This is a genomic window from Kribbella polygonati, from assembly GCF_050320105.1.
Lineage (GTDB): Bacteria > Actinomycetota > Actinomycetes > Propionibacteriales > Kribbellaceae > Kribbella.
In genome coordinates, this window is record NZ_CP190129.1 from 3033565 (window position 1) to 3089399 (window position 55835).

56 protein-coding genes (2 of these 56 only partly in view) are annotated in these 55835 nt (G+C 70.1%); 18 read left to right on the forward strand and 38 right to left on the reverse strand.

Annotation, left to right across the window (positions count from 1 at the left end; genetic code table 11):
• The 10 genes from murG to mraZ form a co-directional block, all read right to left on the reverse strand.
• On the reverse strand, window positions 1-534 hold the start of the coding sequence (murG, locus tag ACQHIV_RS14500; protein ID WP_427894546.1) for an undecaprenyldiphospho-muramoylpentapeptide beta-N-acetylglucosaminyltransferase. 555 nt of this gene lie to the left of the window's left edge; only the first 534 of its 1089 coding nucleotides appear in the window; it begins with the start codon at window positions 532-534; its stop codon lies beyond the left edge, outside the window.
• 22 nt (window positions 535-556) lie between these two features.
• A complete protein-coding gene (gene ftsW, locus ACQHIV_RS14505) occupies window positions 557-1792 on the reverse strand; it encodes a putative lipid II flippase FtsW (RefSeq protein ID WP_427894547.1) in 1236 nt (411 codons plus the stop codon).
• A 4-nt stretch (window positions 1793-1796) separates the two neighbouring features.
• Entirely contained in the window at window positions 1797-3224 is a 1428-nt protein-coding gene (gene murD / locus ACQHIV_RS14510; protein WP_427894549.1) for a UDP-N-acetylmuramoyl-L-alanine--D-glutamate ligase, read from the reverse strand.
• Complete coding sequence (mraY, locus tag ACQHIV_RS14515) at window positions 3221-4288, reverse strand: phospho-N-acetylmuramoyl-pentapeptide-transferase (protein ID WP_427896488.1); 1068 nt, start codon at window positions 4286-4288, stop codon at window positions 3221-3223. The genes murD and mraY overlap by 4 nt, the downstream gene beginning before the upstream one ends.
• Before the next feature lie 29 nt (window positions 4289-4317).
• Window positions 4318-5709 carry a UDP-N-acetylmuramoyl-tripeptide--D-alanyl-D-alanine ligase gene (locus ACQHIV_RS14520; RefSeq protein ID WP_427894551.1) on the reverse strand — a complete coding sequence of 464 codons (1392 nt, stop codon included), beginning with the start codon at window positions 5707-5709 and terminating at the stop codon, window positions 4318-4320.
• Window positions 5706-7232, reverse strand: coding sequence for a UDP-N-acetylmuramoyl-L-alanyl-D-glutamate--2,6-diaminopimelate ligase (locus ACQHIV_RS14525; protein WP_427894553.1), 1527 nt, complete (start codon window positions 7230-7232; stop codon window positions 5706-5708). Before ACQHIV_RS14525 ends, ACQHIV_RS14520 begins: the two co-directional genes overlap by 4 nt.
• 68 nt (window positions 7233-7300) lie before the next feature.
• Window positions 7301-9100, reverse strand: coding sequence for a peptidoglycan D,D-transpeptidase FtsI family protein (locus ACQHIV_RS14530; RefSeq protein WP_427894555.1), 1800 nt, complete (start codon window positions 9098-9100; stop codon window positions 7301-7303).
• 610 nt (window positions 9101-9710) lie between these two features.
• Window positions 9711-10367: a hypothetical protein gene (locus tag ACQHIV_RS14535; protein WP_427894557.1), complete on the reverse strand. Its 657-nt coding sequence runs from the start codon at window positions 10365-10367 to the stop codon at window positions 9711-9713.
• Window positions 10367-11344 (reverse strand): 16S rRNA (cytosine(1402)-N(4))-methyltransferase RsmH, encoded by a 978-nt coding sequence (rsmH, locus tag ACQHIV_RS14540; RefSeq protein ID WP_427894559.1) that lies wholly within the window; start codon window positions 11342-11344, stop codon window positions 10367-10369. The genes ACQHIV_RS14535 and rsmH overlap by 1 nt, the downstream gene beginning before the upstream one ends.
• 232 nt (window positions 11345-11576) lie before the next feature.
• Window positions 11577-12008 carry a division/cell wall cluster transcriptional repressor MraZ gene (mraZ, locus tag ACQHIV_RS14545; RefSeq protein WP_130446673.1) on the reverse strand — a complete coding sequence of 144 codons (432 nt, stop codon included), beginning with the start codon at window positions 12006-12008 and terminating at the stop codon, window positions 11577-11579.
• A 565-nt stretch (window positions 12009-12573) separates the two neighbouring features.
• On the opposite strand from mraZ, the gene ACQHIV_RS14550 reads away from it, so the two are divergent.
• Genes ACQHIV_RS14550 through ACQHIV_RS14560 form a run of 3 tightly spaced genes read left to right on the forward strand, consistent with a single transcriptional unit; the run spans window position 12574 to window position 17174 of the window.
• Entirely contained in the window at window positions 12574-13512 is a 939-nt protein-coding gene (locus ACQHIV_RS14550; RefSeq protein ID WP_427896490.1) for an AAA family ATPase, read from the forward strand.
• Between the two features lie 3 nt (window positions 13513-13515).
• Entirely contained in the window at window positions 13516-14802 is a 1287-nt protein-coding gene (locus ACQHIV_RS14555) for a DUF58 domain-containing protein (protein WP_427894562.1), read from the forward strand.
• Window positions 14799-17174 carry a transglutaminaseTgpA domain-containing protein gene (locus tag ACQHIV_RS14560; RefSeq protein WP_427894564.1) on the forward strand — a complete coding sequence of 792 codons (2376 nt, stop codon included), beginning with the start codon at window positions 14799-14801 and terminating at the stop codon, window positions 17172-17174. Before ACQHIV_RS14555 ends, ACQHIV_RS14560 begins: the two co-directional genes overlap by 4 nt.
• A 77-nt stretch (window positions 17175-17251) precedes the next feature.
• On the opposite strand, the gene ACQHIV_RS14565 is transcribed toward ACQHIV_RS14560, so the two are convergent.
• The 6 genes from ACQHIV_RS14565 to ACQHIV_RS14590 form a co-directional block, all read right to left on the reverse strand.
• Window positions 17252-17668 (reverse strand): DUF3040 domain-containing protein, encoded by a 417-nt coding sequence (locus ACQHIV_RS14565; RefSeq protein WP_325037075.1) that lies wholly within the window; start codon window positions 17666-17668, stop codon window positions 17252-17254.
• A 150-nt stretch (window positions 17669-17818) separates the two neighbouring features.
• On the reverse strand, window positions 17819-18565 hold the full coding sequence (locus tag ACQHIV_RS14570; RefSeq protein ID WP_427894566.1) for a methyltransferase domain-containing protein: 747 nt from the start codon (window positions 18563-18565) through the stop codon (window positions 17819-17821).
• A gap of 59 nt (window positions 18566-18624) precedes the next feature.
• A complete protein-coding gene (locus ACQHIV_RS14575; protein WP_427894568.1) occupies window positions 18625-19836 on the reverse strand; it encodes a DUF480 domain-containing protein in 1212 nt (403 codons plus the stop codon).
• A gap of 27 nt (window positions 19837-19863) precedes the next feature.
• On the reverse strand, window positions 19864-20112 hold the full coding sequence (locus tag ACQHIV_RS14580) for a hypothetical protein (protein ID WP_344201099.1): 249 nt from the start codon (window positions 20110-20112) through the stop codon (window positions 19864-19866).
• A gap of 30 nt (window positions 20113-20142) precedes the next feature.
• Complete coding sequence (locus tag ACQHIV_RS14585; RefSeq protein WP_427894571.1) at window positions 20143-20616, reverse strand: SAV_6107 family HEPN domain-containing protein; 474 nt, start codon at window positions 20614-20616, stop codon at window positions 20143-20145.
• Window positions 20613-21008, reverse strand: a complete 396-nt coding sequence (locus ACQHIV_RS14590; protein ID WP_427894573.1) for a DUF6504 family protein — start codon at window positions 21006-21008, stop codon at window positions 20613-20615. Before ACQHIV_RS14590 ends, ACQHIV_RS14585 begins: the two co-directional genes overlap by 4 nt.
• A gap of 367 nt (window positions 21009-21375) precedes the next feature.
• Here ACQHIV_RS14590 and ACQHIV_RS14595 point away from each other — a divergent pair, with 367 nt between their 5' ends.
• Window positions 21376-21846, forward strand: a complete 471-nt coding sequence (locus ACQHIV_RS14595) for a YbaK/EbsC family protein (RefSeq protein ID WP_427894575.1) — start codon at window positions 21376-21378, stop codon at window positions 21844-21846.
• On the opposite strand, the gene ACQHIV_RS14600 is transcribed toward ACQHIV_RS14595, so the two are convergent.
• Both ACQHIV_RS14600 and ACQHIV_RS14605 read right to left on the reverse strand, forming a co-directional pair.
• Entirely contained in the window at window positions 21839-22564 is a 726-nt protein-coding gene (locus tag ACQHIV_RS14600) for a nucleotidyltransferase domain-containing protein (RefSeq protein ID WP_427894577.1), read from the reverse strand. The two genes, ACQHIV_RS14595 and ACQHIV_RS14600, sit on opposite strands and share 8 nt — an antisense overlap.
• A 10-nt stretch (window positions 22565-22574) precedes the next feature.
• Window positions 22575-24497: an N-acetylmuramoyl-L-alanine amidase gene (locus ACQHIV_RS14605; protein WP_427894579.1), complete on the reverse strand. Its 1923-nt coding sequence runs from the start codon at window positions 24495-24497 to the stop codon at window positions 22575-22577.
• A 159-nt stretch (window positions 24498-24656) separates the two neighbouring features.
• Between ACQHIV_RS14605 and ACQHIV_RS14610 the strand changes: the two genes are divergently transcribed.
• The 3 genes from ACQHIV_RS14610 (at window position 24657) to ACQHIV_RS14620 (ending at window position 28840) form a co-directional block, all read left to right on the forward strand.
• On the forward strand, window positions 24657-25250 hold the full coding sequence (locus ACQHIV_RS14610; protein WP_427894581.1) for a DUF4126 domain-containing protein: 594 nt from the start codon (window positions 24657-24659) through the stop codon (window positions 25248-25250).
• Window positions 25243-26550, forward strand: coding sequence for a phytoene desaturase family protein (locus tag ACQHIV_RS14615; protein WP_427894582.1), 1308 nt, complete (start codon window positions 25243-25245; stop codon window positions 26548-26550). Before ACQHIV_RS14610 ends, ACQHIV_RS14615 begins: the two co-directional genes overlap by 8 nt.
• Before the next feature lie 133 nt (window positions 26551-26683).
• The gene (locus ACQHIV_RS14620; RefSeq protein ID WP_427894583.1) at window positions 26684-28840 is read left to right on the forward strand and encodes a HelD family protein; all 2157 of its coding nucleotides are present in this window, start codon (window positions 26684-26686) and stop codon (window positions 28838-28840) included.
• Here the strand turns inward: ACQHIV_RS14620 and ACQHIV_RS14625 are convergent.
• Window positions 28837-29376, reverse strand: coding sequence for a SixA phosphatase family protein (locus tag ACQHIV_RS14625; RefSeq protein ID WP_427894585.1), 540 nt, complete (start codon window positions 29374-29376; stop codon window positions 28837-28839). The genes ACQHIV_RS14620 and ACQHIV_RS14625 overlap by 4 nt on opposite strands.
• 4 nt (window positions 29377-29380) lie before the next feature.
• Window positions 29381-30298: a methylenetetrahydrofolate reductase [NAD(P)H] gene (gene metF / locus ACQHIV_RS14630; RefSeq protein WP_427894587.1), complete on the reverse strand. Its 918-nt coding sequence runs from the start codon at window positions 30296-30298 to the stop codon at window positions 29381-29383.
• A 58-nt stretch (window positions 30299-30356) separates the two neighbouring features.
• Between metF and ACQHIV_RS14635 the strand changes: the two genes are divergently transcribed.
• Window positions 30357-31424, forward strand: coding sequence for a polyprenyl synthetase family protein (locus tag ACQHIV_RS14635; protein WP_427894589.1), 1068 nt, complete (start codon window positions 30357-30359; stop codon window positions 31422-31424).
• A gap of 3 nt (window positions 31425-31427) precedes the next feature.
• Here the strand turns inward: ACQHIV_RS14635 and ACQHIV_RS14640 are convergent, their stop codons facing one another.
• The 4 genes from ACQHIV_RS14640 to thiE are packed head-to-tail and all read right to left on the reverse strand — an operon-like array spanning window position 31428 to window position 33385.
• A complete protein-coding gene (locus tag ACQHIV_RS14640) occupies window positions 31428-31847 on the reverse strand; it encodes a helix-turn-helix domain-containing protein (RefSeq protein WP_427894591.1) in 420 nt (139 codons plus the stop codon).
• Between the two features lie 55 nt (window positions 31848-31902).
• The gene (locus ACQHIV_RS14645) at window positions 31903-32319 is read right to left on the reverse strand and encodes a barstar family protein (RefSeq protein ID WP_427894593.1); all 417 of its coding nucleotides are present in this window, start codon (window positions 32317-32319) and stop codon (window positions 31903-31905) included.
• Window positions 32316-32747, reverse strand: a complete 432-nt coding sequence (locus tag ACQHIV_RS14650; RefSeq protein WP_427894595.1) for a ribonuclease domain-containing protein — start codon at window positions 32745-32747, stop codon at window positions 32316-32318. Before ACQHIV_RS14650 ends, ACQHIV_RS14645 begins: the two co-directional genes overlap by 4 nt.
• Window positions 32744-33385, reverse strand: coding sequence for a thiamine phosphate synthase (gene thiE / locus ACQHIV_RS14655; RefSeq protein WP_427894597.1), 642 nt, complete (start codon window positions 33383-33385; stop codon window positions 32744-32746). The genes ACQHIV_RS14650 and thiE overlap by 4 nt, the downstream gene beginning before the upstream one ends.
• A gap of 42 nt (window positions 33386-33427) precedes the next feature.
• On the opposite strand from thiE, the gene thiO reads away from it, so the two are divergent.
• The 5 genes from thiO (at window position 33428) to ACQHIV_RS14680 (ending at window position 39820) form a co-directional block, all read left to right on the forward strand.
• The gene (gene thiO, locus ACQHIV_RS14660; RefSeq protein ID WP_427894599.1) at window positions 33428-34555 is read left to right on the forward strand and encodes a glycine oxidase ThiO; all 1128 of its coding nucleotides are present in this window, start codon (window positions 33428-33430) and stop codon (window positions 34553-34555) included.
• Between the two features lie 168 nt (window positions 34556-34723).
• Complete coding sequence (locus ACQHIV_RS14665; RefSeq protein WP_427894601.1) at window positions 34724-35659, forward strand: lytic transglycosylase; 936 nt, start codon at window positions 34724-34726, stop codon at window positions 35657-35659.
• Between the two features lie 73 nt (window positions 35660-35732).
• Window positions 35733-37691: a Stk1 family PASTA domain-containing Ser/Thr kinase gene (gene pknB / locus ACQHIV_RS14670; protein ID WP_427894603.1), complete on the forward strand. Its 1959-nt coding sequence runs from the start codon at window positions 35733-35735 to the stop codon at window positions 37689-37691.
• Between the two features lie 30 nt (window positions 37692-37721).
• The gene (locus ACQHIV_RS14675) at window positions 37722-38612 is read left to right on the forward strand and encodes a DMT family transporter (protein ID WP_427894605.1); all 891 of its coding nucleotides are present in this window, start codon (window positions 37722-37724) and stop codon (window positions 38610-38612) included.
• A gap of 8 nt (window positions 38613-38620) precedes the next feature.
• A complete protein-coding gene (locus ACQHIV_RS14680; RefSeq protein WP_427894607.1) occupies window positions 38621-39820 on the forward strand; it encodes a glucoamylase in 1200 nt (399 codons plus the stop codon).
• Here ACQHIV_RS14680 and ACQHIV_RS14685 read toward each other — a convergent pair.
• Window positions 39817-40887 (reverse strand): glycoside hydrolase family 172 protein, encoded by a 1071-nt coding sequence (locus ACQHIV_RS14685; protein ID WP_427894609.1) that lies wholly within the window; start codon window positions 40885-40887, stop codon window positions 39817-39819. The two genes, ACQHIV_RS14680 and ACQHIV_RS14685, sit on opposite strands and share 4 nt — an antisense overlap.
• Window positions 40888-40945: 58 nt before the next feature.
• Window positions 40946-41470, reverse strand: a complete 525-nt coding sequence (locus ACQHIV_RS14690; RefSeq protein ID WP_427894610.1) for a hypothetical protein — start codon at window positions 41468-41470, stop codon at window positions 40946-40948.
• 58 nt (window positions 41471-41528) lie between these two features.
• Here ACQHIV_RS14690 and ACQHIV_RS14695 point away from each other — a divergent pair, with 58 nt between their 5' ends.
• Complete coding sequence (locus ACQHIV_RS14695; RefSeq protein ID WP_427894612.1) at window positions 41529-41966, forward strand: VOC family protein; 438 nt, start codon at window positions 41529-41531, stop codon at window positions 41964-41966.
• Here the strand turns inward: ACQHIV_RS14695 and ACQHIV_RS14700 are convergent.
• Together ACQHIV_RS14700 and ACQHIV_RS14705 are read right to left on the reverse strand one after the other, a co-directional pair.
• A complete protein-coding gene (locus tag ACQHIV_RS14700; RefSeq protein ID WP_427894614.1) occupies window positions 41963-42721 on the reverse strand; it encodes an SAM-dependent methyltransferase in 759 nt (252 codons plus the stop codon). The genes ACQHIV_RS14695 and ACQHIV_RS14700 overlap by 4 nt on opposite strands.
• A gap of 65 nt (window positions 42722-42786) precedes the next feature.
• Window positions 42787-43227, reverse strand: a complete 441-nt coding sequence (locus ACQHIV_RS14705; protein WP_427894616.1) for a hypothetical protein — start codon at window positions 43225-43227, stop codon at window positions 42787-42789.
• A gap of 675 nt (window positions 43228-43902) precedes the next feature.
• On the opposite strand from ACQHIV_RS14705, the gene ACQHIV_RS14710 reads away from it, so the two are divergent.
• Window positions 43903-46002, forward strand: a complete 2100-nt coding sequence (locus ACQHIV_RS14710; RefSeq protein WP_427894618.1) for a hypothetical protein — start codon at window positions 43903-43905, stop codon at window positions 46000-46002.
• A gap of 17 nt (window positions 46003-46019) precedes the next feature.
• On the opposite strand, the gene ACQHIV_RS14715 is transcribed toward ACQHIV_RS14710, so the two are convergent.
• From ACQHIV_RS14715 to ACQHIV_RS14760, 10 genes are read right to left on the reverse strand one after another with little or no spacing between them, the layout of a single operon-like run.
• Window positions 46020-46697 carry an alpha/beta fold hydrolase gene (locus ACQHIV_RS14715; RefSeq protein ID WP_427894620.1) on the reverse strand — a complete coding sequence of 226 codons (678 nt, stop codon included), beginning with the start codon at window positions 46695-46697 and terminating at the stop codon, window positions 46020-46022.
• Between the two features lie 24 nt (window positions 46698-46721).
• Window positions 46722-47063, reverse strand: coding sequence for a DUF4288 domain-containing protein (locus ACQHIV_RS14720; protein ID WP_427894622.1), 342 nt, complete (start codon window positions 47061-47063; stop codon window positions 46722-46724).
• 29 nt (window positions 47064-47092) lie between these two features.
• Window positions 47093-47524, reverse strand: coding sequence for a MarR family winged helix-turn-helix transcriptional regulator (locus ACQHIV_RS14725; RefSeq protein ID WP_427894624.1), 432 nt, complete (start codon window positions 47522-47524; stop codon window positions 47093-47095).
• Window positions 47517-47939: an SRPBCC family protein gene (locus ACQHIV_RS14730; protein ID WP_427894626.1), complete on the reverse strand. Its 423-nt coding sequence runs from the start codon at window positions 47937-47939 to the stop codon at window positions 47517-47519. The genes ACQHIV_RS14725 and ACQHIV_RS14730 overlap by 8 nt, the downstream gene beginning before the upstream one ends.
• 29 nt (window positions 47940-47968) lie before the next feature.
• Entirely contained in the window at window positions 47969-48397 is a 429-nt protein-coding gene (locus tag ACQHIV_RS14735; protein WP_427896492.1) for a DUF6924 domain-containing protein, read from the reverse strand.
• 21 nt (window positions 48398-48418) lie between these two features.
• A complete protein-coding gene (locus tag ACQHIV_RS14740) occupies window positions 48419-49396 on the reverse strand; it encodes a ribose-phosphate diphosphokinase (protein ID WP_427894627.1) in 978 nt (325 codons plus the stop codon).
• Window positions 49397-49434: 38 nt separating this feature from the next.
• Window positions 49435-50463 carry a threonine aldolase family protein gene (locus tag ACQHIV_RS14745; protein WP_427894629.1) on the reverse strand — a complete coding sequence of 343 codons (1029 nt, stop codon included), beginning with the start codon at window positions 50461-50463 and terminating at the stop codon, window positions 49435-49437.
• Window positions 50460-51833 carry a class II 3-deoxy-7-phosphoheptulonate synthase gene (locus ACQHIV_RS14750; RefSeq protein ID WP_427894631.1) on the reverse strand — a complete coding sequence of 458 codons (1374 nt, stop codon included), beginning with the start codon at window positions 51831-51833 and terminating at the stop codon, window positions 50460-50462. Before ACQHIV_RS14750 ends, ACQHIV_RS14745 begins: the two co-directional genes overlap by 4 nt.
• A 43-nt stretch (window positions 51834-51876) precedes the next feature.
• The gene (locus tag ACQHIV_RS14755) at window positions 51877-52269 is read right to left on the reverse strand and encodes a DUF2237 family protein (protein ID WP_427894633.1); all 393 of its coding nucleotides are present in this window, start codon (window positions 52267-52269) and stop codon (window positions 51877-51879) included.
• A 10-nt stretch (window positions 52270-52279) separates the two neighbouring features.
• On the reverse strand, window positions 52280-53044 hold the full coding sequence (locus tag ACQHIV_RS14760; RefSeq protein ID WP_427894635.1) for a lysophospholipid acyltransferase family protein: 765 nt from the start codon (window positions 53042-53044) through the stop codon (window positions 52280-52282).
• A 244-nt stretch (window positions 53045-53288) separates the two neighbouring features.
• On the opposite strand from ACQHIV_RS14760, the gene ACQHIV_RS14765 reads away from it, so the two are divergent.
• The 3 genes in view from ACQHIV_RS14765 to ACQHIV_RS14775 are tightly spaced (at most 52 nt apart) and all read left to right on the forward strand, a layout consistent with a single transcriptional unit that may run on beyond the window.
• Entirely contained in the window at window positions 53289-54059 is a 771-nt protein-coding gene (locus tag ACQHIV_RS14765; RefSeq protein ID WP_427894637.1) for an alpha/beta hydrolase, read from the forward strand.
• Complete coding sequence (locus ACQHIV_RS14770) at window positions 54052-54702, forward strand: hypothetical protein (RefSeq protein WP_427894639.1); 651 nt, start codon at window positions 54052-54054, stop codon at window positions 54700-54702. The genes ACQHIV_RS14765 and ACQHIV_RS14770 overlap by 8 nt, the downstream gene beginning before the upstream one ends.
• Window positions 54703-54754: 52 nt before the next feature.
• On the forward strand, window positions 54755-55835 hold the 5' portion of the coding sequence (locus ACQHIV_RS14775) for a TIGR00300 family protein (protein ID WP_427894641.1). Its footprint extends 149 nt past the window's final position; only the first 1081 of its 1230 coding nucleotides appear in the window; it begins with the start codon at window positions 54755-54757; its stop codon lies beyond the right edge, outside the window.

Below are 55835 nucleotides of genomic sequence, written 5' to 3' on the forward strand. Positions count from 1 at the left end.
TGCCTCGGCGCGCAGCGCGGCCCGGTCCAGGGTGGAGATCGCCCGCCGGATCGGCAACCCGACGTACTCGGCGTGCGGCAGGTCGGAGCCCGGGAACGAGGTCTTCACGTTCTCGGTGCAGTACTTCGCGGCGAACTTGTTCGCGATCCCCGGCACCGCGTTGCCCTCGTGCACGACGATCGGGGTCTTGCGCCGCCAGGCGGCGACGTACGCCGGCGTCGACACGTAGCCGCCGAAGCCGACCAGGACGTCCGCCTTGGCCTCGTCGAGCGCCTTCCGCGCGGCGCTCACCGAGGCGAGCATCTTGCCCGGTACGGCGAACAGCGCGGGCGTGGGCCTGCGCGGCAGCGGCACCGGGGGGATCAGCTCGAGCCGGTACCCGGCCTCGGGCACCACCCGGGTCTCCAGGCCGCGCTCGGTCCCGAGGGCGAGGATCTCGATGGTCGGGTCGATCCGGCGCAGAGCGTCCGCCGTGGCGATCAGGGGTGAGGTGTGGCCGGCGCTACCGCCACCGGCCAGAACGATGCTGGGCACAGCTTTCAACGCTCCCGCGGTTTCACTTGTGTGTCTTCATCCAGCTGAAACGAGGTCGCCTGGATTCTTTCAGAGCGGCCTGCGCAGCCGGCTCGGCCTTCGCGAAGGACAGCAGCATGCCGATCGCGATCATCGTCGGCAACAGTGCGGACCCACCGTACGACACCAACGGGAGCGGAATACCCACGATGGGTAGCAGTCCGATCACGGCGCCCAGGTTGACCACGGCCTGGGACATGATCCAGATAGTGATCCCGGCCGCCGCGTAGCGGACGAACGGCTGGCTGTTCCGGGTCGCGATCCGCACCCCGGCGTAGGCCAGCGTGAGGAACAGCGCGAGCACGGTGAGCGACCCGACCAGGCCGAGTTCCTCACCGATCACCGAGAAGATGAAGTCGGTGTGTGCCTCCGGCAGGTTGCTCCACTTCTGCCGGCTGTTGCCAATGCCGACGCCCCACCAGCCGCCGGTCGAGAGCGCGTAGAACGAGTGGTACGCCTGCCAGCCGACGCCGGTCGGGTTGGAGAACGGGTCCATGAACGAGGTCACCCGCTGCATCCGGTACCGCTCCGCGATCACGAAGTAGGTCGCCACCGATCCGACGACGGCGATCAGCGAGACGAACAGCCGGGTCGGGGCGCCGACGATCCAGATCATGCCGATCATCACGCCCATCAGGACCAGCGCCGTACCCAGGTCGTGCTGGCCGACCACCAGGGCGATCACCAGGCCGCAGACCGGGACCATCGGCACCAGCAGGTGCTTCCACTGGGTGAGCAACTTCTCCTTGCGGGCGTAGAGGTCCGCACACCACAGCACCATCGCGAGTTTCGCGAACTCGCTCGGCTGGATCTGGAGCGGCCCACCGAGCCGCAGCCAGTTCGTGTTGCCCTGCACCCCGACGCCGAGGCCGGGGATGAACGTGAGCACCAGCAGGAAGACCGAGCCGAGCAGCGCGGGGTAGGCGAGCATGCGGAAGTGCCGGGGCGTCATCCGGGAGGCGATGTAGGCCATCGGCAGGCCGGCCCCGACCCAAATCAGCTGCCGGCTGAAGATGGTGTAGCTGCTTCCGTACACCCGCAGTGACAGCACGCTGGACGCCGACAGCACCATCATCAGTCCGAGCACCAGCAGCAGGCCGGTCGCACCGAGAACGATGTGGTACGACGTCAGCGGCCGGTCGAGCACGTCCTTGACCGCCGTCATCAACGGGCGCTCGGTGCTCTTCTTCTGATCCGGCTGATCCGCGACCGACGTCACCTGATCACCCCAGTCGGCGAACGGCTTCGGCGAAGGCGTCGCCGCGGGCTCCGTAGTTGGCGAACATGTCCCAGGACGCGCAGCCGGGGGCGAGCAGCACGGTGTCACCCACCTGTGCGAGCTTCGCCGCCTCCCCCACCACGATCTCCATGGCACCAGTGTCCGTTGACTCGACGACGATCCTCGGGACATCCGGTGCGTGTCGCTCGAGAGCTTCGGCGATCACGGCCTTGTCCTGGCCGAGCAGGACGACGGCACGCAAACTCCTCCGGGCGGCGATCACGAGGTCGTCGAACGTCGCCCCCTTGGCCTGACCGCCGGCGATCCACACCACGTGCTCGTACGCGAGCAGCGAGGCCTGCGCGGCGTGCGGGTTGGTGGCCTTCGAGTCGTCGACATAGTTGACCCCGGCAACCTCCGCGACGTGCGCGATCCGGTGCGCGTCCGGCCGGAACCTGCGCAGCGCGTCGCGCACCGCGGTCGCCGGCACGCCGAACGAACGAGCCAGCGCGGCCGCCGCCAGCGCGTTCGCGACGTTGTGCGGCGCGGGCGGCGTGATGTCGCCGATCGTGGCCAGCTCGAGCGCGGACGTCGACCGCTGCTCGATGAACGCCCGGTCGACCAGCAGGTCGTCGACGATCCCGACCATCGAGAGTCCCGGCGTACCGAGGGTGAAGCCGATCGCGCGGCAGCCCTCGATCACGTCGGCCTCCTCGACCAGGTGTTCGGTGGCCGGGTCCGCGACGTTGTACACGCACGCGACCTGGCAGTTCGCGAAGATCCGGCCCTTGTCCGCGGCGTACGCCTCGAGCGAGCCGTGCCAGTCGACGTGGTCCGGGGCGATGTTCAGCACGGCGGCCGAGTGCGCCGACATCGAGTGCGTGAAGTGCAGCTGGTACGACGACAGCTCGACCGCGATCACGTCGTACGGCTCGGGGTCCAGCACCGCCTCGAGCAGCGGCAGCCCGACGTTGCCCGCGGCAACGGCCCGGTGGCCGGCCGCCCGCAGCATCGCGGTCAGCATCTGCACGGTCGTGGTCTTGCCGTTGGTGCCGGTGATGCACAGCCAGGGCGCCGCGTTCGCCGGGTCCCGGAGCCGCCAGGCGAGCTCGATCTCGCTCCAGATCGGCACGTCGCGCTCGGCCGCCTGGGCGAGCAGCGGCGCGTGCGGCGGTACGCCGGGCGAGGTCACGACGACGTCGACGTCCTTCGGCAGCTCCGCCGTACTGCCCGGGCCGAGCGTGATCGTGGCGCCGAGCGTCTCCAGGATCCGCGCCTTCTCGCGCAGCGCCTCGGTGTCGCGGTCGTCCAGTACGACGAGGTGCTCCGCGCCGGCCTGGAGCAGGGAGTCGGCGCAGGCGTAGCCCGCCGTACCGAAGCCGAGCACGACGAACCGCGTCGTGTCCCAGCCCGCGTCCGTACGCGTCCTCATCCGGTCACCCACTCCGCGTAGAAGATCCCCAGACCGATCACCACACACAGGCCCTGGATGATCCAGAACCGGATCACCACGTTGACCTGCTCCCAGCCGAGCATCTCGAAGTGGTGGTGCAGGGGCGCGATCAGGAACAGCCGTTTCCCGACCCCGGTCGCCTGTTTGGTGATCTTGAAGTAGCCGACCTGCAGGATCACCGACGCGGTGATGACGACGAACAGGCCGCCGAGGACCAGCACCAGCAGCTCGGTGCGGGTCATCACGGCCATGCCGGCGAGCGCGCCGCCGAGCGACAGCGAACCGGTGTCGCCCATGAAGATCTTCGCCGGCGAGGCGTTCCACCACAGGAACCCGAACAGCGCACCGGTCAGACAGGCCGCCACGACCGCGAGGTCGCGTGGATCCCGGACCTCGTAGCACTTCGCGCCGACGCCCCGCTCGGTCGCGCAGCTCTGGTTGAACTGCCAGATGCAGATCAGCGTGTAGGCGCCGAACACCATCATCGACGCGCCGGTGGCCAGACCGTCCAGGCCGTCGGCGAGGTTCACACCGTTGGACATGCCCGCGATCAGCAGCAGGATCCAGATGATCACCAGGATGGCCGGCAGCTCCAGCCAGCCGATGTCGCGGATGAACGAGATGAACGGCGACGCCGGCCGCTGCCCGCGGTCGTCGGGGAACTGCAGCGCGAGCACCGCGAAGATCACCGCGACCAGCGTCTGGCCGGCCAGTTTCGCCTTGCTGCGCAGGCCGAGGCTGCGCTGCCGGAAGATCTTGATGAAGTCGTCCAGGAACCCGACCGCGCCCATGCCCGCGAACAGGAACAGCACCAGCAGCGCCGACGCGCTCGGCCCGCTGCCGGCGCCGGTGGTGAGCATCACGAACACCTTCGCGGAGAAGTACCCGACGATGGTGGCCGCGATGAACACGGTGCCGCCCATGGTCGGCGTACCGCGTTTGATCATGTGCGACTTGAGGCCGTCGTCGCGGATCTCCTGGCCGTAGCCGCGTTTGGCCAGCCACTTGATCGCCCAGCGGGTGCCGATCAGGGTCAGCACCATCGAGACGGCGCCGCCGAACAGGATCGAGATCACTGCTGTGCCTCCACCAGGGCGTCTGCGAGGCTGCGGAGTTTGGCCGCCTTCGAGGACTTCACCAGTACAACGTCGCCGGCGCGCAGCTCTTCGCGCAGCAACTCCAGCGCCTCCGGGATCGTCTCGACGAACACGGACTCGTTGCCCCACGAGCCTTCCAGCGAGGCGCCGAGGTGCATCGGCTTCGCGCCCGCGCCGACCACGACCAACCGGCTCACGTCCAGCCGGACGGCCAGCCGGCCGATCGCGTCGTGCTCGGCACCCGAGGTGTCGCCGAGCTCGAGCATCTCGCCGAGCACCGCCCAGGTCCGCGCGCCCCGGGACCGGCCGATCGCGACCAGCGACTTGAGCGCGGCGCGGGTCGAGTCCGGGTTCGCGTTGAACGCGTCGTTGATGATCGTCACGCCGTCGGCCCGCTCGGTCAGCTCCATCCGCGCGGCGGACACCCGCTGCGCGGCGGTCAGCCCGTCGGCGATCTGCTCCGGCGTCAGCCCGACCGCCAGCGCGACCGCCGCGGCGGCGAGCGCGTTCGAGACGTAGTGCTCACCGATCAGCTGCAGCTGTACGGCGCCGTTGAAGTCGCCGATGTGCAGCGTGAACGCCGGCCGGCCCTCGCCGTCGACCTTCACGTCGGTGGCGCGGACGTCCGCCTCGTTCGCCTCGCCGAACGTCAGCACCTTCTCCTGCGTCCGGCTCCGCATCGCGGCCACCCGGTGGTCGTCGGCGTTCAGTACCGCCGTACCGCCGGGCCGCACGGCCTCGATCAGCTCGCCCTTGGCGGTCGCGATGTTGTCCTGAGACCCGAACTCGCCGATGTGCGACGTACCGACGTTCAGCACCAGGCCGACCGCCGGCGGCGTGATGCCGGACAGGTAGGTGATATCGCCGGTGTGCCTGGCGCCCATCTCGGCGACCAGGTACTTCGTGGCCGGGGTCGCCTGCAGCGCGGTCAGCGGGTGGCCGAGCTCGTTGTTGAACGAGCCCTCCGGGCACACCGTCTCGCCGTACGGGCGGATCAGCTGGCCGATCAGGTCCTTGGTGCTGGTCTTGCCGGTCGACCCGGTCAGCGCGATCACGGTCAGGTCCGGCAGCCGGCCGATCACCAGCCGGGCCAGGTCGCCGAGCGCGCGCTCCGCGTCGTCGACGACGATGCAGGGGCTGCCGTCCACCGGGCGGGTGGTCAGCGAGACCGTGACGCCGGCCGCGGTCGCCGTACCGACGAAGTCGTGGCCGTCGACGCGCTCGCCGGGCAGCGCGACGAACAGCCCGCCCGGTCCGGCCTCCCGCGAGTCGATCGTGACCGCGCCGTCGACGACCGCGGCGGGGTCGGCCCCGACCAGCTCGCCGCGGACGACGTCGGCGATCTCGCCGCAACTGACAGGGATCACCGATCTGCCTCCAACAGCTCACGCACGGTTTCGCGGTCGTCGAACGGGTAGATCACACCGCCGACCTCCTGGCCTGTCTCATGACCCTTCCCGAGAACGACCACGGTGTCATCGTGTCCGGCCAGCCGGATCGCCGACGCGATCGCCTCCCGGCGGTCGCCGATCTCGTGCAGGTCCACGTCCGGTACGGCGGCCCGGGCGCCCGCCAGCGCGGCGGCCCGGATCGCGGCCGGGTCCTCGCTGCGCGGGTTGTCGTCGGTGACGATCACCACGTCCGCCGCCTTCGCGGCCTCGGCGCCCATCGCGGGCCGCTTCCACGGGTCCCGGTCGCCGCCGCAGCCGAGGACCGCGAACAACCGGCCCTTGGTCGCACCGCGCGCGGCCCGCAACGCCAGCGCGACCGCGTCCGGCGTGTGCGCGTAGTCCACGATCACCGCCAGCCCGTCCTCCCGGGTGAACGTCTCCATCCGGCCCGGCACGGTGGCGGTACGCAACCCGGCCGCGATCGCCTCGGCGGGGATGTCGAGCTGCCGCAGCATCGCGGTCGCCAGCAGCGCGTTCGCCACGTTGAAGTCGCCCGGCAGCCCGATCTCGACCGTCAGCCTCTCCCCCGGCCCCCGGATGTCGAGCACGGACGTGCCGTGCTCCGACCGGTGCCGGTCCGCGACAGTCCAGTCGGCGTCGCCGATCGCCGACACGGTGACCAGCGGTACGACGGTCTGCGCGGCCAGCCGGCGCCCGTACTCGTCGTCGATCGTCACCACCGCGACATCACAGCGCTCCGGGGTGAACAACGAGGCCTTCGCCTGGAAGTAGTCCTCGAACGTCTTGTGGAAGTCCAGGTGGTCCTGCGTCAGGTTCAGGAACCCCGCGACCGCGAACCGCGCGCCGTCCACCCGGCCCATCGCCAGCGCGTGGCTCGACACCTCCATCGCGCACCACGCGACCGCCTGCTCGCGCATCACCGCGAACAGCGCCTGCAGGTCGGTCGCCTCCGGAGTCGTCCGGACGCTCTTCACGACCTCGTCGCCAACACGCGTTTGAATCGTCCCGATCAGCGCCGACGGCCCGAGCTGCCGCAGGACCGAGTCCAGCAGGAAGCTCGTGGTGGTCTTGCCGTTGGTGCCGGTCACCCCGATCAGCCGGAGCTCGCTGGTCGGCTCGCCGTAGATCCGGGACGCGACCGCGCCGAGCACACTGCGCGGCCGGTCGACGACCAGTACCGGGAGCCCGCCGGCCGCGGCGCGCTCGGCGCCGGACGGGTCGGTCAGTACGGCGACCGCGCCCGCCTGCTGGGCCTTCGCGACGAACTCCGCACCGTGCGTGACCGCACCGGGCAGGGCGGCGTACAGGTCGCCGGGGAGGATGGAACGCGAGTCGAGGGATACGCCGGTCACAACCACCGGCGACGATGCCGGGAGCTGTGCGTGGGCGACGTTCGCGAGGTCGGCGAGGGTCACCGGCACGACGTGCCGGGGCCTGATCGCTGCGACCGCGCCGCCGGCGGCGGTAGGGGTGGACACGGGCCCTGAGGCTACCGCCACGGACCCTGTGACTCCTACCTGACCCTGCGTCACCAACTGCCGGTTCATCACCAGGTGAGCGGGATGCTCGGCTGCGTCGCCCCGGTCGGCGGGACGACGTACTTCTGCAGCGCGTAGCTCATCACGTCTCGGAACACCGGTCCTCCTTGGAGACCACCACCCCGGGCACCCTGGGGATCGTGCAGTACGACGTACGTCACGAACCGTGGGTTGTCGGCGGGCGCGAATCCGGCGAAAGAAGTCGCCCAGGCGCCGTACTTCGCGGTGCCGGGGACGACCTGCTGCGCCGTACCGGTCTTGCCCGCCACCAGGTAGCCGTCGATCGCGGCCTGCGGCGCGGTGCCCTTCTTCGCGGTCACCGACTCCATCATCGTGGTGACCTCCTTGGCGGCCTTCTCGCTCACCACCCGGCGCGACGGCGCGGTCTGGTTCGGGGTCAGGGTGCCGTCGGCCTGGATGTAGTTCCGGACCAGCTTCGGCGGCTCGTACACGCCGCCGTTCGCGACCGCGTTCACCGCGGCGGCCTCCTGGACGGCGTTCACCGACAGGCCCTGGCCGAACGCGACGTTCGACCGGGTGATCTCCGGCCACTCGTCGCCGGGGGCCAGCCGCCCGTTCGTCTCGCCGGGGAAGTTCAGCCCGGTCGGCTCGCCGAAGCCGAAGTCGTGCAGGTACTTCACGAACCGCGGGATCGGCATCCGGTGCGAGAGCATGATCGTGCCGACGTTCGACGACTTCGCGATGATTCCCGAGACGGTCAGGTTCATCGTGTCGTGCGCCCAGTGGTCCTTGATGATCCGGCGCTGGACGTCGATCGTGCCCGGCACCGGGATCTTCGTGTTCAGGTCGATCAGGCCCGCGTCGGCGAGCGCCGCCATCGTGACCACCTTCTGCACGCTGCCCGGCTCGAAGCTGCGGTCGAGCGCGGTGTTGCCCAGGTTGTTCCAGGTCTTCTTGTTGTTCGGGTCGAACGACGGGTAGTTCGCCAGCGCGAGCAGCTCGCCGGTCTTCACGTCCATCACCACGACCGTGCCGGCGCTCGCCTTGTACTGCTGGACCGCCTGCTGGATCCGCTTCTCGGCGAAGAACTGCAGGTCGGTGTCCAGGGTCAGCTGGACGCCCACGCCCGGCTTCGGCTCCTGGACGGTGTGGTTCGCGTTCGGGATCTGGTTGCCGCGGGCATCCACCTCGTAGACGGCCTTGCCGTCGGCGCCGGAGAGCTTGTCGTTCAGGCCGTACTCCAGCCCGGACAGCCCCTTGCCGTCGCCGCCGGTCACGCCGACGATACTCGCGGCGATGGTGCCGTTCGGGTGGCTGCGGATCGGCTCTTGCTCGGTGTACAGGCCGCCCAGCAGCTTGGCCTGCTGCTCCTGCGGCTTGCCCTTGTTCTGCTTGGTGATCGGTACGTTCGCGGCCTTGATCTCGGCCTGGATCGCGCTCCACGTGGTCGGGCTCACCTGGTGCGCGAGGTAGGCGAACCGGCCCGGGCCGGACATCGCCGCGATCAGCTTGGCGGCCGTCGTACCGGGCAGCTTCGGCACCAGGATCGCGGCCAACTGCTGCGCGACCGGCTTGGTCTGCTGCGGGTCGGCGGTGATCGCGACCGCGTCCTCGGTGACCGCCAGCTCGACGCCGTTGCGGTCCTCGATGGTGCCGCGGTCGGCATGCAGGATGAACGACCGCGCGTTCTCCTTGGTCGCCGCGGCGGCGTAGCTGTCCGGGTCGACACCCTGGAGGAGTACGAGCCGGCCGGCGAACAACGACAGGACGAACGCCATCACCCCGAACGTGAGCCGCAACCGCAACGCGGGCCGCCCCAGCCGCAACATCCGTGGTGCCTTCCGCACCTTCCGCTTCTTGGGCCGAGGCTGAGGCCGATTCTGCGGCGGCCGCTTCTTACCAGCTGTCTTCTTGACGGCCTTCTTGGCACCTGCAGTGCGCGCCGAGTCTGCGGCCTTCTTGGCGCCTACAGTGCGCGCCGCACCTGCGGCCTTCTTGGCCGGCGCCTTCCGCGCCTGACCCCGCGCCTCGCTGGCGGCCGCGGAGCGGCGAGCACTCGACGTGCTCCCCCGCGTGGCGCCTCCGGCGCCCGCCCGATCGGCCGTCGACCGGCCGCCGCCCGGGGCCGTCCGGCGCGCAGCGCCTCGTCCTTCAGAGGACTGCGAACGCGCGCTCCGGCGGGTCGCGCCGGAGTCGCGCGAAGGCGCGCCGGAGGCACCCGCCGGCGTCGAGCCGGCTGGGCGGTCGCCGGACGTGGGGCGACGGGCGGAGGCTCGCTTTTCCTCTTCCGCCTTGCGGAGCAGGCGGTCGCGGGTGGATTCGGGGCGTTGGGGGGTGGTGCGGGCACTGTCCGTAGTGGATGGGCGACGGGGCTGAGCCTTGCGGGGTGGATTGCCCCGGCCTGGTTCGGTACCACGCTTGCGTGGCGGCTCGTTTCCCCGTCGGTCCGTCATCCGATCATCCCCGTGTGGTCGTGGCGGCCCTCGTAGTGGAGCCCAGCGTCGTGGCCGGCGGCTTGGTGCCGGCCGGCGGCTTCTTGGTGGTGGTCGTCGTGTGCGTGTTCGCGGTCGTCGGCTTCACCGGCGTCACAGGCTTCACCGGCGTGACCGGTTTGACCGGCGTCACGGGCTTGACCGGCGTCACCGGCTTGACCGGCGTGACCGACTTGGTCGTCGCCGCGGGCGTCTGCTGGCCGAACATCGCCGTACCGGCACCCGCCTTGCCCTCGGCCGGTACGCCGAGCACGCGCCCGTCGGCCAGCCGCAGGAACACCGGGTTCGGGTTCGGCACCATGCCCATCTTCAGCGCCCGGTCGGACAGGTTCTGCGGCGACTCCAGCGCCCGTACCTGCTTCTCCAGCTGCTGCTGCTGATCGCGCAGGTCGTTCGCCTGGCTGTTCAGCTTGGTGATGTCGAACGTCCCGCTCTGCAGCTGCGTGTTCAGCAGCAGCAGGCCGACCAGCCCGGCGGCCAGCAGCGACACCACGAAGATGACGAACGGCATCCGCGGCGGCCGGAACGGCGCGCCGTACACGACCCGCAGCCGCGGCTGCTCCTTCTTCGCCACCGGGGCCGGCGTGACCCGCGCTTTCTGCGGGCTGAAGACGGTACTCATCAGGCCACCAGTCCCTTCTCCCGGATGCGCTCGGCCGCCCGGACCCGAGCGGAGGCGGCCCGCGGGTTCACCGCGACCTCCTCCGCGGTCGGCCGTTCGGCGCCCCGGGTCAGTAGCTTCAGATACGGTTCGTGCCCGGCCGGAATCACCGGCAGGTCGTCCGGTACGTCGGACTTGGTGCCCGGCGCGAACGCCTGCTTGGTGATCCGGTCCTCGAGCGAGTGGTAACTCATCACGACGATCCGGCCGTGCAGCGCCAGCGCGCCGAGGGCGGCCGGCAGCGCGCGACGCAGGACGTCGAGCTCGCCGTTCACCTCGATCCGCAGCGCCTGGAAGGTCCGCTTCGCCGGGTGTCCCCCGGTCCGCTTGCCGGCCTGCGGGATCGCGTCCCGGACCAGGTCGGACAGCCGCGCGGTGTTCGTGAACGGCTCGGCCGCCCGCTCCCGGACGATCCGGTCCGCGATCCGGCGGGCGAACTTCTCCTCGCCGTACTGGAACAGGATCCGGGCCAGGTCGGCCGCGCTGTAGGTGTTCACAATCTCCGCCGCGGTGATGCCGCGGGTCGGGTCCATCCGCATGTCCAGCGGCGCGTCCTGCGAGTACGCGAAGCCGCGGTCGGCCTCGTCCAGCTGCATCGACGAGACACCCAGGTCGAACAGGATGCCGTCGATCGCCGGTACGCCGAGATCCGCGAGCGCCCGCGGCAACTCGTCGTACACCGCGTGCACGAGCGTGAGCCGCTGCTCGTCCTTGCTCTGATACCGGGCCAGCCGCTCGCCGGCCAGCCGGAGGGCGTTCGGGTCCCGGTCGAAGCCGATCAGCCGCACCTCGGGGAACCGCGTCAGGAACGCCTCCGAGTGCCCGCCGAGGCCGAGGGTCGCGTCGACGAGGACAGCGCCGGGACGCGCGAGCGCCGGTGCCAGCAGCGCGACCACGCGCTCCAGCATCACCGGCACATGCCGCTCCGCAGCGTCCATCTCGACCCTTCCCGTCACTTACCTACAGCTGCGGGAACGACCCTGCCCCCGCAGGTCATGTGCTGGTACGTGGGTAGACAGCACCGTCCGGTCAGATCGCGGGTACGCCTTCCGGGGAAGTACCTGCTCGGTCTTGGCGCCGGGGAAGTGACGCCAACACTCCAGGTCGGAAGTCGGACCCGTGATCTCACCGGACGGTCGGTGTCTCTCGGTCCACGCACTCTGTTCAGCTTTAGAAGATGCCTGGCAGTACTTCCTCGGAGAGGTCGGCGAACGCCTGCTCCTGCTCCGCGGAGTACCTGTTCCAGTTCTCCGTGTTCCAGATCTCCACCCGATTCATCGCCCCGATGACGACGCAGTCGCGGTCCAGGCTTGCGTAGTCCCGCAGCATCGGTGGGATGGTGACCCGGCCCTGCTTGTCCGGCATCTCGTTGGAGGCGCCGGCGAACAACATCCGTAGGTAGTCCCGCGCACCCTTGTTGGTGATCGGAGCCTGCTTCAACTGCTCGGTCAGCTGGACGAACTCACGTTCCGGCCACACCGAGAGCGATCGCTCCTGCCCTCGCGTGATCACCAGACCGTCGGCCAGCTCGTCGCGGAACTTCGCCGGCAGGAACAGCCGCCCCTTGTCGTCGAGCTTGGGGAAGTGAGTTCCGAGGAACACGCTCCACCTCCCCGTTGCGGACTCTCCGACTCAGGCGAGTGCTTTCCACCACTTCAGTTCCACTGCGCTCCACCTTACTCCACTTTCCACCACCGTCAACCAACTTCCGCCCCATTCCGCCCCCGTGCCGCCTGAATCCACGCTCGGCGCCCGCGTGTCGCTGCCGCTTCAACTGCCGCCACGGACCGGCGTGTGGAGCGTGGTGGAGGGCTGTGGTGGAGCGAAGTGGAGCGGGTTGTGGAGCGGAGTGGAGGAGCCGGTGGAGGAAAGTGGAGGACGGTTGCGCCGGACAGCCATGAACCATTGGTCCGGCCCGCTCGTGAACCAGGTACCGATTCGCGGCGTCGTACGCCCCACAAGCCGCTGGTGCCGCCCGTACGCTTGGAGGGACGACTACCGACCCTTGGGGCGTGCGCCGATGACGATCGATCCGCCAAGCCGCGAAACTCTTGGCCCGACCCCTACAGAGGGTGAGAATGTGTCGGCAGTCAACGAATGGGGAGGACTCAGAGTGAGCACCACCGCGACCAGCTCGCCGCTGGCAGGGGCCGGGGACTTCGACGAGCTGTCCGAGGTGGCGGGCCGTGTCCGCCGGGCCATGGAGCAGGTGATCGAGGGCAAGTCCGACGTGGTCGAGGTCGCCGTCACGGTCCTGCTGGCCGAGGGGCACCTGCTGATCGAGGACGTCCCTGGCGTCGGGAAGACGATGCTGGCCAAGGCGCTGGCGAAGTCGATCGACTGCAGCGTGCGGCGGATCCAGTTCACGCCGGACCTGCTGCCGTCGGACATCACCGGCGTCTCGGTCTTCAACCAGGAGATCCGCGACTTCGAGTTCAAGCCCGGCGCGGTGTTCGCGAACATCGTGGTCGGCGACGAGATCAACCGGGCCTCGCCGAAGACGCAGGCCGCGCTGCTCGAGTCGATGGAGGAGCGCCAGGTCACCGTCGACACCACGACGTACGCGCTGGAAGCGCCGTTCATGGTGATCGCGACGCAGAACCCGATCGAGATGGAAGGCACCTACCCGCTGCCGGAGGCGCAGCGCGACCGGTTCATGGCGCGGGTGTCGATGGGCTACCCGGAGCCGGCGGCCGAGCTGCGGATGCTGGACGGGCACGCGGCCGACGACCCGCTGGCGAACCTGCAGCCGGTCACGGACGGGCAGCAGATCCTCCGGCTGGTGAAGACCGTGCAGTCGGTGCACGTGTCGGAGTCGGTGAAGGAGTACGCCGTCGCACTGGTCGGCGCGACCCGCCGCTCGCAGGAGCTCCGGCTGGGCGCGAGCCCGCGGTCGACGCTGCACCTGGTCCGCGCGGCGCGCGCGGCGGCGGCGCTCGACTCCCGCGAGTTCGTGCTGCCGGACGACATCCAGGAACTGGCGGTACCGGTGCTCGCGCACCGCGTGCTGCCGGCGGCCGAGGCGCATCTCGGTGGGCGCGGTGCGGCCGACATCATCGCCGGGCTGGTGGCCAGCGTGCCGCTCCCCCGCACCCGTCGGGACTGAGACATGCGGCAGGCACTGCGCGGACTGACCACCCGAGGGCGGGCCTTCGTCGCCGCCGGGATCACCGCGTCGCTGTGCGCGTTGCTGCTCGGCCAGAAGGACCTGCTGCGGGTCGGCATCCTGCTGGCCGCGCTGCCGGTGGTGGCGGCGCTGGTCGTCGGCCGGACCCGGCTGCGATTGCAGGTACGCCGGAGCCTCGCGCCGGACCAGGTCCCGGTCGGGACGCAGGCCACCGTCGAGCTGACGCTGAGCAACCAGGGGCGGATGCCCGCGGGGCTGCTGCTGCTCGAGGACCGGATTCCCTACGTACTGGGTCATCGGCCGCGGTTCGTCGTCGACCGGGTCAGCCCGAACTGGCGCCGTACCGTCACGTACCCGGTCAAGTCCGACGTCCGCGGGCTGTTCCAGGTCGGACCGTTGATGCTGACGGTGGCCGACCCGTTCGGGCTGGTGGAGACGAGCCGGACGTTCACGCGCAGCCAGCACCTGCTGGTCACGCCGCGGGTCTACAAGCTTCCTGAGGTACGGCTCGGGGCCGACCGGGCCGGATCCGGTGAGAACCGGCCGCGGGCGATCGCGGCCGCGGGCGAGGAGGACGCGACGGTCCGCGAGTACCGCGACGGCGACGACCTGCGGCGGGTGCACTGGCGGTCGACGGCGCGCCGCGGCGAGCTGATGGTCCGCCGCGAGGAGCAGCCGTGGCAGAGCCGGTGCGCGCTCTTCCTGGACGCGCGGGTGATCTCGCACCACGGCCACGGGCCGTCGTCGAGCCTGGAGTGGGCGGTCAGCGCGGTCGCCTCGATCGGCATCGACCGGCTGCGCCGCGGGTACGTCACCACAATGCTCGGCGGACCGACCACGCTCTCCGCTATCACGCACCGGACGTCGGCCGCGGTCCACCAGCCGCTCAGCCAGCAGCAACTGCTGACCGAGTGCGCGACCGTCGAGGAGCACAAGTACGCCGAGGTCGGCCCGCTGCTGACCGTCGACCGGCACGCGCAGGACCCGAGCCTGGTGATCGCCGTCCTGGGCGCCTGCAGCACCGACGACGTGATCGCGCTGAACCGCTGGCGGACCGGCCAGGCGACCGGTGTCGCGCTGGTGCTGGACGCGGCCAGCTGGGCGGTCGGCGCGGAGGCGACCGAGAAGGCGGCCCGCCTGACCGCGGCCACGGACGCCACCGAGAACGAACTCCGCCGCAACGGCTGGCGCGTCGCCAGAGTCCGCCGCGGCGACCACCTCCCGACCGTCTGGTCCGGCCTGGGCCTGAGGAGCGGACGCATCGCATGACCGGTCACGCAAGGATTTCGATCGCTGCCTGGGGCGCGACCGCGCTCGGGTCGCTGGTGCTCACGCCGGTGTTCTCCGGGCCGTTCCTGTTCGTCAGCGCGTTCCTGTGTGCGCTGATCACCGGGGTCGGCGTACTGCTGCAGAACCTGCGCATCCCGCGGATCGTCGTACCGATCGTCCAGCTGCTCGTGCTGGCCGAACTGCTTTCGTTGTTCTTCCTGCACAGCACGATGAAGTTCGGGCTGTTCCCGTGGAAGGCGACCGCGATCGAGTTCAACGCGCAGATGGCCGACGCGATGGACTCGATCAACCGGTTCAGCGCACCGCTGCCTCCCGACCCGCACCTGACGCTCTTCGCGGTGACCGTGATCGCGGTGACCGGGTTCCTGATCCACGTGATCGCGGTCCAGCTCCGGCAGGCCGCCTGGTCCGGGCTGTTGCTGCTGATCATGTACACGGTGCCGGCCGCGACCGTGCACGGCGGGCTGCCGTGGCTGCTGTTCATCCCGCCGGCGATCGGCTACATCGTGCTGCTGTCCTCCGAGGGACGCAGCCGGCTCAGCCGCTGGGGCCGCCGGATCTCCGGCGTCTCGCACCTGGACGCGGCCGAGCCCGTCGAGGCGTCGGCGCTCGGCCAGGCCGGCCGCCGGATCGGTCTCACCGTGGTCGCGATCGCCGCCCTGCTGCCCGCGCTCCTGCCGTCGCTGCCGGAAGGCGTGATCGGCAACGGCCTGGCCGGCGGCAGCTCCGGCTCCGGGATCGGCGCGTCGATCTCGTCAACCAACCCGATGCTCGACATGGGCCGCAACCTGAAGCGCGGCGAGAACGTGGTCGCGCTGACGTACAAGGGCGGCCCGACCGGCGGCAGCTACCTGCGGCTGACCGCGCTCGACCTGTTCGACGGCAACACCTGGCAGATCGCGCCGCGCGGCCAGGAGAACAGGCTGAACGGCAGCGACCTGACTCCCCCGCCCGGCTTCAACGGCGACCTGTCGAAGGTCCCGGTGACCACGATGGACATCAACGTCACCCGCGACCTCCGCTCGCAGCTCGTCCCGGTCCCGTACCCGCTCAAGTCGATCTCACTGAAGAAGGAGTGGAACTTCGACTCCGGCGCGCTGGACGTGATGTCCGGCGACGGCGGCATCGTCGCGGGCAAGAAGTACAAGCTGACGTCGTACGACCTCGAGCCGACGCCGGAGCAGCTGCACGACTCGATCACCACCGCCGCCCCGGACAAGTACACGATGATCGTCCCGGAGCGGACGCCGAACGACATCAAGCAGCTCGCCTACCGGGTGACCGCGGACGCCAAGGACAACAAGTTCGAGGCCGCCGTACTGCTGCAGGACTGGTTCCGCACCGCCGGCGGGTTCACGTACAGCACCCAGAACGTCAAGGGCAGCGGAATGGCCGCGCTCGAGGACTTCCTGCTGACCAGCAAGTCCGGGTACTGCGAGCAGTTCGCGACCGGGATGGCGCTGATGGCCCGGATCCTCGGCATCCCGGCCCGGGTAGGGATCGGCTTCCTGCCCGGGACGGCCGGCAAGGACGGCGTGTACACGGTCCGGATGCACGACATGCACGCCTGGCCGGAGCTGTACTTCCAGGGCACCGGCTGGGTCCGGTTCGAGCCGACGCCGTCCGCGCGGGTGTCGACCACGCCGGGCTGGACGGTGCCTGCCAACGGGACCATCACCCCGACCACGCCGTCGGCCACCACCGAGCCGACCACGCCGGGCGGCAAGCAGAGCCCGTCGATCGACAAGCCGCGGCACGACCCGAACCTGCCGGACCAGACCGGCGGTACGGCGATCGGCACCGGCAACTGGTTCAGCAACGGCGGCGGTCAGGCGATCGCCGGCGTGCTCGGCGCGATCCTGCTGATCTGCATCCCGTGGCTGGTCCGGACCCTCACCCGCCGGCGGCGGTACCTGCGGCTGCCGGGACGGGCCGGGGCCGAAGGGCTGTGGGCGGAGGTCCGGGACACCGCACGCGACCTCAACCTCGACTGGTCGGAGATCTCGACGCCGCGCCAGTCCGGTCAGTGGCTGGTGTCGCAGCTCCCCGAGGAGGCGCACCTGCCGGCGCGCCGGCTGGCCCGCGGCATCGAGGCCCTGCGATACGCCGGCGACACGAACGCCGAGCTGGACCTCCGCGAGGACGCGGCCGCCGTACGCCAGGCTCTCTGGTCGCAGGCATCGGGCCGCCGCCGGTGGCGGGCACGGCTGCTGCCGCCGTCCTGGCGCTGGTACCTGAGCCGCGGCACAACCGAGGCGTCCGACCTGCTCGACGAGTTCGACCTACTCCTGGCCCGTCTCCGCGCCCTGGTCGTCCCGAAGCGCTCTACAGCAGGATCACACAGAGGCTGAAACCCCGGTTCTCCTGAGCGTGCAGAAACGGCCACACCCGGCCTTGGAGGGCGCGGGTGTGGCCGGAGGTCAGGCTGTCAGAGGTCTTCCTCGCGGCGGCGGCGCCAGCGGTCCTCCATGCGCTCCATGAACGTGCCGGACGAGTCGTGCTTGGTCCGGTGCCGCTTGGTCGGCGGAGGCGGCGGGATGTCGTCGGACTCTCCCGCGTTGCTGATCCGCTTCATACTCAGCGCGGCGACGTACAGGCAGGCCACCATCATCACGAAGCCGATGACTCCGATGATGGTGTTGGGCAGGATCGCACCGGTCATCAGCACCGCGATGCCCAGCACGAATCCGACGCCGGCGAGCACTGCCCGGCGCCGGTAGTACAAGCGCACATTGGTCCCACGCATGGCGGAAACGAACTTCGGGTCTTCCGCAGCAAGGGCACGTTCGAGCTGCTCGAACTGGCGCTGCTCTTCTTCCGAGAGGGGCACCGTCGATCCCTCCATGATGAGCGCGATCTCGATAGGCCGCTCCCAGTCTAGGCCGCGCCCGCGTCACACGAAACCCTGACCGCCTGTCCAGCGCGTCACGGTCGCGCAACTGCGCCCGCCACCCGCCCCCCACGCACAGCTACCGTCACCCACCGTGACGGCGAATCACCGGGTAGCGAGGATGTGAAGCTGGGTCGCCAGCGCCCGGAACGCCGGGTGCCGGCTGGCCGCCCGCTCGAGCTCGGCCAGCGAGTCGGCCGCGCCCGGCTCGGAGTCGACGAACGCGGACGGCACCAGGTCGGCGAACGTCCGGACGCCGTGCACCGTGTGGACCACGAACCCGGCTTCGGCCAGCTGCGCCGTGATCCCCGCCTCGTCGAACCGGCGCGGCATCGGATCGGTGGCGCCCCAGCGCCCGTCCGGGTCCTGCAGCGCGATCCGCGCCTCGGCCAGGTGCCCGGCCAGCGCCCGGGCCAGCACGACCGCGTTGCGCTGGGCAACGAGCAGGCTCAGTACGCCGCCTTCGCGCAGCACCGACGCCATCGCCTGCAGCGCCTGTACCGGGTCGTCGACGACCTCGAGCACCCCGTGGCACAGCACCGCGTCCGCGGTCGACTCGCCGGTCAGGCCCAGCAACTCCGCCGCGTCACCCTGGACGCCGCGCACGAGTTCGCTGACGCCCTCGTCGCGGGCGCGGCGTTCGAGCGAGGCGAGCGCGTCCGGGCTCGGGTCGACGACCGTCACCCGGTGCCCCTCCACCGCCAGCGGCACCGCGAACCCGCCGGTCCCGCCGCCGAGGTCGACGATGTCCAGGCCGGCCCCCGGATCGGTCCGCTGCCGCGCCGCCAGCGCACCGCGCAGCGCCTCGCCGACCAACGCCGTCCGTACGCCGCGTCGCCGCCGCTCCACCATCAAAACCCCTCCAGCCCAGGTCCCACACCGCCGCGCCACACCCTACTGGCACGCGCCGATCAGGACGGCGTACGGGCCACGACGTACAGGCGATCGGTGGTTTCGGCGTGCGTCGCGAGCGGGCCGCGGAGGTACCACTCGATGTCGGTCAGGCCGGCCGATTCGAGCAGCCGCACGAGCTGCGCCGGGTTGTGCAGGACGTAGTCGAGGCTGACCTCGTGGCCCAGCAACTCGTCGACGTGGCGGACCTCCTCGCCGGCGTGCAGCGCGATCACCAGCAGCGCGCCTGGGTCCATCGGCCGGGTGAGCGCGGCGATCGTGTCCGGCAGCTCCGAAGCGGCGAGGTGGATCAGCGAGTACCAGGCGAGCACCGCCGCCCAGCCGGAACTGGCCGGCGGGCGACCGAGCCGGCGCAGGTCGCCGACCTGAAACCTCAGCCGCGGGAACCGCCGGCGCGCCTCGTCCACCATCTCCGGCGACACGTCCAGGCCGGTCGCGTCCGCGTCCCGGTCGGCGAGGTACGCCGTCACGTGACCGGGCCCCGCGCCGACCTCGACGATCGGGCGGCCGTCGGCGTCGGCAATCACCCGGTCCAGCAGCCAGCGCTCGAACGGCAACCCGTCCAGCTCGTCGAGCAACTCGTCCGCGTACGCCGTCGCGACCGCGTCGTACGCCGACCGCACCCGCTCGTCCCGGGCCGCGGCGCCGTCGGCGATCACGGTGTCGCGGTCGACGGACTCCACCACGACGGCCGTTTCCGCCTCGGGCACCGGGCCGAGCAGGTGGACCCAGCGGCGGTCGTGCTGACCGGCGCGGCGTTCGAGTTCGCGGACGAGCGGCTCGGGACGCGCGGCCATCCGTTGCAGGCAGGCCTCGACGTCGGCGCGGTCCTCGAACCGGTGCAGCCGCTCGGTCCGGGTCCGCAACTCCCCCGGCGCCTGCGCGCCGCGGAGCAGCAGCACCGTGACCAGCGCCCGCTCGTCCTCGTCGAGTCCGAGCTTCTCGTCCAGGATCTGGTGGTACTTCAACGTCCGGCGGCCGGTGTCGACCCAGACGATCCGCAGCAGTTCGCGATCCCGCAGCCCGCGGGCGACCCGCTCGACGGTGCCCTGGTCGTAGTCCACCACGGGCTCGCGGTTGCTGGTCTGGTTGCAGGCCGTCCGCAACGCGTTCGCCGTCAACGGGTACGACGCCGGCACAGTCAACTGCTTCTCCAGCAAGCTCCCGAGAACCCGCTGCTCGTCGACGTCCAACACGGGAAGTCCGCTCACAACGCCGACCCTAAGGCACCATCACGGTCAGCCGGGCTGGTAGGTCTCCGGAAGGGTCAGCGGCTCGAACGCGGTGCCGTTGCAGGCCGGGCAGAGGGCGTCGGCGTACAGGCCGGAGCCTGCACACCGGGTGCACAGGCCGTCGTGCCAGGAGTCGCCGGCCAAGGACTGGTGCGGTCGCGGGTAATGGGTGTCCGGCAGGTAGCACTCGGCGCCGGTCACGGCATGGACGCGAGCGCACAGGTCCTTGCCCAGGCCTCTCGTGGTTTCGCTCACGGTCGGGATCTCCTCAACGACGGGGGTGGTTCAGCTCGCCTGCATCCAGGACTGGGTGAGGACGGACTGCGGATCGGTGGTCGCGGTGAGCACCGGGCTGGTGGAGAGCCGCAGGCTCGCCTCCACCTGGGTGTAGAACGTGTCGACCGCGCGGACCAGGTCGTCGGCCTCGCGGGTGCTGACGGCGCGCTCCAGCCCGGCCTCGGCGGCCGCGCGCTGGGCGGCACCGGCGGCGAAGAACGTGGCCCACTCGCCGAACTCCGGCGCGACCTCGGCGAGCAGCACCCAGGCATTGCGCTGCACCCGGCGGCGACTGCCCGAGCGGACCGGGCGGGCGCGGACGGCGAGGACCGCGGCGGCGACCCGGAGCGCCGCGACGTGCGCGCTCGAGTAGCGGATCAGGTGGTCGGTGGTCTCGGTCGCCTCGGCCAGCGCGGCGCGGGCACGGAACAGCTCACGGCTGGCCGCGCCGGCCGCGGCCGGCGACACCGGTGAAACGGTCATCGGTCGGTCACCCTCTCCAGTTGCCAACGGCCCGAGTGCGGGTCGTGGGCGAGATCGAACATCTCCTGCCGTCCGAGCCGGCCGCAACCGGCTTCCACCCGGAACACCGTGCGCTCCGGCCCCCATTCCGCGTCCAGCACGCCGACTGCCGCCGAGCACACCTCCGCGACCGTGGCCGCGTCGATCCGGGCGAGCGTGTCGGTGTGGGCCAGCGGGTCGTGGATCCGGCCGGGGCCGATCACGCCGCGCTCCCACCAGGCGGCGGTCTCGGTCCACTGCGAGCGCACCGCGCGGACCCGCCAGAGCCGGCCGCGCCACAGGAACTGGTCGGGGATCTGCACGCCGTCCACCGGCACCGAGTGCACCTCGACGGCGTCGTCGAACTCCCACATGCTCCATCGCCTCCTGTGTTCCACGTCCTGCTGAACGGCCGGTCCGGGGCCGGCGGCCCGGCGGGTGCGCCCGGGGTGGGGGTCGAGGACCACCCGGGTGCGCGGCCCGCCGGGGCCACCGGATTCCGATGCGGCCGCAACTCCGCACCGGAGTCGTCCAGCTGTCCGGTCCACCCCGGTCCGGCCTCCCGACGAAGCCGGGTCCGAGGTAATCGAACATCTGTTCGAACACAGGAAGCGTATCGTCGCCTGCCGACAGTCGTCAACGGGAACCGGCGAGGCGCTCTCGGTGTGCATGTGTTCATCCTGGTGGGTGCCACCGACAGTTTCCGGAAAGTGGCATGACAGGGGCCCTATGCTCACCAGGGTGAGCAGTCATCCCAATGTGCAGAAGGTGGCCGACGCGCTGCAGGCGGCCGGGGCCACCGGACAGATCGTGATCCTGGACGAGGCGGTGCCGACCGCGGCCGCCGCGGCGGCGGAGCTCGGCTGCGAGGTCGGAGCGATCGCGAACAGCCTGATCTTCGACGGTGACGGCACCCCGGTGCTGATCCTGACCTCGGGCGCGCACCGGGTGGACACCGCGAAGGTGGCCGCCGGGCTCGGGATCGGGAAGCTGAAGCGGGCCACTCCGGAGTTCGTCAAGGAGCACACCGGCCAGTCGATCGGCGGCGTCGCCCCGGTCGGGCACCCGGGCCGGGTCCCGACGTACGTCGACACGGCGCTGGCGCGGTACGACGTGATCTGGGCCGCGGCGGGGATCCCGCACTCGGTCTTCCCGACCAGCTACGACGAGCTGCTGAAGCTCACCGACGGCACGGAGATCGCCGTCAACTGAGGACCGCGGGGATGGCGGTCCGCACGAAGCGCCGGGTCAGCCCGGCGCGGGTGTGCCGCCACCACGGCCCGGTCCGTACCTCGTCGGCGTACCGGCGCCGGCGGATGTCCTCGACGACATCCGCGGGCGCCCCGAGCCGGGGCAGGATGTCGAGCGCGGCCCGCTTGGTGATCAGGTCGCCGGTCGCCAGCGTCACGTGCGCCCGGGCGATCGTCAGCAGGCTCAGGTCGACCCAGATGTCGCGGTACCACGGCGTCCGCTTCCGGGTCACCGGCAGCCAGAACTCGCGCAGGTCCCGGCAGACGAACTCGAACAGCTCCTCGTCCGACACCGGCGGCAGCAGCTCGGCCGGCGCCGGCCCGAACAGCGTCCGGTTGCCGATGGCAAGCTCCCGGCGGGTCACCGGCGTCACCGGCCGGTCGAAGTACCGCTCCTGGGCGAACGTCGGGTGTCGCACGGACAGGTCCGCGAGGTCGGTCATGTACGAGCAGTGCAGCTTCGTGGCGAGCGGGTCCGACCGCATCAGCTCGCGGTGCATCTCCGCGACGGAGTCCGGCGGCGGCTCCGAGACGACCACGATCACGTCCAGGTCGCTGCGGCCCAGCTGGTAGTCCCCCAGCGCCAGCGATCCGTGCAGCCAGACCGCCTTGACGTCGGCGACCTCCCGTACAGACGTAACGAAGCCGTCCAGCAACGGCTGGACGGCTTCGTCGATCACGCGCGACAGACTAGACGGCCGGACGGACGTCCACGTCGGCGGCCCGGACGTACGCCATCCGGTGGCCGAACCAGATCTCGTAGTACTTGTCCTTGCCGAGCACCTGGACGTGGTCCGCCGGGGCCTGCCCGTCGAACGTCACGGCCCGGTAGTAGTCGGTCTCGATACTCAGGTCCGCGACCGGGTAGGCCTGGCCCTCGCCGATCGTGTACTGCAGCGGAGTCACCGTCTGGTAAGGGATCCCGGCCGGGTACGCCGCCTGCTCCGGGTACGCGCGCCCGTACACAGGAACCGACGTACGGCCGGCCTTCGGCTTGACGACCAGGCCCGGCTTTGCGAACGCGACCGCGTCGGACACCGGGCTCTTGAACCAGCCCTTCGCCCCGAGGTACCAAACCGCGACCCAGTCACCCTGGCGCTCCGCTACGACGTACTGCGAACCGGCTGCCGCGCGGGAGCCCATGTCGGACACGTCGGTGGTGCCCGCCGAACCGTCAGGGTGCAGGCCGAGGTCCTTGACCAGCGGTGCGTTGTCGTCCGGCGACTGGCGCAGGTAGACGAAGTTGGTGCCCTGCGGCTTGCACGGCGTGCCCGGGGCGTCGCAGTTGCTGACGACCTGGACGTTGTGCGCGAAGCCCGGCTTGATCGTGACGATCGAACCCGCCCGCAGCGGGTACGGCGACTGCCCGTGGATCGGAGCGCCGAGCAGGTCGAAGTAGTGCTCCCAGTCCCAGTACGGTCCCGGGTCCCAGTGCATGCCGCGGACCGTGGACGGGACCGTGCCCGGCACCTGGTCGTGGCCGATGATGTGCGCCCGGTCGAGCGGGATGTCGTTCTTCACGGCCAGGTAGCGCACCAGCTTGGCCGAGTTGCGGTACAGCGACTCGGTGAACCAGGTCGCGCCCTGCGGTGCGAAGCCCTCGTGCTCGATGCCGATGCTGTGCATGTTCACGTACCAGTTGCCGGCGTGCCAGGCGACGTCCTTGGCCTTCACGTGCTGCCAGGTGTGGCCGTCGGACGAGCGCATGGTGTAGTTCCAGCTCACGTACGTCGGGTCCTGCACCAGGTTGAGCACGCCCTGCCAGGTGCCCTCGGTGTCGTGGATGACGATGTAGTTGATCTTCCCGGTCTTGGGCCGGTTCGCGAGGTCGTGGTTGCCGTAGTCGCCCGCCGTACCGAACTCGGAGTACGGCGCCGGCAGCCACTCGCAGCCGAGCGACGGCGGGCATTCCACGTTCGACGTGGACGGCTGGACGCCGGCCGGCAGCGAGAGCTTGCTCAGCTGGGCCTTGTCCGGCGTCACCGCGAGCGCCGGCATCACGATCTGCTGGCCGGTGTTCGTGGTCCGCGCGGCGCCCTTCGCCAGGATCGAGTACACGTCGTCGGCGAACCCGGCCGCGCCGACCTTGTCGCCCGCCTCGGCGTACGACGCGACCGCGCCGTACCAGTCGGCCGCCGACGTGGTCGCGCCGGTCGGCAGGCCGAGCGACTTCTGGTACGACGCGAGCACCGCGGCACCGCCGTCGATGTTCGCGGTCGTGTCCGTGCGCAGCGTGGACTGGTCGAGGCCGGTCAGCTCGGACGCCTTCTTCAGCGTCTGCAGCGACTCGGCCGTCGCCACCTTCTGCTTGCCGGACAAGTCGGCCACCTCGGAGGCGCCGAGGCCGGTGAGGTGCATCGGGCCGTACCCGCCGGTGGTGCTCGGCGCGCCGGCGTGGTCGTCCCAGCGGGACTCCGCGTACGACACGGCCAGCAGCACCTGCTCCGGTACGCCGTACTTCGCGGCCGCGGCGCTGTATGCCGACTGGCCGGCGACACCGGGGGTGCCGGGCTGGGAGGCCTCGGCCGGTGGACTTCCCAACGACACGCCGACCAGCGCGGTCGGCACAGCTACCGCAGCCAGTGCGGCAAGAATCTTCGGACGACGCAGCATGATGATCTCCTGAACCCGTGGGCGGGTGCCGGTCACACAGACTGGCAGCCTAGTCACTGTGAGTCGAGGCGACGCGGATGTCAACGGTTAACCAAAACTCACATCACAGGGTTCGATACTGACGAATCGTCCGCCGACCACACCTGACGGAGTACCACGATGGAAGCGCTGCCGCTGGCGGTGACGACAGGCTGGGCCAGTGGCGTGAACGCCTATGTCTGCGTGCTGATCCTCGGACTGCTCGGTCGGTTCGCGGGCGCCGACGAGGTGCCGCACGCGCTCACCACGACGCCCGTGCTGATCGCCGCCGGTGTGCTGTTCGCGTTCGAGTTCGTGGCCGACAAGATCCCGTACGTCGACTCCGCGTGGGACGCGATCTCGACGGTGATCCGGCCGACCATCGGGGCGATCCTGGCCGCGCTGATATCCGGCCAGGCGAGCACGTTGCACCAGGCCCTGATCGCGACCACCGGCGGTCTGGTGGCGCTGCTCTCGCACTCGGTCAAGTCGAGCCTGCGGCTCGCGATCAACACCTCCCCCGAGCCGGTCACGAACATCGCCGCGTCGTCGGGAGAGGATGTCGCGGTCGCCGGCGTGGTCTCGCTGGCCGTCTTCCATCCGGTGGCGGCGCTGATCATCGCCGGGGTACTGCTGATCCTCGGGCTGATCGCGGTCTATTTCGCGTTCAGGCTGATCCGGCGGGGGTATCTGAGGTTCAAGGCGTGGCGAGAGAAACGTGGGAACAGTGGCTGAAGTGATTGTGGTCGGGTCCGGTCTGGCCGGTCTCGCGAGTGCGGTGCGGCTGGCGAAGCTCGGCCACCAGGTGACCGTCTGCGAACGCGACGAGCACCTGGGCGGCGTACTGGGCCGGGTGGAGGCTGACGGCTTCACCTGGGACGCAGGAGCCGCCAGTACGACGCTCCCGGCCGCCCTGCGCGACCTGTTCCGCAAGAGCGGCCGGCCGATCGAGACCCTGGTCCAGCTGGAGCCGGTGACCGAGCCACGCCGCCACATGTTCGCCGACGGCTCCGTACTCGATCTCCCGATCAGCGACCGTGGCGCGCAGGAGGAAGCGTGGACGGACCTGGCCGGTGCACCGGTGGCCGCGCAGTGGACCAAGCTGGTCGACGCGTACGGCGACACCTGGCAACTGCTGCGCAAGACCTCGCTGGAGCCGCCGCTGGAGGACAAGCTGCCGATCAAGGCCGTCCGCGCACTCAAGCCCTGGCAGACGCTGGAGAAGGTCGCCCAGCGCGAACTGACCGACGACCGTGCCCGCGCGGTCCTGCGCCACTTCGCGGCGCAAGGCGGTTCGGACGCGAGCCTGACGCCCGGGTACGTCGGTGTGTGGTCGTACCTGGAACGCACGTTCGGCCGCTGGACGATCGACGGCGGATTCGGCGCCCTGGCCGACGCGCTGGTGCAACGGGCGAGCGAACGGAAGATCACCGTCCGGACCAGCGCCGAGGTGGTCGGTGTGACGACGGCCGACGGCGCGGTCAGCGGCGTACGGCTCTCGGACGGTGAAGCGATCCCCGCGGACATCGTGGTGAGCGACATCGACCCGCGGGTGCTCTACGAGTCCATGGTCGACGACCCGGCCGCCAAGAAGGTCCGGAAGCGGATCCTGTCGACCCACCAGGCCCAGGCGGCGTACGTCGTGCACCTGGGGCTGAAGGACCCGGTGCCGGAGCTGCCGTTCGAGACCGTGCTGCACGGTACGCCGACCGTCGTCGTACGGACAGGTGGTACGGCGCCAGCCGGTCACCGTGCGTGGTCCGTGCTGGTCCACGGCTACCCGACCGACGACGTCCTGGACCTCTTGGTGGCCCGCGGGCTGCACGTCAGGGACAACGTGGTGTCGCGGCAGACGTCGCCGTCCTGGTGGGCCGGTGTGGCCTGGGAGGGCTACAAGACCGCCCGCCGCCGGGCCTCGAACGTGTCCCCGATCAAGGGGCTGTACTGCGTCGGCGCAGGCGCCCACCCAGGCTCCGGTGTGCCCGCCACCACACTGGGGGCGGCGATTGTGGCGGACGCCATCGGGAAGGCCTGAGACCGCTGTCGGGTTGGACAGAGGAGCCAACTAAGATTGGTTGTTCCTGTGTTCTGAGTCCCGGCGGGAGAGGACCTCGGTGGATCAAACCCCCACATCAGCCGATCACGAGACTGTCGAGCGGGCTGAGCTGGTGGCTGAACAACAACATGTCGACCGGGTCTACGGCCGGGTCGAGGAGGCCGCCCGGTCCGCGTCCCGGATCGCGGTCGAAGGTCACCAGCGCGGGCAGGCGCAGAACGTCGGCCGGGTCCGCGAGGAGGAGCAGACCGGTCTGTACGAGCGGGACGTGCTGGTGTTCGCGGCCGCCCGCCGGATCGCCGAGCTGGACGCGGAGCACGAGGGCCTGGTGTTCGGCCGGCTCGACTCCGACCGCGGCGACGACCAGCCGGCCGCCGCGACCGCGGCCGACCTCGACAAGCTGTACGTCGGCCGGATCGGCGTCCGCGACGCGGAGTACGAACCGCTGGTGATCGACTGGCGCGCGCCGGCCGCCGAGCCGTTCTACCGGGCCACGCCGGCCGACCGGCAGAAGGTGGTCCGGCGGCGCGTGCTGCGGAACAAGGGCGCCCGGATCGCCGGCCTCGAGGACGACCTGCTGGCGCCGGAACGCGCACCGGAGGACCTGCCGGTGATGGGCGAGGGCGCGCTGATGGCGTCGCTGTCGCGGGCCCGCGGGCACACGATGCGCGACATCGTCGCCACCATCCAGGCCGAGCAGGACGAGGCGATCCGGGCACCTGCCCGCGGCGTCACGGTCATCGGCGGCGGTCCTGGTACCGGGAAGACGGTGGTCGCGCTGCACCGCGCGGCGTACCTGCTGTACAGCGACCGCCGGCGCTTCGAGCGTGGCGGCGTACTCGTGGTGGGGCCGTCGGCCGCCTTCATGGCCTACATCGAGCGGGTGCTCCCGAGCCTCGGTGAGAACACGGTGTCGCTGCGGGCCGTCGGCGAGCTGGTCGACGGCGTGAAGGCGACCGCCGTCGACAACGCCGAGGTGGCCGCGGTCAAGGGCTCGCTGCGGATGCGCGGCGTACTCTCCCGCGCGGCCCGCGACCGGGTGCCGAACGCGCCGACGACGTTGCGGGTGTTCATCGGCGGCGCGACGGTCGAGCTGGACGCCAACCAGCTGGACAACGTCCGCCGCAACGCGCTCCGGCGTACCGTTCGGAACCGCGCCGCCGCGGAGGCACGCAAGGGTCTGATCGCGGCGCTGTGGCAGCGCTTCCCGGAGGATCTGCGGAACGGTCAGCTCGGCGACCGTGAGGCGTTCGGCGACCGTGTGACCGACACCCCGGCGTTCCGGACCTTCTTCAGCCAGTGGTGGCCGGTGCTGACCGCGGAGTCGGTACTGCGCTGGCTCGGCGACGCGCGCCGCCTGCAGCGCTGGGCCCGTAACGACCTGACGCCTGCCGAGATCGACGCGCTGGCCGCCGCGATCCGGACGACGGAGGAGTTCACCGTCGCCGACGTGGCGCTGCTGGACGAGCTCGGTACATTCCTGGGCCGGCCACCGATCGCGGAGAACACCGACGAGGAGTTCGACTGGCTGGAGGGACTGACCGACGGCGTCAACGAAGTACTGACCAGCTCCGAGCGTCGCGCCCGGGCCGCGGCCGCCCGCGAGGCGGAGGAGCCGGAGGAGTACGCGCACGTCCTGGTGGACGAGGCGCAGGACCTCTCCCCCATGCAGTGGCGGATGGTCACCCGGCGCGGCCCGCAGGCCAGCTGGACGATCGTCGGCGACCTCGCGCAGAGCTCCTGGCGGGACCCGGCCGAGGCCCAGGCGGCGATGGACTCGATGCTGTCGCACCTGCAGCGGCACTCGTTCCGCTTGTCCACCAACTACCGGAACTCGGCCGAGATCTACGCGTTCGCCGGTGAGGTGATCCGGCAGTCGATCCCGGACGCCGACCTGCCGAACGCGGTCCGCAGTACGGGCGTGGAGCCGGAGCACCGGATCTTCGACGCGGGCAAGGTCGCGGAGGCGGCGGGCGACGCGGCCATGGAGCTGCTGCAACTGGTCGAGGGGACCGTCGGCGTCATCGTGCCGCCGGCGCTCCGGCCGGCGGTGGACCCGGTGCTGGCCGAGATCGGCGATCCACGGGTCGTTGCCGTCAGCCCCTTGGACTCGAAGGGCCTCGAGTACGACGCTGTCGTGGTGGTCGAGCCGGACCGGATCGTCAGCGACACGTTGGGCGGCGTACGCGCCCTGTACGTCGTACTGACCCGGGCGACCCAGCGGCTGATCACGATCAACAGCACCAGCCGCTGGCTGCCCCAGAGCTAGGCGCGCGGAACGACGTACTCGACGAGGTCGGCCTCGTTTGCGGCGAGGTCGGCCCAGTGGGTGGTGAGGTGCAGGATCGCGAGACCGGTGGTCGGGTACTTCTGGGTGAGCTCTAGCCGCTCCGGGCTGGTGCCGTCCAGCGCGAGCTCGTCGGCCAGCCACGGGATGCCGGGCGCGTGCCCGACCACGACCACCGTACGGGCCTCGGACGGCGCTTCGTGGATGACGTCCAGCAGCGACTCGGTGTCGGCGTTGTAGATCCGCTTGTCGTACCAGACGTCCTTGGCGGTGACGCCGGCCTCGGCGACCAGCTTCCAGGTCTCCCGGGTGCGCTTCGACGGCGAGCACAGCACCAGGTCCGGTTCGATGCCCTGGGCAACGAGATGCCGGCCGGCCGCGGCGGCGTCCGCGCGGCCGCGGTCGGCGAGCGGGCGGTCCAGGTCCGGCAGGTCCGGCCTGGTCTCCGGCGGCACCGCCTTCGCGTGCCGGAGCAGGACGAGAGTTCGGTCGATCAACAGGTCCGACGGGTCAGCCATTGCGTCAGGATACGACGGCCGGCTGGAGGTTGCGGAAGACCTGTCGTGTTGCGGTGGATCTGTTCAAGGTAATGAAATGAATGCCGGGGGCGCCGCCCGCGAGCAGGCGTTCGCACAGCTCGGTGGCGATCTCGATACCGACCTCGCGGACCGCTGCCGGATCGTCCCCGACGGCGTGCAACCGGTCGGTGACGGACACCGGCAACGCCATGCCGGTGAGCTCCGCCATCCGCTGGATCTGCTTGATGTTGGTGACCGGCATGATGCCGGGCAGTACCGGGATGTCGCAGCCGAGTGCGGCCGCCCGGTCGACCAGCCGGAAGTAGTCGTCGGCGCCGAAGAACATCTGCGTGATCGCGTAGTCCGCGCCGGCCCGCGCCTTCGCGGCCAGCACCCGCGCGTCCGCCTCCAGCGAGACCGCCTCCGGGTGCTTGTCCGGGAACGCGGCGACGCCGACGCAGAAGTCGCCGAGCGAACGGATCAGCTCGACCAGCTCGATCGCGTGGTTCAGCCCGTCGGGGTGCGCGACCCACGGCTGGTTCGGCCCGCCGGGCGGGTCGCCGCGGAGCGCGAGCATGTTCCGGACGCCGGATCCGGCGTACGCGCCGATCACCGAGCGCAGCTCGTCGCGGGAGTGCGCTACGCAGGTCAGGTGCCCGAGCGGGGTCAGCGAGGTGTCCTGCGCGACCCGTTCGGTGACCCGGATGGTGCCGTCCCGGGTGCTGCCGCCGGCGCCGTACGTGATCGAGACGAACGTCGGCCGGAGCTGCTCGATCTCGCGGATCGAGCGCCACAGCACGTCCTCGGCCTCCGCGGTCTTCGGCGGGAAGAACTCGAACGAGAAGGACCGCTCCCCGGACGCGAGCAGCTCGCGGATGGTCGGCGCACCGCCGGGCAGCGTCGAGGGAAGACCGTTCGCCATGCGCCTCAGGTTACCCGCGGTGAGCGCGGCCGTCTGCCCACCGACTACGCTCCGAGACGTGGACGATGTGGACATCCCGGCCGGGATCCAGCAGGCGCTGAGCGAGTTCCTGGACCGGCAGGAGGAGCGGCTGGCGGCGATCGGGCCGGAGCTGACCGAGCAGGTGCGGGCGGCGCGGGACGCGACCAGCGGCGGCAAGCGGCTCCGGCCGTCGTTCTGCTACTGGGGGTACCGAGCCGCGGGCGGCGATCCGGCGCTGCCGATCCTGCCGGCCGCGGCGAGCCTGGAGATGCTGCACGTCAGCGCGCTCGTGCACGACGACGTGATGGATTCCTCCGACGTACGCCGGGGTGCGCCGGCCGCGCATCGCCGGTTCGAGGCGCTGCAGCGGGAACGCGCCGGGAAGACCGGGCGCGGCGGCGACCCGGTCGGCTTCGGCGTCGGCGCCGCGATCCTGCTCGGCGACCTGTGCCTGATCTGGGCCGACGAACTGCTGCACACGTCCGGCTTCGACGCCGCGGCACTGGCCCGCGCCGAGCAGTACTTCGACGCCGTCCGCGTCGAGGTGACCGCCGGGCAGTACCTCGACCTGGTCGCGCAGGCCAGCGGCGAATCCGACATGGACCTCGCGCTGCGGGTCCTGCGCTACAAGTCCGCGACGTACACGGTCGAGCGCCCGCTGCACATCGGCGCCGCACTGGCCGGCGGGGACGCGCGGCTGACCGCGTCGCTGTCCGGGTACGGGCTGCCGCTGGGCGAGGCGTTCCAGCTCCGCGACGACCTGCTCGGTGTGTTCGGCGACCCGGCGCTGACCGGGAAACCCGCCGGCGACGACCTCCGCGAGGGCAAGCGGACGGTGCTGATCGCGTACGCCGTCGACCACGCGTCGGAGATCCAGCTGACCGAGTTCAACCGGCTGTTCGGGCGTCCGGACCTGGACGACGACGAGATCCAGTTGCTCCGCGAGATCCTCCAGGACTCGCGCGCCGTGCAGGCCTGCGAGGAGCTGATCACCGACCGCACCGAGGACGCGCTGGACGCCCTCGACCGGGCGCCGCTGGCCGACGACACCGCCCGCAAGGCGCTCACCGACCTTGCGATCGCGGCGACCTCGCGCAACGTGTAGCGGCTACTGGTCCGCGAGCAGGTTGATCAGCCGGAGCAGGTCCGCGGTGGCGGGCAGGTCGCCGAGCACGATCACCTTGAGGACGGCGCGTTCCTCGTCGTAGATCGTCTCGGCCTTCAACCCGTCGGCCTCCGGCCGGTTGAGCGCGCCGTCGATGTGGGTGCCGATCCGGTCGGCGGTGGCGCGGTCGACCGCGTCGATGTGCACGATGCTCGACGCCTCGACGTGCCGGGCGGAGCTGTCCACGTCGACGACCGCGGCCGTCGTACCGGTGAACGCCTCCAGGTCCTCGCGGCTGATCCGGTACTGCTTCCCGATCCGGACGGCCTTCAGCCGGCCGTCGCGGACGTAGTTGCGGATCGTCCGGACGTGCAGGCCCAGGCGGTTCGCCACCTGCTCCACCGAGTACAGCTCCTGGGCCATGCGTTCAGACTAAGACACTTTCCTTAGAATTCCCTATACATGGCCGATTTCGGGCTCATAGGGTAATTTGCGGCAGCGATCGCAGCAGGTCCGGCGTACTCGCCTCGGCGATCAGGACGCGGAGCTGGCCGGAGTTCGTGGTGTCCTCGGCGAAGATCTGCAGCGCCACGTCGACCGTGTCGTGGTCGTGGTCGAGCAGGTTCCGGACGCCGGTCCACAGCACCACCTCCGGCGCGCCGGTCGAGCGGTCGCTGAGCGAGTCGGCGAGCGCGTCCCAGTTCCGGCCGAACCAGCGCGGCAGGTCGAACGCGGTCGCGCACAGGTCCAGGAACCCGGTCTTGTCGTGGATCTCGGACGTGTCCAGCAGCACGAACCCGAACCCGGCGGCGGCAGCGTCGCGCCGTACGTCGTCGGCGCCGGGCGCGTCCGGCCAGCGGTACACCCCCGGCCGCAGCGCCTTGAGCGACGTCATGACGTACCCCCGTCCTCCGCGATCCGGCGGAACGACTTGTAGTGGTCATCGGTGTAGTACCGCTCGCCGCCGTTGCCGGACACGATCCGGCGGGCACCGCGGTCCTTCTCCCCCGGCGTCTTCACCGTGTACTCGTGGTAGTAGCCGCGGTCGTGCTTGGGCAGGATCTTCTCCAGGTTGCCGAACACGACGCCGTCGCGGCTGTACGGGAACGGCCCGCCCCGGTCGATCAGCTTCAGCGTGTCCTGCGCCTCCTTCGGCAGGTCCGCGACCGCGACGTACTTCAGGCCGCTGGCCGGATCGGTCCCACCGGACGTACCGGTCTTCGTCGACGCGGAGCACCCGAACAGCGAGGCCGCCAAGGTGATCACCAGCATCGCGATCACCACGACCGCGACGATCCGCGCGGTCTTCTGGTTGCCGATCACCCGCGGAGCCTCCGGCTGAACTCGGCCGCCGCCGCCCCCGGGTCGTCCGCCTCGGTGATCGCCCGGACGACGACCACCCGGGTCGCGCCGGCCTCCAGCACCTCGTCCAGCCGCTCCAGGTCGATCCCGCCGATCGCGAACCACGGTTTCGGCTGCCGGCGGCCCGCGGCGTACGACACCAGCTCCAGGCCTGCCGCCTGGCGGCCCGGCTTGGTCGGCGTGGCCCAGGTCGGCCCGACGCAGAAGTAGTCCGAACCGACCTCGTCGACCGCCGCATTGACCTGGCTGAACGAGTGCGTCGACCGCCCGATGATCGGCCCCGGTCCGGTGATCGCCCGGGCCGCGTGCACCGGGAGGTCCCGCTGCCCGAGATGCAGTACGTCGGCACCGGCCGCGAACGCGATGTCCGCGCGGTCGTTCACCGCCAGCAGCTTGCCGTGCCGCTTGCAGGCGTCCGCGAACACCTCCAGCGCGGCCAGCTCGTCCGCGGCCTCCATCTCCTTCTGCCGGAGCTGCACGATGTCCACGCCACCGGCCAGCGCGGCGTCCAGGAACTGCGCGAGATCGCCCTGCTTCTCCCGTGCGTCCGTGCACAGGTACAGCCGGGCATCCGCGAGACGGTCGGTCTGGTCAGTCACACCCCAAAGCCTGCCATGAGCCGCCAGACGTAGGGTTGCGGCATGCCAGACGTGGTGGTGATAGGCGGCGGACTGATCGGGTTGGCGACGGCTTGGCGGCTGGCTGTGGACGGCCTGCAGGTGACCGTGTGCGATCCGACGCCGGGCGGGCAGACGTCGAACGTTGCCGCCGGGATGCTGGCTCCGGTCACCGAGGTGGAGTTCGGCGAAGACGAGCTGCTCGCGCTCAACCTGGCCTCGGTCGACGCGTGGCCTGCCTTCGCCGCCGAGCTGGAGGACCTGACCGGGCAGCCGGCCGGGCTGCACCAGACCGGCACGCTCTCGGTCGCGTACGACGCCGACGACATGGCCGTGCTCCGCCGGGTCGCGGACTACCAGCGCCGGCTCGGCCTCGAGGTGGAGGACCTGACCGGCCGCGACGCCCGCCGCCGCGAGCCCCTGCTCGCAACGGGCGTCTCCGGCGGCGTGTGGGTCCCAGGCGACCACTCTGTCGACAACAGGCAGGCCCTCACCACGCTCTTGAAGGCGCTTGAGCTGTCCGGCGTCCAGGTCGTCCGGCAGCGCGTAACGCGCGTGCTCACCTCCGGTACGACGGCAACCGGCGTACAGCTCGACAACGGCGACACCGTGGACGCGGGGCAGATTGTCGTGGCGGCGGGGCCGTGGTCGTCGCAGCTGGATGGCGTACCGGAGGAGCTGCGGCCACCCGTACGTCCGGTGAAGGGCGAGGTACTGCGTTTGCGCGTCCCCGAGGCGTACCGCCCGGCGCTGCAACACACCGTGCGCGCGACTGCCCGCGGGTTCTCGGTGTACCTCGTTCCGCGACCCGGCGGCGAACTGGTGGTCGGTGCCACGAGCACCGAACTCGGCTACGACACGCGCGTGCTGGCCGGTGGCGTCTTCAACCTGCTCCGCGACGCGCGCACCGTGCTCCCGATCACCGACGAACTCGAACTGGTCGAGACGATCGCCGGCCTGCGTCCCGCGACGCCGGACAACGCACCGGTCCTCGGCCCGTCCGGTCTGGATCGGTTGCTCTGGGCAACCGGTCACTACCGGAACGGCGTGCTGCTGACGCCGGTCACCGCGCAGGTGCTGGCCGAGACGGTCCGCACCGGAACGCTGCCCGAGCTCGCGAAACCCTTCCTGGCGAACCGCTTCGCGCACTGACCCACGGTTGCCCTGGGCAACCGGGAGATTGTGAATCACACGAATGTAGTTCAGTGTTGAATTGTAACCTTTACGTTACAGGCGTCACACCAACCCCATCCGCACCTGTTGTCACATCAGCCTCAGCACTTAGGGTCAGATGACGTTCACAACGGGGAGTTGGTTGCGATGCGCAACATTGTTCGGATCCTGACCGGGCTCGCGGTGCCGGTACTGACCGCGGCCGTGATCACCGCGGGCTCGCCCGGCCTGGGCGCCTACAAGGTCAAGGAGGGCGACACCCTCAGTCACATCGCCGGCCGCTACGGCACCACGGTCAGCAACCTGGTCGCACTGAACAAGCTCCCGGGCAACGGCAACGCGATCTACGCCGGCGAGGTGCTGAAGGTGCCGGCGCCGGCCACCGGCAGCACCCCGGCGAAGCGCTCCCAGCTGGGCCGGGTGACGTACGTCGTGAAGTCCGGCGACACGATCTCCGGGATCGCGAAGCGCTTCCACTGCTCCCAGGCGAACCTGCTCGCCGCGAACAAACTGACGGCGGGCGACCCGATCTTCGCCGGCAAGTCGCTGCAGGTCCCGGTGAAGATCCGGCCCAAGGCCCGCACCGACAACACGTTCGCGGGCCGCAAGTACGCCGACCACATCGTCGCCCAGGCGAACCGCAACCGGGCGATCCTGAAGCAGCGCAAGCAGCCGACCCGGTCGCAGATGCGGTCGCTGATCGTGAGCGCGTCGAAGCGGTACGGAGTCGACCCGCAGCTCGCGCTCGCTGTCGCCTGGCAGGAGTCCGGCTGGAAGCAGCGCGTGGTCTCCCCCGCGAACGCGATCGGCGCGATGCAGGTGATCCCGTCCACCGGCCGGTTCGCGTCCCGGATCGTCGGCCGCGAGCTCGACCTGCTGAACGCCCACGACAACGTCACGGCAGGCGTCGTACTGCTCAGCCGCCTGACCGGGGCCGCCAAACTGGACATCGCGGTGGCCGGTTACTACCAGGGCCTCGGCGGGGTGAAGAAGAACGGCATGTATGCCGACACCAAGGCGTACGTGGCCAACGTCCTCCGGATCAAGGCCCAACTGGAGCGCGGCTGGGACCCCCTGCGGTGAGCCTGGCTCAGTAACGCTGCGGGGTTATCTACACTCTCTCCAGAACGGTTTGGGGAGAGGCGGCTCACCGCAAGTGACGGACGACGTGGACACGCAGGTCAGCGACCGCCTCGTCGGGCGTGTGCTCGACGGTCGGTACCGCGTGGGCGCACGTGTCGCCAAGGGCGGGATGGCCACCGTCTACCAGGCGCTCGACATGCGGCTGGACCGGACCGTCGCGGTCAAGGTGATGCACGACGGGCTCGGCGACGACGCCCAGTTCACCCGCCGGTTCGTGGCCGAGGCCCGGGCCGCCGCCCGGCTGTCCAACCCGAACGTGGTGGCCGTCTTCGACCAGGGCGACGACAACGGCACGTTGTTCCTCGCGATGGAGTACGTTCCCGGCCGCACGCTGCGCGACGTCATCCGCGAGGAGGCACCGCTCTCCCCTGCCCGCGCGCTGGACCTGCTGACGCCGGTCCTGTCCGCGCTGTCGGCCGCCCACGACGCGGGCATCGTGCACCGCGACATCAAGCCCGAGAACGTGCTGATCTCCGACAAGGGCGCCGTGAAGGTCGCCGACTTCGGTCTGGCCCGCGCGGTCAGTGCCAGCGGCAACACCGCCACTCAGGGCCTGCTGATGGGAACGGTGTCGTACCTCGCGCCCGAGCTGGTCACGGACGGCAGCGCCGACGCCCGGTCGGACGTGTACTCGGCGGGCATCCTGCTGTACGAGATGCTCACCGGCAGCAAGCCCCACTCCGGCGACACCCCGATCCAGGTCGCGTACGCGCACGTCCACAACGACGTGCCGCCGCCGTCGCTCGAGCAGCCCGGGATCCCGCCGTACGTCGACGCGCTCGTGCAGCGCGCGACCGCGCGGGACCGGGACCTGCGGCCGACCGACGCGCGGGTGTTCAGCCGGCAGGTGCACCGGGTCCGCAGCGCGCTCGACGAGGGGCTGCCGGACGACCCGGAGCTGACCGGCGACCTGACCGTGCCGATCCAGCAGATCCGGCAGGACAGCGGGTACGACGACGGGTACACCCGCGGCGAGGCCGGTCCCGGCGACCAGCCGATCCGGCACGACACGATCGTCGTACCGGTGGAGCACGGCCGGCCGACGGGCGCTCCGGCCAAGCCGCCGGCGAAGACACCTCCGCCGCGGCGCCGGTCGCGCGGGCCGATCGCGCTGCTCGTGATCCTCGCGCTGGCGATCGGCATCGGGACCGCCGCCTGGTACTACGGCATCCACCGCTACACGACCACGCCGTCGCTGGTCGGGATGGCGCCCGCGGCGGCCGAGGCCGCGGCGGCGAAGGCCGGGCTGAAGACGACCCAGGACAACCAGGACTTCTCCGAGGACGTGCCCAAGGGCGACGTCATGAAGACCGATCCCGCGCCGGGCGACCGGATCCTGAAGCACGGCGACATCGGCCTGACGATCTCGAAGGGCCCCGAGCGGTACCGGGTGCCGCAACTCGTCGGACTGCAACTGGACGCGGCCCAGCAGGCGCTGTCGTCGGTCAAGCTGGTCACCGGGCAGGTCGACGAGCAGTACAACGAGACCGTTCCGCAGGGGCGGGTGATCGCGATCAGCCCGAAGTTCAACACGGTCGTGAAGCCCGGGACCGCGGTGAACTTCGCGGTCAGCAAGGGCAAGCGGCCGATCGGGGTGCCGGATCTGACCGGGAAGTCGTACCGGGACGCGAACAAGGCGCTGAAGAAGCTCGGCTTCGTCGTCACGCGGACCACGAAGTACGACGACAAGGTGCCCGAGGGCAACGTGATCAGCCAGAGCCCGAACAGCGGCACCCTGTTCGCCAAGGACAAGGTCGCGCTGGTCGTCTCGCTCGGGCCGCCGCTGGTCGAGGTGCCGAACGTGAAGCGGAAGACCACCTCCGACGCGCAGCAGATCCTCACCGGCGCCGGTTTCAAGGTGACCGTGCAGCAGGCGCCGTTCAACCTCGGCCTGAACATCGTCGCCGCGCAGAGCCCCGGCGCCGGCCAGAAGGTGAAGCCCGGCACGACGATCGTGATCACCGTGCTCTGATTTTGCTTCCCAGGCAAGCGTTCTGATCTGATGTCAGGCGTGAATCACCCTCGTGTTGCTGTACTGGCACTCCTGGCTGTCGCAGCCGCCTGGGGGTCGACGTTCTTCCTCACCAAGGACCTGCTCACCAGGATGGACGTCGCCGACTACCTGGCGTTGCGGTTCCTGATCGCCTCGGTCGCGCTGATCCTGGTCAACCCGCCCGCGATCGCCCGGCTCAGCCGGCTGGACCGCGGCCGGGCCGTTGCCCTCGGCATCACGTACGGCATCGCCCAGCTGGTCCAGACCGAGGGCCTGCGGCACACGTCGGCGAGCGTCTCGGGCTTCGTCACCGGCATGTACGTCGTGTTCACCCCGCTGCTCGGCGCGGTCATCCTGCGGCATAAGATCGGCCGCTGGGCCTGGGTCGCCGTGATCCTCGCCACGGTCGGACTCGGCGTACTCTCGCTGCGCGGATTCAGCCTCGGTACCGGCGAGCTGCTCACACTCGCGTCCGCCGGTCTGTACGCGCTGCACATCATCGGCCTCGGCGCCTGGTCCACGCCTCAGAACGCCTTCGGCCTGTCGGCACTGCAGATGATCGTGATCACCTGCGTCTGCGCGATCGGCGCCGTGCCCGGCGGCTTCTCGCTGCCGCCGAGCGGACGGGACTGGATCAGCGTCGTCTACATGGCATTGATCGCCGGCGCGCTCGCGTTGATCGTGCAGACCTGGGCCCAGGCACACCTGACTCCGACCCGCGCGGCCATTGCGATGACAATGGAGCCGGTGTTCGCGTCGGCGTTCGCCGTACTGTTCGGTTCGGACAGCCTGACGTGGCGGATGCTGGTCGGCGGCGCGCTGGTGGTGTCGGCGATGTACCTCGTCGAACTGGCGCCGCGACGTAAGTTCGAGGCGGAAGTGCAGCACTTGGCGCAATAGGAGGTGTGATGCGGGAGAACCGGCCACGCGACCGGTGGTTCCCGTACGCCGTGATCGCGCTGCTGCTGGCGGTCCTCGCCGGCGGCACGATCAGCAACCTGGTCCGGTTCCCGCAGCCGCAGCTCGTCTCCGCGGGCATCCCGCACGCGTCGGTACGCTCGGCCCTCGGCAACGACCCGTACGACGACATGGTGCGGCACGCGCTCGCGGACCTCGACGCGCTCACGCTTCCGAACGGCGGCACGCTGGCCGGCGAGAACGGTCCGTGGCGGTACGTGTGGCCGCGGGACGCGTCGTTCGTCGCGGTCGCCCGGTGCGCGATCGGGCAGTACGACAAGGCTCTCGCCGTACTGGGGTTCCTGAATCGCGTGCGGCCTGCGAAGGGGCGGTGGGAGGCCCGGTACACCGAGACCGGCGCGCATGTCGGCGACGGCCGTACGCCGCAGCTCGACGGCTCCGGGTGGGTGCTGTGGGCAACGTGGTTCTGCCGGGCGGGCGACAAGTACTGGGACATGGTCCGGCAGTCGGCCGACGAGATCGTGGCCGAGCTCGGCCCGGACGGGCTGCCGAGTCCCTCGCCGGACTACTGGGAGCGGCCCGAGCGCAAGCTCACGCTTGGCACCGTCGCCCCGCTGCTGACCGGCCTCCGCTCGGCGGCGGGAATCGCCACGTCACTGCACCATTCACCGGAGGCCGCGCGCTGGTGGACCGCCGCGGAGAAGTTGTCCGCGGCAACCGATCGGGCGTTCGGCCCGGACTATCCGCGGATCCCGGCGCAGGCCACCAGCTTCGTCGAGCCGGGTGTCGAACCGGTGTCGTTGCAGGGCGGACGGGACGCGATCGTGACCGTCCTCGGCCCGCCGTTCGCGCCGGCCCGTCCGGTGGTCAGTACGGCGATCGACACGGCGTACGACGTACTGACGCAACCGAACGGCGGGGTGACACCGGGCGAGGACTGGCGGGCGGACGGGGTGTCGTGGACGCCCCAGACCGCCCTGTTCGCGCTGAGCGCGGCCGCCCGCGGCAACCAGGACACCGCGAACGCGTTGCTCACGTGGCTCGACCATCACCGCACCAAGACCGGCGCCCTGCCCGAGAAGGTCAACCGTGACCTACAGCCCGCCGGCGAGGCCCCGTTGGCGTGGACCGCGGCCATCGTCGTACTCACCGTCGCGGCCCTCCACGGGGACCTGCCGATCCCGTCCTAGCAGATCTCCATGTCGTCGTGGCTCGGGGTGGCCGGGCGGTTGGTGCTGGTCTTGCCGGAGTAGAAGAACGCGGTCGACGCGATGTCGTCCTGCAGCGGGAGGTACCGCCCGCCGGAGCGCCAGCCGAGGGCTTGTACGTCGACGCGCAGCCGCTCCTTGAAGCGGATCGGGTCTGGCAGGTGGAACCGGTACATGCCGAACCGCTGCTGGCTCTGGTACTGCCCGTCCGGGCGGATCACCTGCGGCATGCCGAGGTACGGCGTACTGAACTCGGTGTAGCCGCCCAGGTGAGGTACGTCGAAGTTCCACGCGCCGCCGAAGTAGTCCTCGGTCCCCGTGCCGCAGATGGTCGGGTACTCGTCGTCGCCGTCGACGTAGAACTTGACCTCTCCCTCACCCCACCAGCCCGTGCTGTTGACGCCCCACGCGACGTACGTGCCGACGTAGTGTCCCGGGCCTTCCACACCGTCCAGCAGCGTGTGCACGGTCTTGGCCTGAAGCGGGTTGCTCCGGCGCCATTGGGCGTGCAGGTACGCCGCCTTGTCCGGTACGGCGCCCAGCCAGTAGTCCACCTGGAAGTACACGACCACGGGCTCGTCGTGGGTGTTCTCGATGGTCAGCTTGGCCTGCTGGTTGAACGGCATCTCCCAGTAGCAGTTGAACCCGCCGTTCGGGTTCACCGCGACCGGCAGCGAGTTGACCTGGGCGAACTTGCCCCAGCCCGAGCAGAAGAAGTCGCCGACCGGCGTCTCCACCGCGGGCGCCTCGTCGCCGTCCCAGAACGCCCGCAGCACCAGCCGGCGCCAGTGGTCGACGTGCGTGGTCAGCCAGATGTGCGTGATGCACCCCGACCCGGCGATGTCCGCGAGCGTCGCGGTCTCCCCCGGCCCGATCTCGATCGACGGCGAGACCTTCCACCCCTGCCCGAGGTCCCGGGCCGCGTGCGCTCCCGTACCCTCGGTCCGCCGCCCGCCCTGGCCGGGCTCGCCGGTCGGGTTCTCCGCACTGATGGAGCGCGTCTCGACGTCGGCGAGCGCGCTGATGCCGGTGAGGTTCCCAAGTGTCATACCGCGACCTTAGGCCGCACCGGGTTCCCTGAGAAATCGATTGCCCATGAAGTGGACCTCAGCAGGCGCGGACCTTGGCGTCCAGGCCGGTGAAGGACAGGCACGCCCACGGGCGGCCCTGGTCGCGCTTGGCGCGGACGATCACCGGATACGCGTCGGCGCCGCGCACCTGCGGGCTCTTCTCGGTCGCGAGCGATCCGATCGCTCCCCCGCGCGCCTCGGCCGCCGCCTTCACCTCGGCGATGCTGACGCTGCTGCCGGCCGCCTTCGCGGCCGCGGCCTTCGCGTCGGTCGCGACCTGCAGGGCGAACTTGATCTCCGGCGGCGTCGACCACCTCGTCTGCGTCACCGGGATCACCACTCCGAACATCGCCAGCCCGACCGCGGTGACGATCTGCCGCAACCGCCGGGTCTGATCGGCCAGCAGCAACGCGGCACAACAGATCGCCAGGAACACCGTCATCCCGCGCAGCACCCAATGCCGATCCAGCCGGCCGTCCACCGCCAGCCCGGCCACCACCGCGATCAGCAGACAAACCCCGGCAGCGCCCAACGCGCGTACTCGCGGAGACAGAGATTGCATGCCGCCGACAATAGACGCCCTAAGGTGGCGGCACGGACCACGTCGGAGGGAAACCGGGATGACGCTTCTTCGGATGGACAACGTCGGCATCGTCGTCGACGACCTCGACGCCGCGATCGCGTTCTTCGAAGAGCTCGGCCTGGAGCTGGACGGTCGCGGCCAGGTCGAGGGCGACTGGGTGGACCGGACCGTCGGACTCACCGGGGTCCGCTGCGACTTCGCGATGCTGCGGATGCCGGACGGACGCGGCCGGCTCGAGCTGGCGAAGTACCACTCGCCCGTCGCGGTCGGCACGGTCCCGCCGAACCCGCCGCACAACACGCTCGGGACACACCGGGTCATGTTCGCCGTCGACGACCTCGACGACACCCTCGAGCGGCTCCGGCGGCACGGCGCCGAACTCCTCGACGGTGTCGGACAGTTCGACGGCGGCTTCCGCCTCTGCTACCTCCGCGGCCCGTCCGGCATCATCCTGGCGCTGGCTGAACAGGTCTAGTTCTTTCTGTAGGCAATCACGCGGGTCAGGCCTAAGGTCCGGCCGCCGTCGGCGTGGAGCATGCGCGCTTCCTCGCGGCCGGGGCGGCCGCCGTCGAGGTCGCAGGCCTCGTTCCACTGCAGCCAGTCCTGCCAGCCGTGCGGCAACTGGTCGGCGACCTCGACCGTGACCAGGCCGGTCTTCTCCCAGTGACGCCGCCACCACGCCGCGCTGTGCCACGCGCAGAAGTCCCACTTCCAGTACTCGCTCAGATGCGCCGGCGGCAGCGTCTCGTACTCCTCGACCGGCCCCGGCTGCACGATCCCGATCCGGCCACCCGGCTTCACGAAGCGCGAGAAGTACCCGAGATAAAGGTCGTCCGTCCCGAAATAGTGGTACGCGCCGATGCTCACCGCCGCATCGAAGAACCCCTCCGCGTACGGCAAGGCCCGAGCCTCCGAGTAGATCGGACGAACCCGGTCCTCCACTCCCGCCTCGACCACCCGGCGCAGAATCTCGTCCGGCTTCACCCACAGATCGGTCGCCCACACCTCGACCCCGAACTCCTTGGCCAGAAACACCGAACTGCAGGCATTCCCACATCCCAGATCGAGCACCCGCATCCCCGGCTCGAGCGCCATCGACCCGGCCAGCGCCTCCGCCTGCCACACCGGATTCGGCCCCATCGACGCATCGACCATCCACCGCGCCGAGTACTTCGCGGACCGCGGATACCGCTCGTTCTTCAGCAGCTTCGCCAGCTCGTCATCATCCATGCGCCCGCAGTCTGCGCCGGTCCCAATCCGCGAGCAAAGCGTTTTCCGGGGCACGCAAGATTGTTCTAAAGGATTGTGAGCTCCAAGTACGACAGCCCGTTCGCACCCGTCTCCGTCTGCACGCTGACGACAACCCGCCATTCGCCGGGCGGTACGGCGTACCCGAGCTCTGGAACGAGTGACGCCGTACCAACCAGAAGAGGCACCGGCCGACTCTCCCCGGCCCCGACGGCGAACCCGACCCGCACCAAGGGGTGCGGCCCGGCAAACTCCCCGACCACCCGCCCCGAACCGTCGGTCACCACCGACGCCAGCTCCCCACCGGTGATCAGCACCTGCTCACAGTCGCCCCGATTCCGCACGAGCACGTCCTGCCGAAGATCCCACCCCGACCGAACCGTCAACGGGGCAAGGGCTTCCACGTCGATCCCGATCTCCGCCACCGGCCCGCCCCGCAGCTCCGGCGCCCGCACATTCCTGATCAGCTCGCCCGCCGGATACTGCATCAGACCGACCTGCAGTTCCACAAGCTCCGGATACCTCGCCTGCAACCCCGCCGCAATGTCCGTAGCCCAAGCCGCCAACATAATCCGAACCGGCACCCGCGTCGGCTCACTGTCCGGATCAGGAAACGCCCGCAAAGCCCCCGGCACCTCCGCAACCAGCCGCCGCAACTCCCCCCGCAACCCCTCCCACCCAGCCATACGCCGAAGATAACTCCGTCCGGCAGAATCCCGGGTATGCCTCAGATCACCGCAGCAGTACGTATCCGGTGGATGGCAACTGGAGCCGCCGTCGTCGCGCTCATCATGGTCGGCGTCGCAAGGTGTCCGCGGGCAGCATCCACGACACCGCGAAAGCGTGCAGTCCGGACCAAAGAGTCTGCATCACTCGCCAGCAGGCGCCAGGACTGCTGCAGGTCCGACCTGTCGACCGACTCTGGGTCTCCGTCGACCTGCACGACAGCTGCGGCAGCTTCTATCCAACGCCGTTCGAACTCCCGGACGGCCGCCTCGACGCAACGTTCACGGCCGACTCCATCCAGCTTCGCGGCCTAGGTCGCGAGCACATCACCTACTCCGCCGCAGGCTGCTAACGCACCTCCGATTCTCCTTGCAGGTAAGCGATCCCGGCCGATCCTGGATTTGCCCGTGACCATTCCGTGACCTACAATAGAACACATGTTCGATCCCGATCTGGACGACCTCACCACCGCGGACCTCCTCACCGCGGCCGCCGAGTACGCCCACGATCAAGAACACGCCGCCCTCGGCATCCTCCGCACCACCCTCGCCTTCGCCGACCGCAACACCACCACCAGCCAACCCGGCCGACCCGACCACGACCCACTCCCCGGCTATGAACGCCTCCGCGTCTACGGCGGCCCCGGCTGCCCCGCGGTCGCCGAATTCGCCCCCATCGAACTCGGCGCCGTCCTCGGCATGTCCTCCGGCGCCGCCGCCTCCCTCCTCGGCGAAGCCCTCGCGTTGCGGCACCGCCTCCCCCGCGTGTGGGCCGCCGTCCTGGCCGGCAACGCCCTCACCTGGCGCGCCCGCAAAATCGCCCACGCCTGCCTCAACCTGTCCATGGAGGCCGCCGCCCTCGTCGACCGCCGCGTCGCCGGCATCGTCAACACGGTCACCCCCGGCCGGCTACGCAAGATCGTCACCGCCGCCATGTGGCAGGCCGACCCCGAACAGGCCCAGGCCGCCGCCGAAGCCGCCGCCAAAACCCGGGGCGTGTTCGTCGCCCAATCCGACCCCGACGACGACCACGGCACCAAACGCATCTTCATCCGCGCCGCCACCGGCGCAGTGGTCCGGTTCAAGGCCACCACCGAAGACATCGCCGAAGCATTGAGAGCCTTCGGCGACACCGACACCCTCGACGAACGCCGCGCCAAAGCCATCGACTGGCTCGCCGACCCCGCCGCGGCCGACCACCTCCTCAAGGTCTACCACCACCTCGCACAGACCCAAGCCCGATCGGCACAAGCCGACACCAGCCACCCCACACCCGAAGACGAACACACGGCCACCACCGCACACAGCCCCGTTGCCGAGGCCCCCGAACCGCGTGAGCCGGGACGCGACCACGATCCCGTGGACCAGAAACCCGCCGCAGCCGGGCACCACCAGCACGAGCAGCACGAGCAGCACGAGCAACACGAGTGGGACGGGTGGGACGACCGCGACGAGCAGCGTGAGTCGGATCAACGGGACGAACGGCAGGACCCGGCCGCCGACACCACCGACCAGGCCACCGGCCTCGACAGCGAAGCGGTCCTGGACAACGAGTCCGGCACAGATGGCACGGACGGCGCCGGATACACGAGCCGCATGTGCGCTGACGACAGCGAGTACCACACCGGCGACACCGACACCCAGTACGACGCCCCCGACAGCCCGGACACGGACGACCTGACCGGCGCGGATGGCACCGACAGCAGGGACCACGCGGGCAGCGTGGGCCGCGTGGGCTACCTCCTCGACGTGAACGACCCGGACTACCCGGACTACCCGATCGACGCCGCCGGCCCCAGCAGCGTCGGCCGCACGGACCATCACGGTGAGGCCGACAGTGCTGGTGCGGGACGCGAATTCACCCGGCTGGGACTGGGCGACACGCTCGAGGCACGGCTGGCCACGATCAAACAGCAGGCCCACAACCACCAGCCCGCTACAGGCCGCAGTACCGGTCATAGCGGAGGTGGCAGTACGGGTCGCAGTGCGGGCGGGGGTCGGCGGCACACGCTGTACGTGCACCTCACCGACAAAACCCTCGCCACCGGCACCGGCGTACTACGCACCGAAGAACTCGGACCACTCCTCGCCAGCCAACTCGGCGAACTCCTCGGCCACGACCACATCACCGTCAAACCAGTCATCGACCTGCACGACCAAGTCAGCGTCGACAGCTACGAAATCCCCGACCGCATCCGCGAACGCGTACGACTCCGCCACCCCGTCGACATGTTCCCGTACGGCGCCGCCGAAGCAACACCCAGGATGGACCTCGACCACATCACGCCGTACGACCGCACCGGCCCACCCGGCCAAACCAGCGTCGACAACCTCATACCCCAAGGACGACTCCACCACCGCGCCAAAACCTTCGGCGGCTGGAGCAACCGACGCCTGCCCGACGGAGGAATCGAATGGACCAGCCCGCACGGATTCCGCTTCCACGTCGACCACAAGGGCAGCCGCCCACTCCCACGCCGCCCAAACACCCGACCTCAACCGAGTCGGCGCAGACCGCCCCAACGTCGTCGACCGTGAACAGCGCCGCGGTCGTGCTACCTGGTAGCTGTTGGCAAGGCGTCGAGTACGGCAGCGAGGGCCTGCGGATCGCGGCGGGCGATGTTGTGCCCGACCGGGATCTCATGCACCTGCCAAGCCGCGTCCAGACGCAACCGCTCCGTCAGCTCCACGAATGGGCTCCCCGTCCAGTCGCCGCCGCTGATGTACGTACGGCGGAGCGCGGGCCACGGGTTGCCTTCCAGCGCGATGCCCTGGACGAAGCTGGCCAGTGGATGCGCTCGTGCGCGCGGATCCATCCCCTCAGGTACGTCGACCCACCGCCCGTCGGTCTTCGCGCCGGCGATGAACATCTCCCGGAACATGTCGGTGGTCAGCGACCAGCAGGAGTCGCCGTCATCCGGTACGTACGCGTCGATGAAGACCAGATGATCAAGCCGATCCCCCAGCCGATCCGCGACGCCCGCGATGACAAGCCCGGCGTAGCTGTGCCCGCACAACGCAACCGACGTACCGTCGAGCCCTTCGACGACCGCGGCCACCTGGTCGACATGCGCCGCAAGATTCACCGGCCGCTCCACATCCGCCGACCCCTCCAACTCCAGCCCCGCCAGCGTCACCGCCTCAACCCGATGCCCCCTCCCGCGCAACTCCCGCGCCACCGAGTCGAAAACCCACCCACCCTGCCAACCACCCGGCACCATCACGAAGTCCACCGCGCCATCCTAGGCGGCGGTCCGTCAGATTCTCTGCCGCTCATTGCCGGTATCAAAGAACCGGTCGAGGTACGCCCCAGGTTTGCGGTTGCTGTCGCGCACCAACGAAAAGACCTCGGCACCGTCGGCCGGAACGTCTGCAAAGCGGTACGCCTGCGCGAGTCCGACGTACGCATCCGGCGAGCCTGCGATCGTCGACGCGTACTCGCCGGCCTCGCGCTCGGCGCGCTCAACGGCGGGGTCGAACGAGTCAGCACGCCACAGCGTGATGCGCTCCTCGTACATCGTGGCGGCGGATGCCTCCCGGTCGACGAACCGGAAGATGCACCGTACCGCGTACCAGTCGACGCCAGATTGGTCAGTCACATCCGGCAGTTTGCCGGCACCTGCGCGGCTCATTCGCCGAGTGTGTGGAGGGCGGCCAGCAGAGCTTTGTGGTCGGGGACGGGGGCGAAAAAGGTGTTGTCGGCTTGCTCGACGAGTTTTACCGCGCGCTCGGCGAGGGCCGCGCCGACTGGGGTGACGGTTACGCGGATCGCGCGGGAGTCGGTGGGGTCGGGGTTTCGGGTCAGGAAGCCCTTGGTGGTCAGAGTTCTGAGGACCTGGGAGGTCATCATCGGGTCCGTGTTGGCGTGGTCGGCGATGCGGCGTTGGGTCGGGGATTCACCGGCGACGTGGTTGAGCCACCATGTGCTCGCGAGGAGGACGAACTGTACGTGCGTCAGCCCGAGCGGCTTCAGCGTCGACGTCATCAGCCGTTGCCAGCTCAGCGTTGTACGCCAGAGCAGCAGCCCTGGGCTCTCCTGTGGTTCGAGCGCGTCAGCCACCGAGCTGCTCCGCCCGCACACCGAGAGCCGCAATCACGTCCTGGAAGTCCGCCGAGACCGCGGCGCCCACCTCGGCGGCGGCGTCGTCGGGCCCGTGCGCCTCGCAGCGGTAGGTGATCCGGGTGCCTTCGGCGGTCGGTGTCAGTTCATGCCGCACGCGTACGACGACCCCGGCGTCGGGTACCTCGGTGACATCCTCGAAACCCTTCCCCGCCTCGACCCACGCGAACGTGAACGGCAACGCCGTCCCATCCGGCAGCACCATCACCGCCTCCGTACCCGCCTCAAACGGCCCGTGCATCTCGATCCGAGCGACCCCCGCGTTCCACTCGGCCCACGTCTCCGGCTCCGCCAGCACCGCGAACACCCGCTCCGGCCCCGCCGCACACCACCCGGTCACCTCAACAGACCACATGCCCCCTCCGCAGATAATATGCGCACATATTATCTCGTGAAACCGCGGAACACCCCGTCCGGATCGGCGTTGTCGGCGAACTCGTGGAAGTCCATGTTCGCGATCGAGAAGTTCGCGACGATCGGCTCGACCTGAGACGGGATCGCGCGAAACGTGCGGCCGACCTGCTTGTTCAGTTCGTTCAGGTCGACGAACAGCACGGTCTGGTCGCGCATTGTCTGCGCATCGGCCACGGCGAGCTCGGCGAGATAGTCCGCGCGCGGGAGGCCTACCAGCTGAGCCGAGGTGAGACCCGAGAGCTCAGGAGACTCGACCGGCTGCAGTGCGGCACCGCAGCGTTCGAAGTCGTTGCTCGGGTGGACAGCGGTCGCCGCTGCCAGGGCATCGCGCCAAGCGTCGTCGTCCGAGTAGTCGGTGCGAACGAACAGCAGGTCGAAGCGAACAACTCTGGGCAGCATCACGCCGCGAGCGTAACCGGACTAGAACGGGAGTTTGGGTTGGGGTGGGGCGTGGGTGGGGTCTACGCCGTCGAAGAGGCTGCTGACTGATTCGCCGTCGTGGATTCGTTTGATGGCTTCGGCGAAGAGGCCGGCTACTGAGGTGGTTTCGAGTTCGGGGAAGCCGGCGGGGCGGGGGACCGTGTCGGTGCTGATGACCTCGGTGATGGAGGGGTGTGAGCGGAGGCGTTCGACGGCGGGGCCGGCGAAGAGGCCGTGGGTGCAGGCGACGGCGGCCGAGGTGCAGCCGTGGTCCTTGAGGCGGTCGAGGAGTTCGATGATGGAGCCGCCGGTGGCGATCTCGTCGTCGAGGATGATCGCGCGGCGGCCGGCGACCTCGCCGACGATCGCGTCGATGACCACGCGGTCGTCGGCAAGGCGCTGCTTGCTGCCGGCGGCGACCGGTACGCCGAGCAGGCGGGCGAACTGGGTCGCGGTCTTGGCGTTGCCGAGGTCGGGGCTGACGACGACCGTGTCGGACAGGTCGCGGCCGCGGAAGTGGTCGGCGAGTACGCCGATCGCGGTCAGGTGGTCGACCGGCACCGAGAAGAACCCGTGCACCTGCGGCGCGTGCAGCGCCATCGTCAGCACCCGGTTGGCGCCGGCCGTGGTCAGCATGTCCGCGACCAGCCGGCCGCCGATCGAGATCCGGGAGGCGTCCTTCTTGTCGGACCGCGCGTACGCGTAGTGCGGGATGACCGCGGTGATCTGCGCCGCCGACGCGCCCCGGGCGGCGTCGATCATCAGCAGCAGCTCCATCAGGTGCTCCTGCGTCGGCGGGACGAGCGGTTGCACGATGTACACGTCTCGTTGCCGGCAGTTCGTCTGCAGTTGGACCTGCAGACAGTCGTTGCTGAAACGATGAATCTCCACCGGTGACAGCGGTACGCCGAGATCACGGCAGATCTGCTCCGCCAACTCGGTGTGGGCACTTCCGCTGAACACGACGATTTCTCGCACGGCTCTCCCCGAATGCTGCGACCCGAAACAGCTGAACCCTAACCGATGAGTCGCGCGAGCTTTTCCGCGGCTGTCCGGCAGTCGTCCGCCGACGCGTCGAGGTGCGTGACGATCCGCAGCTGCGTCGCCCCGACACCCCCGACGAGTACGCCGGCATCGCGGGCGCCGGCGACGATCTCCGGCACGGTGTGACCGGTCCCGGCAAGGTCGGCGACCACGATGTTCGTCTCCACCTGGTCGGGCTTCACCGAGCCCGGCGCGGCGTCCGCCAGGATCTCCGCGATCGACCGGGCGTTCGCGTGGTCCTCGGCGAGGCGCTCGACGTTGTGCTCCACGGCGTACAGGCCGGCAGCGGCCAGTACGCCGGCCTGCCGCCACCCGGCGCCGAGGCGCTTCCGCCAGACCCGCGCCTCGCGGATCAGCTCCGTGGACCCGACGAGCACCGAACCGACCGGTGCGCCGAGGCCCTTCGACAGGCAGACGCTCGCGGCGGCGGCCCTCCCGGCATACGACTGGAGAGTACGGCCGGTCGCGACGGCGGCGTTCCAGAGGCGGGCGCCGTCGAGGTGCAGCGGCAGCCCGCGGGCGTCCAGCTCGTCGGCGAGGTCGTCGTACGCGTGCTGGATCGACCCGCCGCCGAAGTTGTGCGTGTTCTCGACCGAGACCGCCGACGTCACCACGAAGTACGGTCCGAGATCGGGCGCGATCAGGGCGCGGATCTGCTCGAGGTCGATCTGCCCGGACGGCCCGCTCCAGGTCCGGGTGGTGACACCACTGGCGACCGCGTGCGAGCCGAGCTCGGCGCGGACGATGTGGGCGCTCGCCTCGCACAGCACCTCACCGCCACGCGGAACCAGCGCCCGTACGCCGAGCATGTTCGCGAGCGAGCCGGTGACGGTGAACAGACCGGCCTCGTGCCCGAGCAGCCCGGCGACCGTCTCCTCGAGGCGGTTGACCGTCGGGTCCTCGCCGTACACGTCGTCACCGAGCGGGGCCGACGTCATCGCCGCCAGCATCTCCGCCGACGGCCGTGTGACGGTGTCAGACCGCAGGTCGATCGCCGTCATGCCCGGGCACCGCGCAGCCGCTCCGCGACCAGGAACGCCAGCTCCAGCGACTGGTGCCGGTTCAGCCGCGGGTCGCAGGCCGTCTCGTACCGGCTGGCCAGGTCCTCCGCGACCAGCGCCTCGCCGCCGCCGAGGCACTCGGTGACGTCGTCGCCGGTGAGCTCCATGTGGACGCCGCCCGGCCACGTCCCGACCTGCTCGTGCGCGTCGAAGAAGCCCTGCACCTCGTCCATCACGTCGTCGAAGTTGCGGGTCTTGTACCCGTTCGGCGTCTCGAACGTGTTGCCGTGCATCGGGTCGCACACCCAGGCGATCGGCGAGCCGTGGTCGCGGACCGCTTCGAGCAGCGGCGGCAGCGCGGAGCGGATCTTGCCGGCGCCCATCCGGGTGATGAACGTGAGCCGGCCCTCGATGCCCTTCGGGTTCAGCTTGTCGATCAGCTCCCGGATGTATTCCGGGGTCGTGGTCGGGCCGATCTTCACCCCGAGCGGGTTCGACAGCGAGGCCAGGAACTCGACGTGCGCGCCGTCCAGCTGCCGGGTCCGCTCCCCCACCCAGAGCAGGTGGCCGGACACGTCGTACGGCTGCTCGGTGCGCGAGTCGATCCGGGTCAGGGCGTGTTCGTACTCGAGGATCAGCGCCTCGTGGGAGGCGTAGAAGTCGACGGTCCGGAACTCGTCCGAGGTCGCGCCGCAGGCCCGCATGAAGGCCAGCGCGCGCTCGATCTCGGACGCGAGCTGCTCGTAGCGCACACCGACCGGGGACGACTTCACGAAGTCGGTGTTCCAGGCGTGCACCTGGTGCAGGTCGGCGTACCCACCGGTGGTGAACGCGCGGGTCAGGTTCAGGGTCGCGGCGGCCGCGTTGTAGACGCCACGCAGCCGGGCCGGGTCCGGGATCCTCGACTCCGGGGTGAAGTCGAAGCCGTTCACTGCGTCGCCGCGGTACGACGGCAGGGTCACGCCGTCGCGGGTCTCCTCGCCGGACGAGCGCGGCTTCGCGTACTGCCCCGCGATCCGGCCGATCTTCACCACCGGCACGCTGGCGGCGTACTGGAGCACGACCGACATCTGCAGCAGCACCCGGAGCTTGGCGCGGATGTTCTCCGCGGTCACGCCCGCGAAGGTCTCCGCGCAGTCGCCGCCCTGCAGGATGAACGCCTCGCCGCGGGCGACCGCGCCGATCTTCGTGGTCAGGTCGTCGCATTCACCGGCGAACACGAGCGGAGGCAGCGTCCGGAGCTCGGCGATCACCTGCTCCAGGGCCGAACCGTCCGGCCACTCCGGCTGCTGCAGCGGCTTCAACGCCCGCAGCTCGTCCAGCGTCGGAACCCCCGGCACCTGCCCCGTCGTCAACGTCGCGAATTGCATGGGGCCAACTTTAGATGAGGCCGCAGAACCGAGCGTGACCGTCTCAGGTCAACGACCCCGGATCCGCCGGTACGTCGACCGCGTGCCGCCGCAGGACCGTCAGCGGAATCGTCTCCAGCGCCCGCACATGCGTGGACGCCAGTACGACGGGAGCTGCCGCGCCGTCGTGGTACGCCTGCAGCCACCGCGCCGCCACCACACACCAGCGGTCACCCGGACACAGGCCCGTGAAGCTGTACTCCGGACGCGGTGTGACCAGGTCGTTCCCGACCGAGGCCTGATGCGTCAGGAACTCCGTCGTCATCACCGCGCAGACGGTGTGACTGCCGAGGTCCTCGGGGCCGCTCGTACAGCAGCCGTCGCGGTAGAAACCCGTGACGGGATCGGTGCCGCACTCCTCGAGCGCTCCGCCGAGGACGTTCAGGTCGCCGTCCATCCCGGTGTGGTCAGCTGGCCTTCGTGTCGCCGAGGCGGACGTGGTCGTCGATGGATTCGCCGGCCTTGAGGAGTTCCTTGGCCTTGTCGGCGTACATGTCGACGTACTCCTGGCCGGACAGGCCCATCAGCGCGTACATGATCTCGTCGGTGACCGAGCGGAGCACGAAGCGGTCGCGCTCCATGCCCTCGTACCGGGAGAAGTCCATCGGCTCGCCGAACGCGACGCCCGGGCGGACCAGGCGCGGCAGCAGCCGGCCCTTCTCGCGGTAGAACAGCACCGGCTTCATCCGGCCCGCGGGCTGCAGTTTGTGGGTGTCGATCATCGCCACCGGGATCACCGGTACGCCGGCCACGATCGCCATCCGGGCGACACCGGTCTTGCCCTTGTACAGCCGGCCGTCGGGCGAGCGGGTGCCCTCGGGGTAGATCCCGAACAGGCCGCCCTTGTCGAGGATCTCCAGGCCGGTATTCAGCGCCGCCAGCGAGGCGCGGCCGCCGGAGCGGTCGATCGGGATCTGGCCGACCGAGCGGAAGAACGTCGCGACCAGCTTGCCCTTCAGGCCGGGGCCGGTGAAGTACTCCGACTTGGCCGGGAAGACGATCTGCCGCGGCACCGAGACCGGCAGGAAGATCGAGTCACAGAACGCCAGGTGGTTGCTGACCAGCAACGCCGGGCCGTCGGTGGGCACGTGCTCGACACCGGTCACCTTCGGCCGGAACAGCAGCTTGACCAGTGGCGCGACAAAGAACCGTCTCAGGAACAGATACAGCATCCGCCTCGACCTCCGTCAACTCGCCCGACACACATCTACACCCAGACACGACAACCGCGGCGCGTCAACCGTTCCGGTGCGGACACTACGTTCCAGCTTCCCCCTCAGGCAATGTCACCGCCAGGAATGCGGGTGTTGCTCACCGTGTTGTCACCTGGATGCAGACTGGATGCAGCCAAGATGCGACGATTGTCACGCGCCCCTGAAGCGCGTTGTGAGGACCGTGAACGGCGAGGAGTCGAGCGTGCCAGTGCAAGCCCACGCGGAGGAGTTTCGCAGTGCCGGGACCGGGGAGAACGCCGCCGTCGGCGTCCTGCTGAGTCACGGATTCACCGGCTCGCCGCGCTCGATGCGCCCGTTCGGCGAGCACCTGGCCGCCGCGGGGTACGGCGTGGCGGTGCCCCGGCTGCCCGGTCACGGGACCAGCTGGCAGGAGATGAACAAGACCTCCTGGCAGGAGTGGTACGCCGTCCTCGACAACGAGCTCGAGCGGCTCCGCAAGGAGCACGACCAGGTCTTCGTGGTCGGCCTGTCGATGGGCGGCTGTCTCACTCTGCGGCTGGCCGAGGAACACGGTACGGACATTTCCGGCGTGATCCTGATCAACCCGTCGGTGCAGACCGACGACAAGCGGCTGGCGCTGCTGCCGGTGCTGGCCCGGCTGCTGCCGTCGTTCCCCGGCATCTCGAACGACATCAAGAAACCCGGCGTCGAGGAGGGCGCATACGACCGGATGCCGCTGCGCGCGCTGCTCTCGCTGTCGCAGCTGTGGAAGGTCACCCGCGCGGATCTGGCGAAGATCACGCAGCCGGTGCTGTTGTTCCGCAGTACTGTCGATCATGTGGTGGAACCGAGCTCGGGGCGGACGATCCTGTCCTCGATCTCGTCCCGCGACGTGACCGAGACCCTGCTCGAGGACAGCTATCACGTGGCAACTCTGGACAACGACGCACCGCGGATCTTCGCGGACTCGGCGGCCTTCATCGGCCGCTTGAGCGGTCGAGACGATGCGTGACAACGGCCTGACCGCGACGTCGTACACGTCGCTCGGCGGCATCGACCCGCTGGTCGCCGAGCCGGTCCTGGACGCGCTCAAGGCGGCCGGGATCGCGGCGTACTGCGAGAACCAGAGCGACGCCCACGACGAGATCTTCGTCGACGCGGCGGCGGTGGACCGGGCCCGCCCGGTGATCGACCGCAGTACCGAGGACGCCGAGTGGAAGTCGCTGGTCGAACAGTTCAACAAGCCGTCCGCGCCCGGGCACGACGGCGGCGAGGACCCGGTGCCGCGGTGGCCGGCCAGCGAGGACGTCGACGAGAAGTACGAGCCGCTCATCGACGTACCGACCGGGCTGACTGTCCAGGAGGACGCGCCGGAGGAGGAACCGGCACCGAAGAAGGCCGACGATCCGCACGATCACTTCGTCCCGCCGGAGCCGCCGCGCGGCCCGCGGCTGGACTGGGTCAGCCGGCTCGCCTGGCTCGGCCTGCTCGGCGGCCCGCTGCTGCTGATCGCGGCCGCGGTCTTCGACTTCGGCACCGGGCGGATCACCACGCTCGCCGTGGTCGGCTTCATCGGCGGCTTCCTCACGCTGGTGCTGCGGATGAAGGACCGGCTGCCGCCCGGCGACGGTGGTGACGACGGGGCGGTCGTCTGAGCTAGCATGCGGATCGTCGGACAATCCGACGACATCGCGCTTGGAGGTACCCGTGCAGGTCACCGAGACCGTCGAGATCACCGGCCATCTGATGGACTCCGGGCTGCTGTCCCGCGTCCTCGACGACATCCGCGGGTACGGCGGCGAGTACACGCTGGACAAGTTCGACCTCGGCTACGACAAGGACGACCCGTCCACCGTCCGGATGACCGTCGGCGCGGAGGACGAGGAGTCGCTGCAGCGGCTGCTGATGCGGATCCAGACCAAGGGCGCGAACCTGGTCGACCCCGGCACGCCGGAGATCACCGAGGTGACGCAGGACGGCGTGTTCCCGGACGGGTTCTACTCGACCACGAACCTGCCGACCAGCGTCCGGCTCGGCGGCCACTGGGTCCCCGTACAGAACCCGGAAATGGACTGCGGGCTGCTCGTCGAGGGCGACACCGTGCGCACCATCCCGATGTCGGATGTCCGCGCCGGGATGCAGATCATCACCAGCGCGCAGGGCGTCCGGGTCACTCCCCCGATCGTGGTGAACACCGACGAGGGCTTCGGGTTCATGGAGTCCGACGTGTCCTCGGAGAAGCCGCAGCGGGTGCTCGTGAAGCAGGTCGCCGACGGCATGCGCGAGGCGAAGGCGAACGGGCAGAAGGTGCTGTGGGTCGGCGGCCCCGGCATCGTGCACACCGGCGCGGCCCCGGCGATGGTCGCGATCGTCGAAGCCGGGTACGTCGACGTACTGTTCGCCGGCAACGCGCTCGCGACGCACGACATCGAGTCCTCGCTGTACGGGACGTCGCTGGGCGTCGACCTGTCCCGCGGGCGCGGCGTCGAGCACGGGCACGAGCACCACATCCGCGCGATCAACACGATCCGCAAGGCCGGGTCGATCGCGGCGGCTGTCGAGCAGGGCGTGCTGACGTCCGGCGTGATGCACGCGCTGGTGCGCCACGGCAAGTCGTTCGTGCTGGTCGGGTCGGTGCGCGACGACGGGCCGCTGCCGGACGTGTACACCGACGTACTCGAGGGTCAGCGGGCGATGCGGGCCGAGCTGGACGGCGTCGGGTACTGCCTGATGGCGGCGACCATGCTGCACTCGGTTGCTACCGGCAACATTCTGCCGGCGTCGATCC

What these genes read in the sequence shown, in the direction of transcription:
- ACQHIV_RS14735 (WP_427896492.1), bottom strand. Translation starts at nt 48,397, where the DNA reads ATGCTGCCCAGAGTTGTTCGCTTCGACCTGCTGTTCGTTCGCACCGAC.
- ACQHIV_RS14645 (WP_427894593.1), bottom strand. Translation starts at nt 32,319, where the DNA reads ATGACGTCGCTCAAGGCGCTGCGGCCGGGGGTGTACCGCTGGCCGGAC.
- ACQHIV_RS14755 (WP_427894633.1), bottom strand. Translation starts at nt 52,269, where the DNA reads ATGGACGGCGACCTGAACGTCCTCGGCGGAGCGCTCGAGGAGTGCGGC.
- ACQHIV_RS14710 (WP_427894618.1), top strand. Translation starts at nt 43,903, where the DNA reads ATGTTCGATCCCGATCTGGACGACCTCACCACCGCGGACCTCCTCACC.
- ACQHIV_RS14605 (WP_427894579.1), bottom strand. Translation starts at nt 24,497, where the DNA reads ATGCTGCGTCGTCCGAAGATTCTTGCCGCACTGGCTGCGGTAGCTGTG.
- ACQHIV_RS14705 (WP_427894616.1), bottom strand. Translation starts at nt 43,227, where the DNA reads ATGCAGTATCCGGCGGGCGAGCTGATCAGGAATGTGCGGGCGCCGGAG.
- ACQHIV_RS14560 (WP_427894564.1), top strand. Translation starts at nt 14,799, where the DNA reads ATGACCGGTCACGCAAGGATTTCGATCGCTGCCTGGGGCGCGACCGCG.
- ACQHIV_RS14695 (WP_427894612.1), top strand. Translation starts at nt 41,529, where the DNA reads ATGACGCTTCTTCGGATGGACAACGTCGGCATCGTCGTCGACGACCTC.
- thiO (WP_427894599.1), top strand. Translation starts at nt 33,428, where the DNA reads ATGCCAGACGTGGTGGTGATAGGCGGCGGACTGATCGGGTTGGCGACG.
- ACQHIV_RS14770 (WP_427894639.1), top strand. Translation starts at nt 54,052, where the DNA reads ATGCGTGACAACGGCCTGACCGCGACGTCGTACACGTCGCTCGGCGGC.
- ACQHIV_RS14585 (WP_427894571.1), bottom strand. Translation starts at nt 20,616, where the DNA reads ATGACCGTTTCACCGGTGTCGCCGGCCGCGGCCGGCGCGGCCAGCCGT.
- ACQHIV_RS14730 (WP_427894626.1), bottom strand. Translation starts at nt 47,939, where the DNA reads ATGTGGTCTGTTGAGGTGACCGGGTGGTGTGCGGCGGGGCCGGAGCGG.
- ACQHIV_RS14610 (WP_427894581.1), top strand. Translation starts at nt 24,657, where the DNA reads ATGGAAGCGCTGCCGCTGGCGGTGACGACAGGCTGGGCCAGTGGCGTG.
- ACQHIV_RS14750 (WP_427894631.1), bottom strand. Translation starts at nt 51,833, where the DNA reads ATGCAATTCGCGACGTTGACGACGGGGCAGGTGCCGGGGGTTCCGACG.
- ACQHIV_RS14565 (WP_325037075.1), bottom strand. Translation starts at nt 17,668, where the DNA reads ATGGAGGGATCGACGGTGCCCCTCTCGGAAGAAGAGCAGCGCCAGTTC.
- ACQHIV_RS14570 (WP_427894566.1), bottom strand. Translation starts at nt 18,565, where the DNA reads ATGGTGGAGCGGCGGCGACGCGGCGTACGGACGGCGTTGGTCGGCGAG.
- mraY (WP_427896488.1), bottom strand. Translation starts at nt 4,288, where the DNA reads ATGGTGCTGACCCTGATCGGCACCCGCTGGGCGATCAAGTGGCTGGCC.
- ACQHIV_RS14625 (WP_427894585.1), bottom strand. Translation starts at nt 29,376, where the DNA reads ATGGCTGACCCGTCGGACCTGTTGATCGACCGAACTCTCGTCCTGCTC.
- ACQHIV_RS14745 (WP_427894629.1), bottom strand. Translation starts at nt 50,463, where the DNA reads ATGACGGCGATCGACCTGCGGTCTGACACCGTCACACGGCCGTCGGCG.
- ACQHIV_RS14680 (WP_427894607.1), top strand. Translation starts at nt 38,621, where the DNA reads ATGCGGGAGAACCGGCCACGCGACCGGTGGTTCCCGTACGCCGTGATC.
- ACQHIV_RS14665 (WP_427894601.1), top strand. Translation starts at nt 34,724, where the DNA reads ATGCGCAACATTGTTCGGATCCTGACCGGGCTCGCGGTGCCGGTACTG.
- ACQHIV_RS14685 (WP_427894609.1), bottom strand. Translation starts at nt 40,887, where the DNA reads ATGACACTTGGGAACCTCACCGGCATCAGCGCGCTCGCCGACGTCGAG.
- rsmH (WP_427894559.1), bottom strand. Translation starts at nt 11,344, where the DNA reads ATGGACGCTGCGGAGCGGCATGTGCCGGTGATGCTGGAGCGCGTGGTC.
- ACQHIV_RS14555 (WP_427894562.1), top strand. Translation starts at nt 13,516, where the DNA reads ATGCGGCAGGCACTGCGCGGACTGACCACCCGAGGGCGGGCCTTCGTC.
- murD (WP_427894549.1), bottom strand. Translation starts at nt 3,224, where the DNA reads ATGAGGACGCGTACGGACGCGGGCTGGGACACGACGCGGTTCGTCGTG.
- ACQHIV_RS14675 (WP_427894605.1), top strand. Translation starts at nt 37,722, where the DNA reads ATGTCAGGCGTGAATCACCCTCGTGTTGCTGTACTGGCACTCCTGGCT.
- ACQHIV_RS14590 (WP_427894573.1), bottom strand. Translation starts at nt 21,008, where the DNA reads ATGTGGGAGTTCGACGACGCCGTCGAGGTGCACTCGGTGCCGGTGGAC.
- ACQHIV_RS14640 (WP_427894591.1), bottom strand. Translation starts at nt 31,847, where the DNA reads ATGGCCCAGGAGCTGTACTCGGTGGAGCAGGTGGCGAACCGCCTGGGC.
- ACQHIV_RS14690 (WP_427894610.1), bottom strand. Translation starts at nt 41,470, where the DNA reads ATGCAATCTCTGTCTCCGCGAGTACGCGCGTTGGGCGCTGCCGGGGTT.
- metF (WP_427894587.1), bottom strand. Translation starts at nt 30,298, where the DNA reads ATGGCGAACGGTCTTCCCTCGACGCTGCCCGGCGGTGCGCCGACCATC.
- ACQHIV_RS14700 (WP_427894614.1), bottom strand. Translation starts at nt 42,721, where the DNA reads ATGGATGATGACGAGCTGGCGAAGCTGCTGAAGAACGAGCGGTATCCG.
- ACQHIV_RS14535 (WP_427894557.1), bottom strand. Translation starts at nt 10,367, where the DNA reads ATGAGTACCGTCTTCAGCCCGCAGAAAGCGCGGGTCACGCCGGCCCCG.
- ACQHIV_RS14760 (WP_427894635.1), bottom strand. Translation starts at nt 53,044, where the DNA reads ATGCTGTATCTGTTCCTGAGACGGTTCTTTGTCGCGCCACTGGTCAAG.